This window comes from Glutamicibacter sp. 363, from assembly GCF_052379505.1.
Taxonomy (GTDB): domain Bacteria; phylum Actinomycetota; class Actinomycetes; order Actinomycetales; family Micrococcaceae; genus Glutamicibacter.
In genome coordinates this window covers 1-48,282 of record NZ_JBQSYR010000029.1, presented here as the reverse complement: position 1 = coordinate 48,282, position 48,282 = coordinate 1, and the positions used below count along the sequence as shown (strand labels likewise).

Genomic DNA, 48,282 nt, shown 5'->3' with positions numbered 1-48,282 from the left:
ATCTGGACGACACCGCATCTGAAGTTGTATAGCCTAGAAATAATGTGAAAGTGACTGATCTCTACATTGATGAGGCTTACTTTTAGATTCGATTCTGGACACGCGCCCATTCCGTAAGCCGAACCTTTGAGGAATGAGCAACAGCCAACGAGCATGTCGCTCCAATAAGAGGATGTCAACGCAATCAGTTTCTCGCATCTAGATTTCGATGTAGTTCTTCCAGTCTCTTCGGTTTCGTATCTTTGAGCAGTGACCACTAAAGCGAGTTACGAGGACACTCTGCGTCGGCTTCCGCTACTGCATATAGCAACGTGATCTAGTCCTCTCTCGAAGACCGCGACTGTTGACAGGCGGGAACTACTTTTCCGGAAACTGGGGGATGGGGGCTGAGGATCCGAATGGTTCACACGAAATCTGAGCTACACAGCTTTCATGCGGGCGACGTTCTCCTGCACCACTGCCTTGAAATCGCCACCGGATGCCGCAAAGGTGTTGCGCTGCAATTGGTATTCAGCGCCGCGCTCGATGAGTCGAATGATTCCCTGAAGTTCATCGGAACAACCAAGCTGCTCAGCAACCGGCGCCAGACGCTTCACTTCGGCGCGCAGGTGGTCGGTCACCAGCATCTCGTCGCCCTGGGCGTTGAGGATGATGATGGCGTCCAAGCCGTAGCGGGCGGCACGCCATTTGTTCTCCACCCGGAACCAGGCCGGCATGACAGGGACCTTGTATCCGGCTTCGATTGCCAGCGACATATCGTGCACCAGGCACTGGGTCAGCGCGGTAATTGCGGTAATGTCGTCCAAGGAGCTCAGTCCGTCGCAGATGCGCATTTCCACGGTGCCAAAGCGCGGCACCGGGCGGACATCCCACCGGATTTCCGAAACGTCATCGATCACGCCGGTATGAAGCATGTCCGCCACGTGGGATTCGTATTCGGACCAGGAATTGAAGTGGAAGGGGATTCCGGCGGCAGGCAGCTGCTGGAACATCAGCGAACGCTGCGAAGCGTAACCGGTGTCCTCGCCTCCCCAGTAGGGGCTTGAGGCGCTGAGGGCTTGGAAATGCGGCTGGTAGTTGATCAGTCCGTCGGTGATCGGCAGCGCCTTGTCGCGGCTGTCCAGCCCAACGTGCACGTGTACCCCGTAGATCACCATCTGGCGTCCCCACCACTGGGTGCGGTCAATCAGCTTGGCGTAGCGATCCTTATCGGTGACCGGCTGTGAGATCGGCGCGGCGAAGGGGTGGGAACCGGCGGAATACAGGTCCACCCCGTGCTTCGCAGCCACCTCATTGAGCATGCGCACATTGGTGCGTAGCTCTTCGGCCGCTTCTGCGACGGTGTTGTGCACCCCGGTGACCACCTCAACGGTGTTCATCAGCAGTTCGGGCTTCACCGTGGGATGCTCATCCTCGTGGCCCAGTCCGGTATCCTCCTTGAGCTGATCAAGGATTTTTTCGGCCACCGAGCACAAGTCCGCGCTTTCGCGATTGACCAAGGCGATTTCCCATTCAACACCAATGGTGGACTGGGATGAGTTGGCGAACTCGATTTTCTGCACGGCGCTCCTCTTGCTGACGTCTCGGACGGAAGGCTCCGGAGCCGAATAAAACTAGACGGTTAAACCATCGAATTATTCGAAGGCCTTCCATGCTTATTGTAGTTTTTGCGCCACCCCGGCCAAGACATTCATCCGGTGGGACGTGCATCACTATAGATTAGTGCGGTTCTACCTCGACGGCCACACGATTCTGGCCGATGCGGGCAAGAATGAGCGTTGCATGCTTCTTCGCCGACTTCGGGGCACCGGCCAGCAGGATGCGGCGCAGCTCCTCGGGGAGCACGTCCACTCCGCGTTTTTTGATATCCAAGCTGCCAATGCCGTTGGCCTTCACCCAGGACTTCAGCTTCTTCACGTTGTAGTCGTGGACCTCCAGCACCTTGAACCCGCGGGCGAATGGGGTCTGCAGCTGCTCGGCATGCGTGAAGTACGCGATGTGCTCGTCCAGCAGGTGTCCGCCGGTGGAGTCGAGCAGTGTGGAAATCAGGTGCGAACGAATCACCGCACCGTCGGGTTCGTAGAGGTGCGCCTCGAGTTCGCCCACCGGAGCCAGCGGATCCTGCTCCACGGTGAGCTCGCTGGTCAGCTCATGAGCGCCGGTCTTGTCGATGACCAGTGCCGCGCGGGACACCTCCGGGCGTTTCAGCTTGCCGAACCACAACCCGGCTTCGATCACCGAACCATGATCGGAAATCCACACAGCTTCGGCGCCGGCCGGAATCGCTTCGTGCGGCAGGCCCGGGCCGAGCTTCACTCCGACGTCCAGTCCGGAGTCCACGAGCTTCTCCACTAAGGACAGGGGAGGGGAGAAGGCCTCCGGGTCGAAGAGTCGGCGGGTGCTGCCGGTGGCGTCGGTGCGTCGGGCCGGGTCCAGCCATACGCCATCGATGCCGGTGAGGTCCGCGGTTTCGGCGCTGCCGTGCACTACGCGGGCATTTTCGAAGGGCATCAAGTTCAAGGTGGTAGCCGCGGCGGTGGTTTCATCCTGTTCCACGGCAGTGACCTGCAGTCCGGCGCTGGCCAAGGCGATCGAGTCGGCACCGATGCCGCAGCCCAGGTCGGCTACGTGGGTGCTGCCAGCTTGGACGAAGCGGCGGGCGTGCAGCCCGGCGATGGTCAGGCGGGTGGCCTGCTCAAGCCCGGCGGGGGTGAAGATGAGGGTATCGGCAAAGGGGCCGAACTTGACCCGACCGCGGAAGCGCAGCTCGGCTTGGGATATCACCGCACGCACCACCTGGGCGTCATGACCTTCCTTGCGCAGTTTTTCGTTCAAGGACCACGCGGCATCCTTGGTTGCCGCCATGGACGGATCGACGGTCGCCAAAAGAGCCCACCCCTCGGGGGAGAGGAGAGCCGCGAACTGGTCATTGAGTGTTGAATCATTTGAAGCCTGGGCCATGGAACAAGCCTATCGTCATCCGGCACCCTTCCCGGCGTTCGGGATTACGAGGCTTCGGGGGACCTACTACTGACTCAATGTGACAAATGCGCGTCATATTGAAAGGGTTTGTTCCGAGCTATCAAGCCCTATGAAATGTCGCGGTAGGCGCTTCAGTCCAAGGATTTTGCGGGCACGTCCGTGAAAAAGCCGGCGCAGGTGGCTGATAACTAGAGTAAGTATTACTAACTCTTGTATAGGTCAAGGCCAAGCAAAGCATGCTTCTTGAATGGGGCACCTTTCATCTCGTCCATCATGCCAACAGCCATGCTTTAGTCTTCTCCAGCCCGCGAGGCGAAGCGGCGTGGGCCTGCAGCCGCGAAGGCGGCGCCATGGTGAGCGGGGGAGGCGCTCGCTAGTCCCGCCCCTGCTGTGGCGCACGTCGCATCAACCCCGCCTTCTCGTGTTGTATGTCACCTGTGAACAAACTTAGGCAAAGCACGAGTCAACCCGCAGTGGTGCAGCGTGGCACCGCGGCGGAGAATCCAGCAACGGGAACAGATCCGGCCGAGCACCAGCTCAAGCGCGGGCTGAGCGGCCGCCACCTGCAGATGATCGCTATTGGCGGCTCCATTGGCACCGGGCTTTTCGTGGCCTCCGGAGGCACCATCGCCCAAGCGGGCCCGGGCGGCGCACTGCTGGCCTACGCCGCGGTAGGCCTCATGGTCTACCTGCTGATGCAGTCGCTGGGGGAGATGACCGCCAAGATCCCGGTGGCCGGATCCTTCCAGACCTTCGCGACCCGCTTCGTCTCGCCCTCCTTCGGCTTTGCCATCGGCTGGAACTACTGGTTCAACTGGGCCATCACCGTCGCGGCCGAATTGGTGGCCGCCGGCATCGTCATGAGCTTCTGGCTCCCCGATGTACCGGGCTGGATCTGGGCCGGGGCCTTCCTGGTGGCACTCACCGCGCTGAACGCCTTGTCTTCCAAGGCCTTCGGCGAAGGCGAATTCTGGCTGGCCATGATCAAGGTGGTCACCGTCGTCGCCTTCCTGGCCGCCGGCATCCTGATGATCTTCGGGGTGCTAGGCGCGCAAACCGATCCGCTGGCCAATTGGCGCGAAGGCAAGGACGTCTTCCACGGCGGCTGGCTGTCCATCGTCTCGGTCTTCATGATTGCAGGGTTCTCCTTCCAGGGCACCGAGCTGGTGGGCGTCGCCGCCGGCGAGGCCAAGGATCCGCGCCGCGAAGTGCCCAAGGCCATCCGCCGGGTGTTCTGGCGCATCATGCTCTTCTATATCGGTGCCATCTTCGTCATTGGCTGCCTGATCCCCTTCGCCGATCCCAGCCTGCTGGCCAGCGGCGAAGCCGATGTGGCTTCCTCGCCGTTCACCCTGGTCTTCGAACGCGCCGGTATCGCCTTTGCCGCCGCCGCCATGAACGCGGTCATCCTCACCGCCATCCTCTCCGCGGGAAACTCGGGGCTCTACGCCTCGACCCGCATGCTCTACTCCATGGCCCACGACGGCAAGGCGCCCAAGGTCTTCGGACGCACCAACTCCCGCGGGGTGCCGATCATGGCCTTGCTGGCCACCTCGGCGGTGGGCCTCTTCGGGTTCCTGACCGCGCTGGTGGGCCAGGGCGCCGCGTACACCTGGTTGCTGAACGTCTCCGGGCTATGCGGGTTCATCGTCTGGGTGGGAATCGCGATCTCGCATTACCGCTTCCGCCGGGGTTATCTGGCGCAGGGTTATAGCGTGAGGGACCTGCCCTATCTCGCGCCGCTGTTCCCGCTGGGACCCATCGTGGCCTTCGTGATGCTCATTGCGGTGATTGTCGGGCAGAACTACCAGGCGGTGATGGCCGGGCATGGGCTGGAAGTGCTTTCGGCCTATATCGGCCTGCCGCTGTTCCTGGGGCTGTGGCTGGTGCACCGGATGGTCACCAAGTCCAAGGTGGTCAAGCTTTCCGAGATGGATCTCTCCGCCCCGGAGGACATCGAGGAGTCGGCCGCAGTGCGCTCTGGGCGAACCAGTGTGACGAACACGGTCAATCGTTAGCACTCACCTTGACCGAGTGCTAATCCACGGCCTAAAGTCATCTGTGGGTGTCAACTTGAAAGAGACGTTTGTCCCTTTTGAAATGACACACCGCCTGACTGGATCACACCAACTGGCACCGCGACGACGGTTGGTCCAATGCCATAGGGCGAAACCCTACATTCATTGGTTCATACACGAAAAGGAGAGACCATGTCTGTCTCCATCAAGCCACTCGAAGACCGCATCGTCATCAAGCAGGTCGAGGCCGTAACCACCACCGCTTCCGGTCTGGTCATCCCTGACTCCGCCAAGGAAAAGCCACAGGAAGGCACCGTTGTTGCAGTAGGCCTCGGCCGCGTTGACGACAACGGCAACCGCATTCCGCTGGACGTTGCCGAAGGCGACGTGGTGCTGTACTCGAAGTACGGCGGAACCGAGGTCAAGGTCGGCAACGAAGAGTACCTGGTGCTCTCGGCTCGCGACGTCCTGGCTGTCGTCGTAAAGTAACGCCAACCTCGTAGTTCTCCGGTCCCAACCCCTTGGCGTGTTTACGCATGCGGGGTTCGGGGCCGAACTGCGACCGATGCTATTTCAGGAGTTAATGCATGGCTAAGCAGCTAGCATTCAACGAGGAAGCGCGACGCGCCCTCGAAGCGGGCATCGATAAGCTCGCAAACACGGTGAAGGTCACCCTCGGCCCACGCGGCCGCAATGTGGTGCTCGCCAAGAGCTGGGGCGCCCCGACCATCACCAACGACGGTGTCACCATTGCGCGTGAGATCGATCTGGAAGACCCATATGAGAACCTTGGCGCGCAGCTGGCCAAGGAAGTCGCCACCAAGACCAACGATGTGGCCGGCGACGGCACCACCACCGCGACCGTGCTGGCACAGGCACTGGTCAAGGAAGGTCTGAAGAACGTAGCGGCCGGCGCCGCACCGGGCGATATCCGCAAGGGCATCGAACTGGCGGTGGAGATTGTCGCCGAACGCCTGAAGGCCAACGCCGTGGCGGTCGAAGACAAGGTCGCCAACGTGGCAGCCATCTCGGCACAGGATGAGGAAATCGGCGCACTGCTCGCCGAGGCCTTCAAGACCGTGGGCACCGACGGTGTGATCACCATCGAAGAGTCCTCGACCACCGCCACCGAACTGGTCCTCACCGAGGGCATGCAGTTCGACAAGGGCTACCTGTCCCCGCAGTTCATCACCGACCAGGAACGCCAGGAAGTTGTCCTGGAAGACGCCGTCGTGCTGATCAACCCGGGCAAGATCTCCACCGTGGCAGAATTCCTGCCGCTGCTGGAAAAGGTGCTGGAGACCAAGAAGCCACTGCTGATCATCGCCGAGGACGTCGAGGGCGAAGCCCTGTCCACGCTGGTGGTCAACAAGCTGCGCGGCCTGCTGAACGTGGTAGCCGTCAAGGCTCCGGGCTTCGGCGACCGCCGCAAGGCCATGATGCAGGATCTGGCGATCCTCACCGGCGCCCAGGTGGTCTCGGCCGAACTCGGCCTGCAGCTGGACCAGGTCGGCACCGAGGTTCTCGGTTCCGCCCGCCGCGTGACCATCACCAAGGATTCGACCACCATCGTTGATGGCGCCGGAACCGAGGAAGATGTCGCCGAGCGCGTAGCCCAGCTGCGCGCAGAGCACGCCCGCACTGACTCCGAATGGGACCGCGAAAAGCTGGCCGAACGCCTGGCCAAGCTCTCCGGCGGCATCGGTGTCATCAAGGTCGGCGCCTCCACCGAGGTCGAGCTCAAGGAACGCAAGCACCGCATCGAGGACGCCGTGTCCTCCACCCGCGCGGCGCTCGAAGAGGGCATCGTCGCCGGTGGCGGTACCGCACTGGTTGACGCGCTCTCGGCCCTGGACGAAGACGCCCGCGTCGCCTCGGCGACCGGCGATCTGGCAGCCGGCGTGGGCATTGTGCGCCGCGCCCTGGTTCAGCCGCTGTTCTGGATCGCTACCAACGCCGGATTCGACGGCGCGGTAGTAGCCTCCAAGGTGGCCGAAACCGGCCCGAACGAGGGCTTCAACGCCAAGACCGGCGTCTACGAGAACCTGCTCAACGCAGGGGTCATCGACCCGGTCAAGGTCACCCGTTCGGCGCTGCTCAACGCGGCCTCGATCGCTGCCCTGGTGCTGACCACCGAAACCTTGGTTGCCGAGAAGGCTCCCGAGGAAGAGGCTCACGCCCACTAGCAGTACCAATAAGCCGCCGCTTCCCCCTAAAGACGTCAGTCTTGCGGGGGAGGCGGCGGCTTTTTGCCGTCTTCAGGTGACAAGCGTCAACATTGACAGTAATAATGAGCGCGCTCATAATTGATTTGAATCAGTTAATCGGCTATGGCCAACCGTCTTGCACCAGGAGAGCACGCATGCGCGCATTCATTATCGAGAAATACAAGGGCACCCTGCGGGAAGCCGAGGTCCCGGAACCCGGGGTGGGGGAGCATGATGTGCTCATCGACATCGCGGCGGCCGGCGCAAACCAGCTGGATGAGAAGATCCGCACCGGTCAGCTCAAGGCGTTCCTGCCCTACAAGCTGCCGCTGGTCCTCGGCCACGATGTGGCCGGCACCGTCATCGGCGTCGGGGCGGGCGTCCAAGGCTTTGCCCGCGGAGACCGGGTCTATGCTCGGCCGCGCGATCACCGGATCGGTGGCTTTGCCCAACGCATCGCCGTGGACGAGGCAGATGTTGCGCTGGCGCCGAAGTCGATCGATGAGGCGCAGGCCGCATCGCTTCCCCTGGTGGCCCTCACCGCCTGGCAGGCGCTGGTCGAGCGGGGGAACCTGCAGCCGGGGCACAAGGTCCTCATCCATGCCGGCGCCGGCGGCGTGGGCACCATCGCCATCCAGCTGGCAAAGCACCTCGGCGCCCACGTGGTCACCACTGCCTCCGCGAAGAACGCCGAGTTCCTGCGTGCCCTCGGCGCGGACCAGGTGATCGATTACCGGACCGAAGACTTCGCAGCGGAGCTGTCGAATTTCGACCTGGTGCTGGACAGCCTGGGTGGTGAGAACCTCTCCAGGTCGTTGACGATTCTTCGCGCCGGCGGCAAGGCCATTGGAATTACCGGTCCGCCCACCCCGGAATTTGCCGCCGAGAGCGGCTTGAGCCCGGTCGTGGGGCTGGTGACCCGTGCGCTCAGCTCAAAAATCCGCCGGCAAGCCAAGAGGCTGGGCGTGAAATACGAGTTCCTCTTCATGGAGCCCAGCGGAAGCCAACTGCGCCGCATCACCGAGCTGGTGGACTCCGGTGCCATCAAGCCGGTAGTCGGCAAGACCTTTGGCTTTGCTCAAGTCCCCGAAGCCCTTAGTGCCATGGTCGAAGGCGGCCTGCGGGGAAAAGTGGTCATCACCGTGCCCTAGCGGAACGCACCCATGCTCCCGTTCCGCCTGTGCTCCGCCGGCTAGCCCGGAAGGATGGCGTCGATCTGGGCGCGCAGGCCCTCGGCTAGCTGCGCGCTGGAGATCTCCGGGTCGATAGCCGAAGCCATGGCCACGAACTGGACCGAGGAGATGACTCGCGCCAGCGTTGCCGCTTTCCCAGCGTCCAGGCTCCGATGCGCGACCAGGATGTCGGCGATGGCCTGCTCGGTGCGCCCCACGATGGTCAACGCTTCGCCATGATGCGGTTCGGTTGGATCGCCGAAGAGCATTTCGCGCAGGTAGGTGCGCCCATTCTCGATCTGCACCCGGTTGCACTCGATCACCGGCAGCAGCAGCGCCATGATCGCGTCGAGCGCATTCGAGGCCGCGGCGGCCGCAGTGTTGCCCTGCTCCAGGGAGTTTGCGTAGCGGTGGTTCTGCACGAGCAATAGCAGCTCGCCCTTCGTCCTGGCATAGAGGAAGAGGGTGCCGGTGCCGATGTCCGCCGCGTCGGCGATCTGCTGGGTGGTGACCTCATCAACACCGCGGGCGGCAAATAGCTCGCTGGCCGCGGCGATGATCCGTTCAAGCTTTGCCTGCTTGTTGCGTTCACGCCGCCCTGGCGGCGGGGGAGTCGGTGGCATCGGGCAATCTCCTGGAGCAAAGGTGAATAGAATCAATCATGAGTCTAGTCAATATCGTGCGAGCGCGGTTTCGGCCGCTCAGCGCTTCACCGCCGCGGGGCGAGGCGCGCCCACTGTGACAGAAACAGTTCGCCCCGGCCCGAGGGGTAAATTCCGCACGTCATCCCGGTTTGCCCGATAGTCTTATCCGGCTCTGGTGCGCTCGCACAGCTCGCGTTATGCGCAAAAGGAGCTGCCCTTGGTAGAATCTTTGGTTGTCCGGTGCCGATCACTGCCATCTTGGACAATTGCCCACCAATCGACGAGGAAAGCGGCACCGCGTGTCATCAGCGATCCCCAGCCCACGGAGCACCGTGCCGCGCACGGAATTCCGTGCCGATCTGCAGGGCCTGCGCGCGCTCGCCGTGCTGCTGGTGATGTGCTATCACATCTGGTTCCAACGGGTCTCCGGCGGCGTGGACATCTTCCTGATGCTCTCGGCCTTCTTCCTCACCGGCTCGCTGGCGCGCAAGCTCCAGGGAGGGGACAAGCCCTCGGTGCTCGGCCACTGGCTGCACCGCTTCTCCCGGCTGCTGCCGCAGGCGGCGCTGATCATCATCGCCACCGTGCTCACCGCCTGGCTGGTGCTTCCCGGAACCCGCTGGCTGGCGCTCATCCAGGAAGCCTTCTCCTCCCTGTTCTTCATCCAGAACTGGACGCTGGCCACCGCCGAGGTGGACTACTACGCCTTCAACACCTCCGCCGCCTCCCCGCTGCAGCACTTCTGGTCCCTTTCGGTCCAAGGCCAGATCTTCCTGCTCTGGCCGCTGCTGCTCATCGGCGCCGCGTTCATCTGGCGGCGCTGCTTCTCCCGGCACAGCTTCGCGAAGATCGCGGCCATCATGTTCGCCGCCATCTTCGCCGGCTCGCTGGGCTACTCCATCTACCTCACCGCGGCCGATCAGCAGCTGGCCTACTTCCACACCGGCACCCGGCTCTGGGAGTTCGCGCTCGGCTCGCTGCTGGCCCTGGGCCTGCCAGCCCTCTCCCGGCTGCCCGAGGCGCTGCGCCGGATCGGCGGCTGGGCCGGACTGGTGATCATCATCGGCTGCGGCGCGCTGCTCGACGTGCAGGGCCAATTTCCCGGCTTCCTCGCGCTGGTGCCCACCCTGGGTGCCGCCCTGCTGGTCATCGCCCCGGGTACCGCACGTCGGATCAACCCCGCCGGCTGGCTGGGCAACGCGGCGCTGGTGAAGCTCGGCGAACTGTCCTACGGCATGTACCTGTGGCACTGGCCGCTGCTGGTCTTCTACCTGCACCTGGCCCCGGTGGACCATGCCTCGCCGCTGGCCGGGGCGCTGCTGATTCTCGGCTCCATCGCGCTGTCGGCGGCGAGCACCCGCTGGGTGGAGAAACCGCTGCTGGCCGTGCAGCGCGCCGGCGCCCTGCCGGTGCTGCGCTTCCTGGGCCAGCCAAAGCTGGTCAGCCAGGCGCTGGTGATCGTGGTGGCCCTCTCGGTGGCCTCCGTGCCGATCGCCGCCTGGGAATCAAATGTCGAAAAGCGCCGCGCGCAGGCCGCCGCGCAGGCCCCGGAGGAGAACCCCGGGGCGATGGCCACCGACACCTGGGACCCGTCCCCGGCCGCGCTCACCCTGCCGCTGCGCACCGAACTGGACACCGAATGGCAGACCCCGGGTGAGAACTGCAGCGGTGCACACACCCCCGAGGATCCTGCGATCCTGTTCTGCAACCAGGGTGGGGATCCGGCGGCCAAGCCCGATCTGGTGCTGCTCGGCGACTCCCATGTGCAGCACTGGTCCGAGGCCGCCGCGCGCACCGTCGAAGAGGCCGGCGGCAGCTGGGTGATGATCTACCAGCCGGGCTGCCGCTACGGCTCCACCGATAACCTGGATGACCCCGAATGCGCCGCCTTCCTGCCCGCGGCCCGTGACTACGTGGAGGCGCTGGCCCCGGAAATGGTGCTCACCGTGGCCACGCGCACCGCAACCTGGACCGACGACGCCGGGCGCAGCGCCGGAGCCCAAGAGATCATGGCCGATGACTACGCCGGCGCCATCGAGCCCTTCGTGCAGGCCGGCAGCCAGGTGATCGCGATGCGCGACACCCCGCGCTATGAATATTCCATCCCCGAATGCGTGGACCGCAACCGGGCCGCGCCCGAGGCCTGCGACGCCCCGGCCACCGACAAGCTGGCTGAGGTGAACCCGGTGGACCGGTTCCTTCAGACCCACGATTACGGCTCCCGGGTGGTCTCGCTGGATCTGACCGAGCTGCTCTGCCCGGCGGGCACCTGCAAGGCGGTGATCGGCAACGTGCTGGTGTACCTGGACGATTCGCATTTGTCCAAGACTTTTGTGACCAGCGCCGCCGATCGCTTCGCCGCCTCCTTCACGCGGGCCACTGGCTGGAACAAGGAATAAAAAACCGGCCCTGTGACGTTAGCTTAGACACAGATCTCCGACGGGAATCGTCAGCACCCCAAAAGGGATCTACCATTTAAGCAACCTCCGCTTTCGCTCCGAAAGGTTCTTACGTGACTGAGTTCAACCCCTTTGCCTTTGAAGGACTCACCTACGACGACGTCTTGTTGTTGCCTGGCCCCACGGATGTGATCCCCTCCGACGCGGACACCACCACCCGCTTCACCAAGCGCATCAACATCCAGACCCCGATCAGCTCGGCGGCGATGGACACCGTAACCGAGGCTTCCATGGCAATCGCGTTGGCTCGCCAGGGCGGCATCGGCGTGATCCACCGCAACCTGTCCATCGAGAACCAGGCCAAGCAGGTGGACCAGGTCAAGCGCAGCGAGTCGGGCATGATCACCGACCCGGTCACCGTGCACCCCGGCGCCACTCTGGCCGAATGGGACGACCTCTGCGCCCAGTACCGCGTCTCGGGCCTTCCGGTCATCGATGAGAACCGCAAGCTGCTGGGCATCATCACCAACCGTGACACCCGCTTCGTGCCGCGCGAGAACTACATGACCACCAAGGTCTACGAGGTGATGACCGGCATGCCGCTGGTCACCGCCAAGGAGGGCGTCGCCCGGGATACCGTGATCGAGCTGCTCTCCAAGAACCGCATCGAGAAGCTTCCGCTGGTCGACGACTCCGGTGTGCTCACCGGGCTGATCACGGTCAAGGACTTCGACAAGGCCGAGCAGTACCCGCTGGCCACCAAGGACGAGGACGGCCGGCTGCGCGTCGCCGCCGCCGTGGGCTTCTTCGGCGAAGGCTACGAGCGGGCGATGACGCTGATCGAGGCCGGCGTGGACGCGCTGGTGGTTGACACCGCCAACGGACACTCCCAGGGCGTGCTGGACATGATCGCCCGGCTGAAGAAGGATCCGGCCGCCGCGCATGTGGACGTCATCGGCGGCCAGGCCGCCACCCGCGAGGGCGCCCAGGCGCTGATCGACGCGGGCGCCGACGCCATCAAGGTGGGCGTGGGCCCGGGCTCGATCTGCACCACCCGCATCGTCGCCGGCGTGGGCGTGCCCCAGGTCACCGCCATCTACGAGGCCGCCAAGGCCGCCATCCCGGCCGGCGTGCCGCTGATCGCCGACGGCGGCCTGCAGCACTCCGGCGACATCGGCAAGGCGCTGGTCGCCGGCGCCGACTCGGTGATGCTCGGCTCGCTGCTGGCCGGCACCGCCGAATCCCCGGGCGACCTGGTCTTCATGGGCGGCAAGCAGTTCAAGGCCTACCGCGGCATGGGTTCGATGGGCGCGATGGAAACCCGCGGCAAGAACACCTCCTACTCCAAGGACCGCTACTTCCAGGCCGACGCACCCTCCAACGAGAAGCTGATCCCCGAGGGCATCGAGGGCCAGGTTCCATACCGCGGCCCGCTCTCCGCGGTGGTCCACCAGCTCGCCGGCGGCCTGCGCCAGACGATGTTCTACGTGGGAGGGCGCACCATCCCCGAGCTGAAGGCCCGCGGCAAGTTCGTGCGCATCACCTCGGCCGGGCTGAAGGAATCGCACCCGCACGACATCATGATGACCGTCGAGGCGCCGAACTACCGTTCACGCTAAAGCAGCCAGGCCCAGCGCCCCGGACCTTCCCCAGCGGAAGGACCGGGGCGCTTTGCCATGTTCACGGGGGCGCCGCAGGGTTTAAACTAAAGAGCACAGGAGAGTCGCACCCCGCGCGAGCTCGGGGACCTGCACGTCTCTCGCGGCTGCCAAGGAGCAAGTGATGAACAGCATCGAGCCATCCTTCGACCGGTACACCAGCGGCACCCTGCGCGATCGGGTCTTCGCCGCGCTGCGCAGCGCGGGAGTGGATCCGCAGGCCTTCAAGCCGGCTCAGTTGCGCGAGGCGGACCATTTCCACACCGGCGGGTTGCAGGCGACCAGCTTCGTGGCGAATTCCCTCGGACTCGGCGCGGGAACCCGGGTGCTCGACGTGGGCGCCGGCCTGGGCGGGCCGGCGCGCTGCTTCGCCATGCGCGGCGCCCTGGTCACCGGGGTGGACATCACCGCCGAATTTGTGGACCTCGCCCGGGAGCTGGACGCGAACTGCGCGCTGGATCGATCTATCACCATGCTGCGGCGCCCGGGGCACGACACCGGGTTGGCCGACGCCAGCTTCGACGCGGCGGTGCTGATGCACGTGGGCATGAACCTGGCCGACAAGCCTTCGGTCTTCGCGGAGGTCTGGCGGCTGCTGCGCCCCGGGGCGGTCTTCGGCATCTACGACCTGATGGGCACCAACAACCTGCCCTACCCGATGCCGTGGGCCGAGCGGGCCGAGGCCTCCTTCGTGGAATCCGCCGCGGACTACGCCGGCGCGCTGAAGGACGCCGGGTTTGCGATCACCGGGCAGGTCGAGCGCACCGTGGAGGTGCTCGAGGTCCTGGAGCAGATGCGCGGGGCGCTGGCGGCGGGAACCGACCCGCTGGCCACCCCGCTGGTCCTGCGCGAGGACGGCCCACTGGCCGTGGCGAACCTGAGCGCGGCGATCACCTCCCGGCAGCTGGTCCCGCTGCTGATGCTCGCAAGCAAGCCGGCATAGCGCCCGGTTTTTCCCGCGCGGAAGCTTATCCACAGTCCGCGCTCCGCAAGCCCACCCCCTGTTTGTTCGCGGGCATACTCGAACCCATGAACACCACCGCCCTCGGGGACACCCTCAGCCAGCTGGACCGGAAGCTCACCGAGCTCACCGGCCCGGGCTTGTCCCCGAGCCTGGCGGGCACCGACCTGCGGGCCCTATTCACCGGCACGACGCAGCTGCTCGCCACCCTGCGCGAACACCTGGCCGGCACCGAGGACCCGCGCCTGGCCCTGGAACTGGCCACCGCCGGACAAGCACTGGCCGATGAAGCCGCCCGGATGCGCGTGGCCGCCGCGGACCGCATCGCGGCCACCAACGCCCACACCCTCCACACGGACGAACTCGACGCGCTGCGCACCGCCGGAGCCGACACCACCCGGGAAGCGCGCCGCTGCGCCGGGCGGGCCAGCTTCCTGGACCCCGCCGCCCTCTTAGCGTCCTGGCTCCACCTGCCCTATGCCGAAGCGGCCGGCCTCGTCCAGGACGCGAGCGACCTCATTGGCCGCCGGGACCCGGCAGGAAACCTGCTCCCGCCGCGCTTCACCCATCTCTCGGAGCTGTTCACCGCCCCGGACCCCGCCCGCACCCCGGTGCTGCACCCGGCCCTCGTGCAGGAGACCAGCCGCAAGCTGGCCAAACGCGAACCGAAAGACCTGACCTTCGAAGGCACCGGCACCGAGCCGACACTCCTGCACACGGACGGGCGGGCGGTGGAAGAACACGCCGCCGAGGTGCTGCGCGGGGCGCAGAGCGTGAAAGAAGCCGAGAAGCACGTGACGCAGCTGATCAACAACGCCGCCACCACGCCGGGCACCGCCACAAAGGCCTCGCTTCGGCGCGGGTTGCATGCGTTGCCGGTGCGCAATGCGCTCAGCCGGGAGTTCCTTTTGCGGGTGAGCACGCTGGAGGGCGAGGTGCTCGATTCGTTGATCGCGCAGGCCAATAATCCGCGCACCCGGGTGGGGCAGGCGGTGCGCACGAACCCCGGGGACCCTGCACCGTCCCACGACGAAGCAGAAGCATCCGGCGCCACCGAGTCGACCGGCAGCGCACAGAACGGCACCGACGAGGCTGAAGACGCTGCGTCTGACGTTCCCGCACCGGAATCCACCACCGAATCAAGCACCTCCGGTTCTGGTCTCCCGGATTTCCTTCCCGAAGGCGTGGGCAACGAAGCACGCTGGGACCCCGAAGAGACCGAAACCATCGCGACCGTACCCGAACGGGCATTGAACGCACTGCTGGACATCCTCACCACCACTGGTGGAGGCGGGCGGCGGATCCGGCCGGAGGTGATCGTGCATCTGAAGCTCGAAAACCTCCAAGACCTGGCTGCCGGGGATGCGCGCACCGCGCACGGGGTGCATCTGCCGCCCGGCGAGCTGAGACGGCTCTTGTGCCAGGCCGAGATCATTCCGGCGGTGTTCAACTCGAAGAGCGAACTGCTCGATTATGGCCGGGCCCAACGCATCGTGCCGGAGAAGCTCAAGCGGGCGGTGCTGGCCCGCGATGGCGGGTGCATTGTGCCCGGCTGCACCGAGCCGCCGGAGAAGGTGGAGTTCCACCATATTGATCCGTGGTGGCTGGGCGGGCAGACGAAGCTGGGCAATCTGGGGGCTTTGTGCCGTGGTGCGCATATGGATGCCGATGCGGGGCGGATCCAGGTGGTGCTGGTGGATGGGTTGCCGCATGTGATTTTGCCGAAGCATGTTGATCCGGAGCAGCAGCCGCGGCGTAATACGTATTGGGACTAGCCACCGGTTAGCGGGAGAACTCCGTCCACCGCGCGGGGCACGCCACCGCAGGGAGCCAAGGGGGAACGCCAAGGCCTGCGCGTCCAGTGGATGAAAGCGGCAGCCGTGCCCACGTAGAATGAAGGCACGGCGGCACCCACCGGTGCGCGGGAGCTACCCGCCTGCGCGTATCCGTGAACGAAGGACATTATCTTGGCACAACCCGCGAATCTGAAGAAGCTCGCCCGCGAACGCATGGAACGTACCGGGGAGAGCTATACGACCGCGCGCAAGAACATCCTGACAGACAAACCCGAAGGCCCCAAGGCCGTGCGCGCCGCGGCCGCCCGGAACTACGCCAAGGAAGCACGGGATGCCAGGGCGGCAGAGAAAACCGGCAAGAAGCCCAAGCCGGCCCCTGCGCCAGCCCCGTCACCGTCACCGGCGGAGGAGCTTCCCGAATACCCGGCTCCGACCGACGTTGTGCAGTACGACGCGGGCCTCTGGCATCGGGTGCTCACCCAGGCCGGAGTGACCAATCCCGCCACCGGCGAACCGATGAGCGAGGCCCTGCTGGCCGGTCTGGCCGGAGGCATCGGCTTCATGGTCTTCACCTTCGAGTACGAAGAGGTGACCACCGCAACCATCGTCACCCGCGCACACCCCGAGCCGTACACGCAGAACCTGCTCACCCGCAGCGGGGCGAAGGTCAACGAACGCACCACCGGTTCGGCGCAGCGCGCCGCCGAATACCTGGACCACGCGCTGGACGCCGGACGTGCGGTAGTCGTGCGCGTGGCAGTCGGTGCCCTGCCCTGGATCGAATCCAGCGAGGTCGATGAGGCCGAAACCATCGACCTGGCCATCGTCGGCGAACACGAGGATGACCTGCTCGTCGACGACGGATCGGGCTCGCTGATGCCGATCAGCCCGAGCGATCTGGCCGCCGCCCGCGCCAAGCGCAAGAAGGAAAAGCATTGGCAGGCGTGGATTCCTTCGCGCCGTTCGCCCAAGCTTGAAACGCTCACCGCGAATGTGCTCGAGGCGATCACCGAAACCAACGGCCGGCTGCTGGGCACCGCCGAGCTGAAGGGGATCCCGGTGCATTTCGCCAACCGCTTCGGCATCGCCGGCATGCACACCTGGGCCGAACGGCTGCGCGACACCAGCACCAAGAAGGGCTGGACGCAGATCTTCGCCGATCCGCAGCGCTTGAGCGCGGGGCTGGCCCAGCTGCACGGCTTCATGACCGACACCCGCTTCGGCGGCTTCGGCGGCCTGCGCGGGCTCTACGCGGACTTCCTCGACGAATGCGCGGAACTACCCGGCTTGGAACCGCTGGCAGAACACGCCGCGGATTACGCGCAGCTCAGCGCCGACTGGATCGACCTGAGCGAAATGATCGATCCGGACGTGGATCCCGAAGTCCGCAGCGAGCTCTTCGAGCGCATGGCCGATCAGATGGAGCGCATCGCGCAGGCCGAGGAACGCGCCGCCACCGCCCTGGCGGGCACTCTGGCCACGCTGAATCCGGCCGGCTAAGGCGGATCGCGGTGAGCTTGCTCACCGATTTTTCCCGGAATCACGCCCCGTACCTGTATTGGTGCGGGGCGTGCCGCGTGAGATAAAGCGGGAATCTGCGCGGAACTTGGTAACCTTGTCTGGTGAGTAACGAGATTGAGATCGGCCGTGGCAAGCGGGCCACGAAGGCATATTCCCTGGACGACGTAGCGATCGTACCGAATCGCCGCACCCGTGATCCCAAGGACGTTTCGGTGTCCTGGCAGATCGACGCCTTCCAGTTCGACACCCCCATCCTGGGCGCACCGATGGATTCGGTGACCTCCCCGGCCACCGCCATCGCGTTGGGCAAGCTCGGCGGTCTGGGCGTGCTGAACCTCGAAGGGTTGTGGACGCGGTACGAACACCCCGAATCGGTGCTCGCCGAAATCGCGGGACTGAAGTCCGAGGCATCGGTCCGCAACGATTCGAAGATCACCGCGAAGCTCCAGGAGCTCTACGCGGCACCGATCCAGCCCGAGCTGATCAGCTCGCGCATCTCCGAGATCCGCGAGGCCGGCGTGGTCGTGGCGGGCTCGCTGACCCCGCAGCGCACCCAAGAGCACTACAAGACCGTGCTCGATGCCGGCGTGGACATCTTCGTCATCCGCGGCACCACGGTCTCTGCCGAGCACGTCTCGCAGACCACCGAACCCCTGAACCTCAAGCAGTTCATCTACGAGCTCGACGTCCCGGTCATCGTCGGCGGCGCGGCTGGCTACACCCCGGCCATGCACCTGATGCGTACCGGCGCGGCCGGCGTGCTGGTCGGCTTCGGCGGCGGCGCCTCCTCGACCACCCGGCGCACCTTGGGCATCCACGCCCCGATGGCCACCGCCATCGCCGATGTGGCAGCGGCCCGCCGCGACTACATCGAAGAGACCGGCGGACGCTACGTGCACGTGATCGCCGACGGCGGCCTGGGCAACTCCGGTGACATCGTCAAGGCGGTCGCCATGGGCGCCGACGCGGTGATGCTCGGTACCGCCCTGGCGCGTGCCGAAGAAGCTCCCGGGGCAGGATTCCACTGGGGCATGGAGGCCGTGCACGAGGCCAGCCCGCGTGGCGACCGCGCGCAGATCGGCACCGTCGGCAGCCTGGAGAACGTGCTCTTCGGCCCGTCCCACGAGACCAACGGCACCTCCAACCTGGTCGGTGCGCTGCGCCGCTCGATGGCCACCACCGGCTACTCGACGCTCAAGGAATTCCAGCGCGTCGACGTGGTCCTCTCGCCGTATGAGTCCGACCGCTTCTAAATCACTTCACCGCAGTCCCGTCACGCCGATCCCCGGTGCGGCGGGACTGCGGCGTTTAACGCGCCTTCAACGAACGGGGATGCCGGATGGTTCCCAAAGTGCGCAAGCTATCGGGTTAGGCCAATCTCACCCCGTGCCCAGTGGAACTTCTACAAGCAATCGAAGTACCGTTGGAGTGTGCTGAAAACCGCTCTCAAACCCAAATGGATCGCCGCATTGCTCGGTGCGCTGCTCGTGGCCACCGGATTTGTGGCCCTCTCGGGCTGGCAATTCGGGGCCTCCTCCACCGAACCGGCCGTCAAAATCGACGAAACCGAGGTCCCGGTCCCGCTGACCGAGCACTACACCCCGGGTGTGGAGATGCTAGGCACCAAATCGGATCAGATCGTCACCCTCTCCGGCGAATTCCTGCCCGGCACCGACGTGCTGGTCGAGGGCCGCGTGGACGATGACCGCCTTGGCAGCTGGGTGGTAGCGGCCTTCGCCGTAGACGGCGCACCGGACGGCGAGGCGATGGCCGTGGTCCGCGGCTGGCAGCCGGAAACCGGCACCCCGTCCGCGGCCCCCGAGGGCACGGTGGAGATCACCGGGCGCCTGCTGCCGCCCGAAGGCCCGGAGCTGAACCACGATGTGCGCAACCCGGCGCTGGCCACCCTGTCCACCGCGCAGCTGGCCAACATCTGGGACCAGGACCTGTACTCCGGGTTCGTCACCGCACATGCACTGAGCGTCGACGGCCAGCCGGCCGCCCAGCCGGGCATCGACGCGATCTACGTCGGTCCGCAGCCCCAGGAGCCGCAGATCAACTGGCTGAACGTCTTCTACGGCATCGAATGGGTCGTCTTCGCCGGCTTCGCCTTCTTCCTCTGGTACCGGCTGGTGCGCGATGACTACCAGCGCGGCATGGACGATATCGCCGAAGCCGCCGCGCAGAGTGCCGCCCGCGAGAAGCACCTAGAGAACTAGCCCCCACCTCCCACCTTCGGAAAGGACTCCTTGCAGATGTCCAGCACCACTCCCGCCGCCCGCCCCCGCAAATTCGGTGGCACCCCGGCCCAGATCCGCTCGGCCGCCATCTTCTACAAGGTGTTCGCCTACGCCACCGGCGTGATGCTGCTGCTGCTGGTGGCGGAAATGATCTTCAAGTACTTCTGGCAGCTGGAGCTGTTTGTCGGCGGCGAATTGCTGGGCGGCACCGCCAACACCATTTCGATGCTCAACCGCGCCGAAATCAGCGGGGGAGTGAACATCTCGCTGGGCATCCTGATCGTGCACGGCTGGATGTACGTGGTCTACCTGTTCGCCGACTTCCGCCTCTGGTCGCTGATGCGCTGGCCATTTAGCCGCTTCATCACCATCGCCCTGGGCGGGGTGATCCCGTTGCTCTCCTTCTTCACCGAACGCACGGTGCACGCCGAGGTGGACGCCGAGCTGGCTGCCCACCCCAAGGCCGCCAAACGCTACTAGGCCCCGCAGCATCCCCGCCACGCATCATCGTGGCGGGGATTTTTGCTTTCCGCGCCCGATGCATCCGCACCACCTCATGCTCCGGGTGACGCTGATGACACGTCATGCGCTATTTCGCGCCCGGTGAACCGCGTAGACTAGAGCTTGTGACTACTGCTCCCCTCACCCCAGAACATAAGCCGGTTCTGGTCGTCGACTACGGGGCCCAATACGCGCAGCTCATCGCTCGCCGCGTACGTGAGGCCCGTGTGTACTCGGAGATCGTTCCGCACACCCTGTCCACCGAAGCCATCCTGGCCAAGAACCCTGCAGCGATCATCCTCTCCGGTGGTCCCTCCAGCGTTTACGCCGAGGGTGCGCCGAGTGTTGGTGCAGACCTCTTCGAAGCCGGTATCCCGGTCCTCGGCATTTGCTATGGCTTCCAGGCCATGGCAAACGCTCTGGGCGGCACCGTCGCGGAGACCGGCCTGCGCGAATACGGTTCGACCCAAACGACTTTCAACGGCGATGCCCGTTCGCTGCTCGCCGGTGCCGAAAAGGCACCGAACGTGTGGATGAGCCACGGCGACTCCGTCTCCGAGGCACCTGCAGGCTTCGAGGTGCTCGCCACCACGGCAGGGGCCCCGGTCGCCGCCTTCGCCAACGAGGCCAAGCGCCTCTACGGCGTGCAGTGGCACCCAGAGGTCAAGCACTGCGAGTTCGGCCAGGACATCCTGGAGAACTTCCTCTACAACGGTGCGGGCCTGAAGGCCGACTGGACCGCCGGCAATATTGCCGAGGAGCAGATCGAGCACATCCGCACCCAGGTCGGCGACGGTAAGGCCATCTGCGGCCTGTCCGGCGGCGTTGACTCGGCCGTGGCCGCAGCCCTCGTGCAGCGCGCCATCGGCGAGAACCTCACCTGCGTTTTCGTCAACCACGGTCTGCTGCGCGAAGGCGAAGCCGAACAGGTGGAGAAGGACTTCGTCGCCGCCACCGGCGCGAAGCTCTACATCGCCGACGAACGCGAACGCTTCTTGACCGCGCTGGACGGGGTCACCGACCCGGAGACCAAGCGCAAGATCATCGGCCGCGAATTCATCCGTGCCTTCGAGGCCGCGGAGATCGCGATCCTGAAGCAGGAAGCGGGCAAGGGCGAACCGGTCAAGTTCCTCGTCCAGGGCACGCTGTACCCGGACGTCGTCGAATCCGGCGGCGGCGAAGGTGCCTCCAACATCAAGAGCCACCACAACGTCGGCGGCCTGCCCGAGGACCTGGACTTCGAGCTTGTCGAGCCGCTGCGCACCCTGTTCAAGGACGAGGTCCGCGCCGTGGGCCGCGAGCTCGGCCTGCCCGAGGAAATCGTGGGACGCCAGCCGTTCCCCGGCCCGGGACTGGGCATCCGCATTATCGGTTCGGTCAACGAGGAACGCCTGACGCTATTGCGCAAGGCCGACGCCATCGCCCGCGCCGAGCTGACCGCAGCCGGCCTGGACGAGGAAGTCTGGCAGATGCCGGTCGTCCTGCTAGCCGACGTGCGCTCGGTGGGTGTCCAGGGCGATCACCGCACCTACGGCCACCCGATCGTGCTGCGCCCGGTCTCCTCCGAGGATGCGATGACCGCAGACTGGTCGCGCCTGCCGTACGACCTGCTCTCGAAGATCTCGAACCGCATCACCAACGAGGTGGACGGGGTCAACCGCGTGGTACTGGATGTTACCTCCAAGCCACCGGGAACCATCGAGTGGGAGTAATCCCACAGCACTAGCTGGCACGGGTCCGCCCGTGGCCGCCAAGCGGAACCGCCTCACCTGCAGCGCCCCTCTAGGGGACCTTCGGTGAGGTCCGGTTCCGCTTGCCGGGTTTAAAACGTGTTTCGCGCCCCGGTTCTCACCGGTGCGTGCACTACGTTAGGAAGGAGGCGCGCTGTCATTGTGGCGCGCCGTGATGGTCGGTTCAGTGAAGGGAATAACTGTCGTGACTAGTGGCCAAAATGCTGCTGCCGAGCGCGTCGCCACCTGGGTGAAATCCCTGGGCCAGAGTGCCGGCGCCGACACCACCTTGCGATTTGCGCCGTCGATGTCGAACAGCATCGACATCACTCACGCAAATCCATCGGGTTTGGCCCAGTTTCTTGCAGGTCGGCGCACCCGCCTGTCCACCTTGCTGCATGATGCGGAGCAGTTTGCCGCCGCGCGGCGCACCGCACGGGCGCTGAGCGCCAAAACCTCCGAGCTCTGGGAAGAGCGCGGCATCGACGTGGGCTACCTAGCCGCCGGTGTCGCCAATTGGCGTGCCGTGCACGAGGGCAAAAGCGAACCGGTATCCGCCCCGATCATGCTCGGCCGGATCACCCTGACCAAGCACCTGGACCACGACGACTACGACGTGCAGCTGGTAGGCCGCGCGGAGATATCCCCGGCCTTCGTGCGGCAATTCGAGTCCGACCACGAAGCCCGCATCGACGTGGACGCGGTGGACGCCGCGGCCTACTCCATCGCCCGCTTCGACCCGGTCCGCGGCATGGACGCACTGCGCCAGCAGCTCTCCGAGGTCCCCGGCGTGGTCATCGGCCACCGCCTGCTGGTCTCCACCTTCTCCGATCTGATCGACCCTGCGGACCCGGCGAAGCTCACCGGCTCGCACCCGGTGATCGAGGCGCTGATCCGCGCCGAGGACAACGCCGGCGAGCCCGCCGAAGCCGAGCCAACCGCGCCAGCCAAGGCCTCGGCGGACGCGGACTCCGAGACGCCAACCGAGGCGGAACCCGAAGGCAAAACCGAAGAGCCGGCCGGCTCGCGGCTGCGCCGCGTCGCCAGCCTGATCAAGGACTCCTCCAAAACCCGGCGCTCCGGCGAGCCAAGTGCTCCGGCACCGGGCGGCGCCACCCGCAAGGTGCACACCGGAACCAGCGTGCTGGCCAAGAACAGCGACGAACGCGATCCGGCCGAAGAGCTCTACCTGCTGGACGCCGACGAATCCCAGGCGCGCATGCTGGACTACATCTCCTCGGGTGAATCGGTGAGCATCAACGCCGCCGCCGGCACCGGGGCCACGCAGACCGCGCTGAACGCCGCCGGCCTGCTCGCCGCCCAGGGCAAGCGCGTGCTGGTTGTCGCCGAGCAGCGTTCGGCCGCTGAGGAATTCGTGCGCCGCTTCAACGAGCAGCTCGACGCCGGCAGCCTGCTGCTGGAACCCAATGAGGACCCCGAGGCGCTGCGCAACCTGCTGATCCGCGCGATCCTGCGCAACGAGCGCGCCACCGAACCGCAGCTGGGCAGCCTGCTGGAAAAGCTGCGCGCAAGCCGCAATTCCTTGCACGAGCACGTCAAGTCGCTGCATTCGGTGCGCAGCCGCTGGGGCTGCTCGCCCTACCAGGCGATGCAGGAGCTGGCCCGGCTCACCTCGCTGGATCCGGCCCCGTCCACCACCGTGCGGCTCAAACGCTCGGTGCTCGACTCCATGGGCCAGCGCGGCCACGTCGCCGCGCAGCTCAAGCGCGCCGCGCAGCTGGGCGCCTTCTCCAAATCGCACACCACCAGCCCCTGGTTCGGCGCGCCGCTGCGCAACCAGGAGGCCACCGAGCAGGCGCTCACCCTGGCCGGCGGGCTGGGCCGGGACCTGCCGATCCTGCACGAGCACATGCAGAAGATCGCCGCGCAGTCGCAGATCCGCCTGGAGGACAGCTACGACAAGTGGGGGGACCAGCTGCAGCTACTGGTCGCCGTGCGCGGTTCGCTGGACAAGTTCGAGGCGGACATCTTCGAAGGCGAGATCGACGATTTGATCGCCGCCACCGCCTCCAGCGCCTGGCGCCGCGAGCACGGGGTGGAGATGGGGTCCATCGTCCGCTCCCGGCTGCGCAAGATCGCCAAGGAATACGTGCGCCCCGGCATGCATGTCTCCGATCTGCAGGCGGCCCTGCAGGCGGTCTCCGTCCAGCGCGACGCCTGGCGGATCTACGCCACCAGCCAGCGGAACCCCGCGGTTCCCGGCGGGCTGCTGGATGTGGAGGCCGGATACCATGACGCCGGCGCGCGGATCGACAAGCTCGCCGCGGTGCTGCCGGCCCAGCTCGGTGCGCGGCTGCGCGAAATGCCGATCGCCACGCTGCTGGATACCATCGCCGCGCTGGTGGACCGCAAGGAAGACCTGGCCGAGCTGCCCGAACGCACGCTGATCGCCGAGCAGCTCTCCGAGGGCGGGCTGTCGGATCTGCTGGCCGACTTCGCCGAACGGGAAATCGACGCGGATGCGGTGGACGCCGAGCTCGAGCTCGCCTGGTGGCAGTCGGCGCTGGAGGCGATGATCTCCGGGGACGACTTCCTCGCGATGAACGACGGCGCGAAGCTGGAGAAGATCGAGGCGGACTTCCGGCTGGCCGACGGGGCGCATATCGCCTCGGGCCCCTCCCGGATCCGCTGGGCGCTGGCACGCAATTGGAAGGCCTCGCTGGCCGACCACCGGGCCGCCTCCAAGGCGCTGCGCGGCATCCTGAAGGACGGCACGCCCACCGTCGCCGGCCTGCTCGACTTCGGTCCGGCGCTGGTCAACTCGCTGACCCCGGTGTTCGTTTCGGCTCCGCTGCTGCTGGGCAGCGCGCTGCCGGCAGACACCGAATTCGATGCGGTGATCCTGCTGGAGGCCAACTACCTGACGCTGCGCGAGGTGCTCGATGCGGTGCGCCGCTCCAAGCAGGTCATCGCGATCGGCGACGAGATGCTCGGCGGCCCGAAGACCTTCGAGGTGTCGGTGGACCCCACCGCGCGGCTGAAGGAACGCAAGCCCGGGCTCTCCGCGCTCACCGCACTGAACCGCGTGCTGGTCACCGGCACCCTGTCCACCGTGTACCGCGGCATCGACGAGGGGCTGGTCGAGCAGCTCTCGAACACCTACTACGATTCGGCCATCTCGCGCCTGCCCGTGGCCGTGACGATCACCGGAAGCAGCCCGCTGCTCACCGGGGTGTACGTGCCCGATGCCACCGGGACGCTGTCCAGCAGCGAGGAGGGCGTGCAGACCACCGCCGCGGAGGTCGCCAAGGTCGTGGACCTGGTCTTCGCGCACTTCGCCGCGCACTCCACCGAGTCGCTCGCGGTGATCGCCTCGAACCGGGCCCACGCCGCGGCCATCGCCGAGGCGATCCGCGTGCAGCTGCCCAACCACAAATACGCAATGAACGCCCTGCGCTCCAAGGTTGAACCCTTCGTGGTGACCACCATGGACCGGCTGATCGGGGTGCGCCGCGACGCGGTCATCTTCGCCTGGGGCTTCGGGCGGACCCCGCACGGCAAGACGCTGCACGAATTCGGTGCGCTCTCCCGCCCCGGCGGCGAGCAGCTGTTCGTGTCCGCGATGACCCGTTCGCGCAAGCGGATGACCCTGGTCTCCGGGCTGCTGCCGGCCGATGTGGATCTGGACCGGGTGTACCGCGGGGCGCGGCAGTTCTTCGAGCTCTTCGGCCGCGTGCAGGCCGGGGATTCCGGAGTCAGCTCCATGCGCAGCCCGCGTTTCGACGCACTCGTCTCCGATCTGGCCCGGCGCCTGCGCGAACGCGGTGCGATCGTGTCCGAGGACTACCGCGGGGTGCTCGATCTTTCGGCCCACGCACTGGATATGGACGGCGCCGGCGGCGTACGCCCGCTGGCCGTGGTCTACGACGGCACCGAGCACTATGCCGGGCTGACCGTGCGCGAACGCAGCCGGCTGCGTCCGGAATTCTTCGAGAACCACGGCTGGCGCTACGTGCCGCTGTGGACCATCGACGTGTTCACCGACCCGGCCTCGGTCACCGACCGGCTGGCCCGGAGCCTGGAGCTGCGTCCGGCCGCGTCCGCGGCGACGCACACCGGGCCGCGCACCCGGGTGCCGATGGCCCCGCCGGTCTCCGCCAGCTCCGTCACCGCCGACCCGCCGGCCGCGAAGAAGCCGGCGGCCAAACCGGCGGAGCAGCCAGCGCCGAAACCGGCGGCCGCGCAGCCCGCCGAGGAGGCGGTGCCGACCCCCGCGCCGATCCCGGCGCGCGCGGAAGGCGCGGAGTCGAAGCCCGACGGTAAATGAGCAAGCAAGCAGGGCGCACTCCGCCGGCGGGCGGCAAGCCCGCCGGCCGGGTGAAGCGTCCGCGCGTTATCGCCCCTCCCCAGCAGCTGAGCGTCAAGGCCGAACTGACCGGCAGCTATGCGCCGGTGCCCGCCGGCGAATCGGTGGATCGCGCGCTGGCCGCAAGCCGGGACGGTTCTACCGAGAACGCCGAGCAACCAAAGAACCCGCTGGCCGAGCTGCGCGCCAAGGACGATGACCCGCGGATGTGGGGAGAGCCGGCCGAGGACCTGGCCGAAGCGATGAAGCGGGACAAGCCGCCGCACTGGGGCTAGTTCACCAGCACCGCGGACACCTTGCCGCGCGAGACCGCCCCGGCCAGCTCATCGGAGCTGGCATTGGCGGCGGCGACCACGATGATCCCTTCGCCGGGCGTGCCGGCGGCGCTGAACATGCCCAGCTCGCCGCCGCTGTCGCCGCCGGGTACCCAGAGCACCGGCACCGCGCGGGCGATGGTGCGCGAACTGATCTGCTGCTCGAACCCGTCCCCGGTGGTCAAGACGATATCCACCAGTTGGCCCGGATTAATCAGGGTCACCGTCGCCGGATCGCTGAGCCGGATGGGCACCGCGACGGTCCCGGCGGCGGCACCGGTGAGCAGATTCGGTCCGACCAGCAGGTGCTCGCGCAGCACCGTGCCCGCGGGGACCGCCACCGCCAGGCGTTGGCCGAGCACCGCGGCCGGCTCGGTGATCACCTGCCGGTCATCGGGAGCCAGCGGAACGCTTTGCACCTCGATCTGCTGCGCGCTCACCGTGCGCCCGGCGGCGATATCCGCCAGCGCGACCACCACCTGGCGCTGGGCCAGCTGCCCGGTGGCCAGCACGTTCAGCGCCGCGGCCAAGGCCAGCAGGGTGAAGGCCAGCGCCAGCGGTTTGCGGTAGCGGCGGAACAGCTCGCTGCGGCTGCGCGCCGCACGGATCCGGGGCCGCGGAATCACCGGGGTGCGGCGTGGGGATAAATTGCTCATGCCCCCAGCAAAACCCCGCCCGGCACGCTCGCCGCGCGGCCGGCGGCGAACTGTGGGCAACCGGCTAGGGGTCGATGGTGTGCACCAGCTCCGGGGTGATCACCAGGTCCACCGGGCGGTCGTGCGCGTCGACCGGGAAATGTCCGGCGGGCACGTATTCGTCCGCGTAGACCAGTGCGGCGATCCGCGTGGCCTTGTCCGCGACCTGCGGCAGGAAGCGGTCGTAGTAGCCGCCGCCCTGGCCCAGGCGCAGACCCTGCTCGTCGACCAGCAGTGCGGGGATGAACAGCGTGTGCACCGTGTCGAAGAGCCGCGCGCCGTGGCGTTCGCCCACCGGCTCGCGCACCGGGGCCCGCGCGCTGTCCACCAGCTGCACCTCGGGAGTCCAATGCGCCCAGCGCAGCTGGTATTCCGGTTCGCACACCGGCAGGTACACCTCGATGCCCGCCTGCACCAGCCGGGGCAGCAGCACCGAGGTGTCCGGTTCATCGGGCATGGACAGGTAGAGCCCGACCCGGGTGACGGTTCCGGTGGAAGAATCCAGGTAATCGAGCACGCGCGCGGCGAGCTGTTCGGCCAGCAGCGCCGAGCTGTTCGCGGAGATCTTCCGGCGGGCTGCCCGCACGGCGGCGCGCCGGGCCTGCTTGCTCTCGCCCGCTGGTGGGGAAGTGGCTGCATTCATGGTCTTACTCTACGCGCCACCCGGACCGTGGGTCATAAAAGTGCAGGTGAGCTCCGCGGGGATACGATATGTGCATGCTGAGTTTTCTGCGCGGAAAAGCCGCGTTGCCCGAGTTGTCCTCCTCGCGTTTGCTGCTTCGCGAGCTGCTGCTGCGCGATCAGGAGCAATGGCTTGCCCTGCGCTCGGCGAACGCGGGCTGGCTCAAGCCCTGGGACCCGACGAACCCCTTGGGACCGCCGGAGCCGATGAGCTTCCGGCAGCTGCTCGTCGCCAAGCGGGCGGCGGCGCGCGAGGGCACCGGGTACTCCTGGATTATGACGCTGCCGCAGCTGCACCGGGGGAACCCGCCGATCATCGGGCAGATTTCGGTCAGCGGCATCCAGTACGGGGCGGCGCGCTCCGCCTCGCTGGGCTATTGGATCGACGGCGCCCATGCGGGCTACGGGTTGGTCCCGGAGGCCTGCGCGCTGGTGATCGACCACTGCTTCCAACAGCTGGCGCTGCACCGGGTGGAGATCAACATCCGCCCGGAGAACACCCCGAGCCTGCGCGTGGTGGATAAGCTGGGCTTCCGCGATGAGGGGCTGCGCAAGGGGTTCTTGCATATCGACGGGCAATGGCGCGATCATCGAACATTTGCACTAAACCGCGAGGAGCTGCGCGGCAGCATGCTAGAACGCATCTACGAATAAAGCGGTGCGTCCGTTGGCCGAACCCCCGCTGCGGGCGCAGAAGTGCCCATCACTTGCGAATTCTTGCGGACACACCGAGAAAATTGCCCGTGGTTGCCTCCGGCGTTGCATAGTGTTGACCGAGGAAGCTAACTATTCGGCTTCCACCTGATCTGACCGTTCAAACGGTGTTGGAGGACCCCCATGGCTGGCACGTCACAGAGCGAAACGCGAGCGCAGTCTGCCGCGAGCGGACTGAAGATCCGTGTGCGCTATGGGCGGTTGGCGGTGGCGGTGCTCGGCCTGTTGGCGGTGCTCGCCACGCTTCTCGGCCTCGTGCTGGCGCCCTTCACCGCGCTGAGCTTCTCCGCCGTGGGCATCTTCTTCGCCATCGCCCTGGGTTCGGTGGCCACGCTGCGTGCCCTGGCGGTGCGTGATCGCAACCGCAAGCTGCTGGCGCATCTGCAGGCCACCCGCGAGCAGGCCCTGCAGACCCCGGCCTTCGCCGACGAGGCGAACCAGGTCATCTCCCGCAAGGCAGCCGAGGATGAGGTTTTCGACGCCCGCCCGGGTTCCGCCCGCCGCGCCCCGGCAATCACCGCCGAGGAACTGCGTGCCGAAGCGGTGCGCGTGGCCCGCGGGGACGGCGGCGTGAAGCAGCCGGCCACCTGGGAGCCGACCAAGGTGCCTAAGCCGACCTACGTGGAGGTGCGCGAGGCGACGCAGCGCGAAATCGTCGCCCGGGTGCGTCCCGAGCCGATCCCGGTCTCCGAGCCGCTGCGCCCCACCAAGCACATCAGCCTCAAGGCCGCCGAGGGCGCCAAGCGCCTGGCCGCCGAGGTCTCCGCCGAGGAACGCGCCTCGATCGCCAGCGTCGTGGCCAAAACCGAAGCCCCAGCGCCGGCGCCGGTGGAAAAGCCGGTCGAAGCCCCGGTGCCAGCGGCCAAGCCGAAACTGAATCTGGACGCCGTCATGCAGCGCCGCCGCGCCTAGCACACCGTACGAGGAAGGCCCGCATCGACAAGGATGCGGGCCTTCTGTCTTGCCCAGAGGCTTTGGCTCCGGCGGGCCTAGAGTTCGCCGAAGGGCAGCGGACCGCGGTTTCCCAGCTGGTGGTCGAAGACGAGCGTGGTTTCGGTGTGCCCGACCGATTCGTCGGTGGCCAGGTTGTCCAGCACCCAGTCGCGCAGCGCCTCGGTGGAGCCGACGGCGATATGCAGCAGGTAGTCGGTGCCGCCGGAGACGTGGAACATCGAGAGCACCTCGGGCAATTGCGGGATGCGCTGGCGGAAGGTGTCGATCTTCTCCCGGTCGTGGGCGCGCAGCTTGACCGAGATCAGCGCCTGCACGGTGCGCCCCACCGCGGCCAGCGAAACCTCCGCGTGGTAGCCGGTGAGGATGCCGCGGTCCACCAGCGAGCGGGTGCGCAGCAAGGCGGTGGACGGGGCGATGCCCGCGCGCTGCGCGAGCGTCGCATTGGAGATGCGGGCATTGCTGACCAGCTCGTCGATGATGATTCGATCGATCTCGTCCAGATCGGTGCCGAAGGGAGACTCTGCGTGCGATGACATAAGAATATTTCACCATACCCGCCGCCGTTCGTTGAAATGTTTGGCAGTTTTCTGCTTCGCCTTCGGCTCGGATCCCGCCGCCGGCGGCGCCCGGCCGATATATTGGAGCCTATGACACGACGCTCCGAAACCACCGGTGAACCCTTCGACACCCGCCTGGCGGCCTACGCCCTGGTGGAGCACGAGTCCAAGGTGCTGCTCACGCTGTGGGACATGCGTCATCGCGATGCCAGATTCACCCCGCGCTGGTCCTTGCCCGGGGGAGGGGTGGACCTGGGCGAACAGGCCACCGACGGGGTCGTCCGCGAGGTCTACGAGGAGACCGGCTACCACGTGGGCCAGCTCTCCCTGCTCGATGTCAGTACCGGCATCATCCCCGCCGCGAAGCGCTACTCCGGGGATGGGCACCCGATGCAGACGGTGGCGGTGACCTACCGGGCGCGGCTGCTCGGCGGGGCATTGCGCCACGAGCAGGACGGCTCCACCAGCGAAGCGGCCTGGTTCACCCGGGAGGAAATCCTGGGGCTGAACCGGATCGAACGAGTGGACAGCATCCTGCGTTTGACCTCGCCCGGCGTGCGCTAGCGCAAAAGCAAGACCCGCTGGCCTAGAATTCAGGGGAGATGAATTTAGCTAAAATCACCACCGCCGGCGCGCTGGCCCTCGCCGCGACGCTGACGCTGTCCGCCTGCACGAGCCAGTCCCCGGAGCCGGTCGAAGAATCCAAGGGGATCGAGCTCTCCCTGTCCGCCGGGACGGACCCCACCCAGCGCGCGCTGGGAAAGATCTATGCCGAGGCGCTGCGTGCGGCCGGCTACCAGGTCACCGAGCTCCAGCCGAGCACGGATCCCTACCAGCAGGTGCTCGACGGCAACGCCGACGTGGCCCTCGCCGAGTCCACCGCAGCCGAGCTGCGGGCGGCCACCGCCGGAACCGCGGCGCGCAGCCTGGCCGCCAGCGGCACCAATGGCTCCGCGGTCCTGGTGATGAGCGCCGCCGAGGCCAAGCACCACTCGGTGGATTCGGTGCCCAGCCTCGCCGCCGCCTGCCCGGAGCTGAGCTTCATCGGCGCCCAGCCGGCCAGCGACCCGCTAGTGGAAGCCCTGGAAGATGCCGGATGCGCCAAGCCCGAGGTGAAGACCGTGGCCGCGGAGCAGCTGCCCGGACAGCTGCGCGCCTCGCTCGATCGGGTGCTGGTGCTCTCGGCCGCCGATGCGATCATCGGCGATGAGGGTTTCTACATCGTCCCGGGCAGCGCGGAGATCTTCGCGGACGCGCCGCTGGTGCCGCTGGCCGGTGCGGACCTCGACGAGCCGGCGCAAAACGTCGTGGACCAGGTCAGCGAGCAGCTGGACCAGGAGGCGCTGATCGGCATCAACCGGATGGTCACCGGGGCCGACGCGCTGGACCCGGAAACCGCCGCCACCCGGTTCAAGCTGCTGAACAACTAACCTAGGCGGGTGTTCATGCGCCGACAAGAAGGCGCGCTCCCCGCCCCAATCATGAGAAAGTGTACCCATGGCAGAATTCAAGCAATCCTCGAAGCTCCACAACGTGCTCTACGACATTCGCGGGCCACTGCTTGAGCACGCCCAGCGGATGGAATCCGAGGGGCACCGCATCCTGAAGCTGAACATCGGCAACCCGGCGCCCTTCGGCTTCGAGGCGCCCGACGCGGTGCTGGTGGACATGATCCGCAACCTGCCCAACGCGCAGGGCTACTCGGACTCCCGCGGCATCCTCTCGGCGCGCACCGCCGTCTCGCAGTACTACCAGACCCGCGGTATCCAGACCATCGGGGTGGACGACGTCTACCTGGGCAACGGGGTCTCCGAGCTGATCACGCTGTCGCTGAACGCGCTGCTGAACAACGGCGACGAGGTGCTGATCCCGGCGCCGGACTACCCGTTGTGGACCGCCTCGGTCTCGCTGGCCGGCGGCACCCCGGTGCACTACCTGAACACCGAGGAGGAGGGCTGGCTGCCGGATTTGGCGGATATGGAGGCGAAGATCACCGATCGCACCAAGGGCATCGTGGTCATCAATCCGAACAACCCCACCGGCGCGGTCTACCCGAAGCAGACCCTGGAGGGGATCCTGGAGCTGGCCCGCAAGCACAACCTGATCGTCTTCTCCGATGAGATCTACGAGAAGATCCTCTACGACGATGCGGTGCACATCAACACCGCGGCGCTGGCCGACGACGTGCTGGTGCTGACCTTCTCCGGGCTGTCCAAGGCCTACCGGGTCTGCGGCTTCCGCTCCGGCTGGATGGCCATCTCCGGGCCCAAGCACCAGGCGAAGGACTACGTAGAGGGCATCAACCTGCTCACCAACATGCGCCTGTGCGCCAATGTGCCCGGGCAGCACGCAATCCAGACCGCGCTGGGCGGCTACCAGTCCATCGATGACCTGATCCTGCCCGGCGGCCGGCTGCGCGAACAGCGCGACGCCGCCTACGACCTGCTCCAGGCCATCCCCGGGGTGAGCGTGCAGAAGGCCAAGGGCGCGCTGTACATGTTCCCGAAGCTGGACCCCGAGGTCTACCCGATGCACGACGACGAGAAGTTCGCCCTGGAGCTGCTCAAGGCGCAGAAGATCCTGATCACCCAGGGCACCGCGTTCAACTGGCCGGCCCCGGACCACTTCCGCCTGGTCACCCTGCCGGCGGTGCGCGATCTGAAAGACGCGGTGGGCCGCATCTCGGCTTTCCTCGAGGATTGGCGCGCCCGGGCCTAGGCCTAGGCCTAGGCCTAGGCCTGGGCGCTAAGCTGAAGCGATGAGCGAATATCCACAGAATCTGCTGGCCCGGCTTCGCGTGGTCGGCGAGGTCGACCTGTCCCAGCGCGCCACCGGCGAACCCGACTGGTGGCCGAAGGACGCCCCACGCAGCAAGCGCAAGGCGGCCAAGCGGCTGGAGGCCATCGCCGCGGAGCTCACCGAGCTGCAGGAGCGGCTTTTCGCCTCCGCGCTGCACGGTCAGCTGCGCGACTCGCTGCTGCTGGTGCTGCAGGGCATGGACACCGCGGGCAAGGGCGGGATCGTGCGCCACGTGATGGGCCTGTTCGACCCGCAGGGCGTGGACCACCACGCGTTCAAGGCACCCACCGACGAAGAGCAGGCCCACGATTTCTTGTGGCGCGTTCAGCAGCGGCTGCCCGGGCCCGGGATCATCGGCGTCTTCGACCGCTCGCACTATGAGGACGTGCTGATCCACCGGGTGCAGAAGCTCAGCAGCACTCAGCAGATCGAGGCGCGCTACCCGAAGATCGTCGACTTCGAGCACGCCCTGCACGAACGCGGAATCCACCTGCACAAGGTGATGCTGCATATCGGCCCCGCGGAGCAGTACGCGCGGCTGAGCGAACGGCTGGATCGCGAAGACAAGCACTGGAAGTATTCCCCGGCCGATGTCGAGGACCGGCTGCTCTTCGCCGAATACCAGCGCGCCTACGAGCTGGCCATCGAACGCACCGCGACGGTGGATGCGCCCTGGTATGTGATCCCGGCGGATCAGAAATGGCGGGCGCGGCTCTGCGTGGCGGAGCTGCTGCTGCACACCCTGCGGGAGATCGACCCGCTCTGGCCGAAGGCCGACTTCGACGTCGCCGCCGAACGCAAGCGCCTGGACGCGACCAAGTAGGAGCTCAGCCGACGGAATGCACCGCGAAGGCGGTGAGGAAACCGGCGGTGGCGATCAACCCGGTGAAGTCGTGCTCCACGGCCCAGGCTTCGGGGATCATGGTATCGGCCACCATGGTCAGGATGCCTCCGGCGGCCAGCGCGATCGCGAAGGCGGTCTACCCCGGATCGGTAAGCGAAAGCAGGGCGAACCCGGCCCAGGAGGCCACCCCGGCGACCAGCGTCACCGAGCCCCAGAGCAGGAAGATGCCGCCGGCCTTCTAGCCCGCCTGCTTCTGCTGCGCCGTGCTGGCCAGCGCTTCGGGAATGTTGGAGATGAAGATGGCGACGAGCATCGCCGGATTCACCGCGCCTCCGGCGACCAGCCCGACACCCAGAGCCACCGATTCGGGGATGCCGTCGATCAACGCCCCGACGGCCAGCGCATTGCCCGAGGCCGAGGCGGAACCCGGGGCGCGGGAGCGCTTGGCCACGATCCGGTTCGCGAAGAAGTAGAGCAGCGCGCCGCAGATCAGCCCGAGCGCGGTGACCAGCAGCCCGCCGGTGGCGTAGGACTCGGCGACCAGCTCGAAGGCCAGCGCGCAGATCAGCACGCCCGCGCCGAAGGCCATGATCCCGGCCACGGCAGCCCGCGGTAGTTTCAGCCACCAGCCCGCCGCGGCGCCCAATAAAAGCGAGGCCCCGGAAACCAGACCCCAGATCAGTGCCCACCATGCCATGCTCATAATGCCCAGCGTAGCCAAGATACTGGCCGCTGGGCAGGCAAGAGCGGACTAGTCGGCCGAGTTTTCCACCCGGCGGCGGGCCTGGTCCAGGCGTTCGGAGACGCCGTTGAGCCAATTCTCGCAGTGCGCGGCCAACGCTTCGCCGCGCTCCCACAGCGCCAGCGAGGCTTCCAGCGGCACTCCGCCGGTCTCCAGCTGATTGACCACCGCCATCAGCTCCTCACGGGCCTGCTCATAGGAGAGCTGTGCGATATCTTCGGGGATTTGCTCGGTCATGGTCATTCCTTAAAGTGCTTCGGTGGCCGGTGCGGCCGGGAAAATTTCGTCGACGGTGGCGCTCAGCTTGCCGGCGGCCACGCGGATGCGCAGGCCCTGGCCGGGATGCAGCTCCTCGGCGGTGCGCACCACCGTGCCATCGGCAAGCTGGGTGACCGAATAGCCGCGGTCCAGGGTCTGCTGCGGGGAGAGCGCACGCATCTGCGCGCGCAGATGGCCCAGCTCGTCCCCGGCGCGTTGCACCCGGTGGCGGATCAGCGCCATCGAGCGTTCCCGCCAGCGCCCCAGATCCTCGGCGCGCGCGTCGATCATGGCCTGCGGATTGGCCAGCACCGGGCGCTGGCGCAGCGCCGTGATGGTCTGCGCCTCGCGCTGCAGCAGGTTGTTGATCGCCCGGTCCAGGCGTTGGCGCGAGAGCTCGATGCCGGCGAACTCCTCGTTCAAATCCGGGACGATGCGCTTCGCGGCGTCCGTCGGCGTCGAGGCGCGCAGATCGGCCACATCGTCCAGGATGGGCCGGTCCGCCTCGTGCCCGATGGCCGAAACCACCGGGGTGGTGGCGGCGAAGACGTCGCGGATGAGTTCTTCGTTGGAAAAGGGCAGCAGGTCCTCCAGGGCGCCGCCGCCGCGGGCGATCACGATGACCTCGACGTCCGGGTCGGCGTCCAGCTCGGACAACGCGGCACGCACCTGGGCGACCGCGTCGTTTCCCTGCACCGCGGTGTTGATGATCCGAAAGCGCACCGCAGGCCAGCGCAGCGTCGCGTTGCGCACCACGTCCTTCTCGGCGTCCGAATCGCGGCCGGTGATCAGCCCGATGGTGCGCGGCAGCACCGGCAGCGGCAGCTTATGCTCCATCGCGAACAAGCCCTCGGCGCCCAGGGCCTGGCGCAGGCGTTCGAGCCGCGCGAGCAGTTCGCCCAGGCCCACCGGGCGCAGGTCGGTGGCGTTCAGCGAGAGCCGCCCGGTTTTCGCATACAGGCTCGGCTTGACCCGGGCGACCACGCGTGCGCCGACCTCCGGGGTGGATTCCAGCTTGCGCATCACCGAGGACCAGACGGTCACCGAGAAGGAGTTGTCCGCGTCCACATCGCGCAGCGTCAGATAGCCGTGGCCATTGCGCACATTCGCTTCGAGCAGCTGGCCCTCCACCCAGGTGACCGGGGAGTTCTCGATGTGGATCTTCAGTTTTTCGGTCAGTATGCGCAGCGGCCACGGGTTTTCGGCACTGGTCTCCGCGGCCGTTGCCGGCATGGTGCGCGGCGCTTCTGGTGGCATGGGTCCTCTCCTGCATAACCGGGGCCCGTCCGTGATTAAACGTGCCGGTGGCTCATGAGAGACTATCGCACAATGCCGACGATTTGCCGGATTGCAGGGTGCCCGCCGGGGTGCGCGAGCGGCGGTGCCAGGGTCACAATCCGGGCAAAAAATGACGGATTTTCATGCCGCGCAGGCGGTGCGCGGCGCGTTTTTCAACGATTGGGATAATCCTGCCTCAAGCCGTTGTCCGCCTTCGGGCGGGGGAGGACACTGAGCGGTAATTGGGGAAAATTACATAGAGAGATGCAGGATCATGCGGTGGCCATTGGGGAAGAAAAATCTTGTTCGTTCGTCCACCGCGACCTGTTTGGCCTTGGGATTACTGGTGGGCATGGCGCCTCTGGCCGCCGCGGCGGCAGCCCCCGCGAGCGCGGCCATCGCTGTGGCCGCGGAGCTGTCCATCGACCTGCCGGCCAAGGTACGCACCACCGACAACCTCAATCTGCGCACCGGCCCGTCCACCGCCTATCGGATCCTGGTCTCGATCCCCAAAGGCACCGCGGTCCCGGTCTCCGGGCGCGCCTCCAACGGGTGGTACAAGGTCAGCTACGCAGGGCATACCGGCTACGTCAGCGGATCCTACGTAGTCGCCGCCACGGTGCGCACCCTGGACAGCCTGAATCTGCGCAGCGGAGCGTCCACCTCGTACAGGATTCTGGTGACCATTCCGCGCGGGAGCACGATCCCGGCCTATGCACGCGCGGGCAACGGATGGTACAAAGTCAGTTATGCCGGGCGCACCGGCTGGGTCAGCGGTAGCTATGTCACGACCTATCCGAAGCCGCCGGCGGCCCCGCAGTCCACCGGCCCGAATCGGACCAGCCGGGTGGTGCTGACCTTCGACGACTGCCCGAGCAGCCTGAGCTCCTTCAACTCGGTCATTTCCTATGCGGCGACCAACAACATCGGCCTGGTGCTCGCTCCGACCGGTAATTGCCTCGGCTCCTACAAATCGCGCTACGGCGTGGACCTCGCGGCGCTGGCCCGGGCCAAGGGGCAATGGGTCATCAACCATTCGATCAGCCATCCGGACCTGCGTCCGCTGTCCTGCCTGCAGGCCGGCGCCCAATTGAGCGGCAGCGGAGTGCATACGAACTTCGGCCGGCCACCCTACGGCGCCATCGATGCCAGCGTGCGCTGCGGCTACGACAGCCGCGGCATGGGAATCTGGACCTGGACGCGGGACACGCGGGACTGGGAGGCGAAATCCAAGTCGATCACCGTGGCTCGGGCCGGCGCGGCAGTCCCCGGGGACACGGTGCTGATGCATATGCAATGGTACGGATTCTCACCCGATGCGCTGAAGCAGATCAAGGCCAAGCTGGCGCAGCGCGGGGTGAACGTGTGCCGTGCCTATCACGGGACCGATGGCGTCGGCGCCGTGGTGCGCACCCCGGTCAGGCTGCCGAGTTCCCTGCCTTGCTAGCAGCGATTACGGCCACGGAGGCAGATCTCACAGCCCGTTAAGGGTGGCGCGCATCATATGAGCATGCGCTAACTTGCGCCGGGTTCGTAGACTAGAGATATGGCTACTTCCACTTCTGTCCCGGTCTCGTTGCCGATCCCTCGGATTCCGCGTATTCGCCGCACTCCCGAGCAGATCGCCGCAGCCTCCTCGCAGGTCACCGAACGCAAGGTGCTGCTCGCCGCCCCGCGCGGCTACTGCGCCGGCGTGGACCGCGCGGTCATCGCGGTGGAGAAGGCCCTGGAGCACTACGGGGCCCCGGTGTACGTGCGCAAGCAGATCGTGCACAACGTGCATGTGGTCTCCGAACTCGAATCCCGCGGCGCGATCTTCGTCGAAGAGAACGAAGAGGTGCCCACCGGCGCGCTGGTGGTGTTCTCCGCCCACGGCGTCTCCCCGGCGGTGGTGCAGTCCGCCGAGGACCGCGGCCTGCGCACCATCGACGCGACCTGCCCGCTGGTCACCAAGGTGCACCGCGAGGCCGTGCGCTTTGCGAAAAACGACTACGAAATCCTGCTGATCGGCCACGAAGGCCACGAAGAGGTCGAGGGCACCTACGGCGAAGCGCCGGAGGTCACCACCATCGTGAACAACCCCGAAGAGGCCGACACCGTGCAGGTGAAGGACCCGGACAAGCTCATCTGGCTCTCGCAGACCACGCTGAGCGTGGACGAGACCATGGAGATCGTGCGCCGGCTGCGCAAGCGCTTCCCGAACCTGCAGGATCCGCCCAGCGATGACATCTGCTACGCGACCACCAACCGGCAGGCGGCGATCAAGGAGATCGCCCCGAGCTCGGAGCTGGTGATCGTGGTCGGTTCGGCCAACTCCTCGAACTCGGTGCGCCTGGTCGAGGTTGCGCTGGATCACGGGGCGAAGGCGGCCTACCGGGTGGACTTCGCCAACGAGGTGGACGAGACCTGGTTCGAGGGCGTGTCCAGCATCGGGGTCACCTCCGGCGCCTCGGTGCCCGATGTGCTCGTCCAGGAGGTGCTGGCCCTGCTCGCCGACTACGGTTTCACCGACGTCGCGGAGGTCACCACCGCCCAGGAGGACATCATCTTCTCGCTGCCCAAGGAAATCCGCGGCAAGCTCAAGGAATCCGGCGACGACGCCCGGGCCCTGGGCGGACGGCGCTCCTCAGAAACCCGCTAAGCACTTCATTTCCCGCATCTCCTAAGCAAAGGTAGAATTTCCTCCCGTGGCTCTTACTATCGGAATCGTCGGACTGCCCAACGTCGGCAAGTCCACCATGTTCAACGCGCTGACCCGTGCCCAGGTACTGGCGGCCAACTACCCGTTCGCGACCATCGAACCCAATGTGGGCGTCGTCCCGCTGCCGGACGCGCGGCTGAAGGTGCTCTCCGGAATCTTCGGTTCCGAGCGCATCCTGCCGGCCACCGTGTCCTTCGTGGACATCGCCGGCATCGTCAAGGGCGCCTCGGAGGGTGAAGGCCTGGGCAATAAGTTCCTCGCCACCATCCGTGAAGCCGACGCGATCTGCCAGGTCACCCGCGCGTTCGTCAACGACGACGTGATCCACGTGAACGGCAAGGTCGACCCGGCCTCGGATATCGAGACGATCGCCACCGAGCTGATCCTCGCCGATATGCAGACCATCGAGAACCAGCTGCCGCGCCTGGAGAAGGAGCTGCGCACAAAGAAGATCGAGAAGTCCTTCGTGGACGCGGTGCTCAACGCGCAGAAGATCCTCGAAGAGGGCAAGACCCTGTACTCCGCGGCCAAGACCGACGGGGTGGACCTCGAAGAGCTCGCCCCGATGCAGCTGATGACCACCAAGCCATTCATCTACGTGTTCAACACCGATGAAGCCGGACTGGCCGACACCGAGATGCAGGCCAAGCTTTCGGCGCTGGTCGCGCCGGCCGAGGCGATCTTCCTGGATGCGCAGTTCGAGGCCGAACTCGCCGAGCTGGAAGAAGACGAAGCCGAAGAGATGATGGAAGATGCGGGCATCGTCGAGTCGGGCCTGGGCAAGCTGGCTCGCGTCGGCTTCGACACCCTGGGACTGCAGACCTACCTGACCGCAGGCCCGAAGGAAACCCGCGCCTGGACCATCAACAAGGGCGCCACCGCTCCCGAGGCCGCCGGCGTCATCCACACCGACTTCCAGCGCGGCTTCATCAAGGCCGAGGTTGTGGGCTTCGAGGACCTGGTCGAGGTCGGCTCGATCGCCAACGCCAAGTCCGCGGGCAAGGCGCGCATCGAAGGCAAGGAATACATCATGAAGGACGGCGACGTGGTGGAATTTAGGTTCAACGTATAAAAATGCCGCCTGAATAGGGTTTTCGTCTCTTCTGCCTCAAGCCGAGGAATTTGCCGGAGTTCCGATCTAGCGTGCGCAACCAGGCGAGTAAGTGCCTCAACCGCTTAGGTCGTTGGCATTCCGCGGTATCCAGTAGGCGTGACCCACACATGAGCGGTAACCACTTGTCGCCCGCTGTCTCGGGCGTTACGCAGAGACGGTACGTTGTCTGGATGGATATGCCCCCAAAGCACATCGTTAGTGTTCGCCGGCACTTGTCGCGTCAGCCGCTGTAAGGCGGCGATGCCCACACGTTGTCCGCGATGTGCTGAATTGAGGGCGATCTCCTGCATGCAGAAGCCAGTGAATCCGTAGGAATCATCACGCTCTGCGGCCACAATGCCCGCTGAGGTGCCACCCACGCGAATCTCGAAAAGTAGCCCTTCTTCCGCGGCATCCTCAAGCGACTCTGCGTCAGCCGGCACGGCCCACTGGCCCAGTTGCGGCCGTGATGGCTTTAGTGCTTCGTAGATTGCCGCGACGCGTTCTGCTGCTTCTTCCGGAGCGCAAGCAACGAGAGTCACATCGTCGTAGCGGTCGGCCAGAGGCTGCTCGCGCATCTCGGCTACGGGGCGTGCCACGATCAGCAGATCTGGCGTAGCTTGTCCAACATCCATACCCGAACCAGTGAGCGCTCGAAGTCGCTGTTCCGGGTCGGGTAGGTTGACGCGCATGCACAGCGGCGAGAAGGCGTCGAAGCTCGGCAAAACATCACCGAGAGCGGCAAATCCCAATGGTTCAGGCGGCAGTGATGTTGCGATTATGTCCACGAATGGCTTCTCAATGTCTCGCCCCCGGAACCGAATACCCGCGACGGCCCAATGTCCGTTCGGCAGTTCCACGCGTCTGTTCGCCCACGCGAGGGGGTCTTGGACGGGGAGCTGAACCATGTCCCGGATCTGGCCGCCCCACTCAGAATCTCCGACGAGGGCGAGGTTTGGCTCCAGCCATTCTGCTAGATTCGTCCGCCACTGTGGCGACCAGTTCTTGATCTGCGAGGAAGTCCATCGCTCGGCCGCTTCTAGTGCATGCGCATCAGGGGTAGTCATCCGGATGAGAATATCAGATATTGAGCATATAATCTGGCTGGTTCGCAGAGCGGCCAGGGAGCGTCTCGCCGTCTTGCGCAGCATCTAACTCGTGTCTGGCGGCAGAGGTTGGTATGTGCGGCGACGTGGTTGAGTATAGATTTAACGTTTAGTCGAGTTCCGGTTCAATCTCTCGATCGCATAGTTTCAAGCACTCAGTCGGCCGTGAAATAATGCTGGTGGGCGCGTAGGTCCGCGAGCAGATTCATCCGGGTTGGATGCGCGAGGGAAGGCTGAATTGTGAGTTGGAAGGGGCCGGCTGCACTTTTTGCGGCGTGGATAGTCCACGACATCGAGGAAGCGTTTGCGTTTCCTACTTCCTGCGATCGTCTCGTGGATCGCACTGGTATAGAACAGCTCAGGATCACGCCGCAGCAATCGTGGATCGCTGTGGGTCTGATGGGAATTCTGGTGGCGGTGGCGTGTGGCCGCGGCGTACGTTCTACCGGGAAGTCGGCGATCTATCGGGCAGTCGTTGCCGGGCTGGAAGCCCACGTCGTGACTCACCTCGGCGCTTCAGTCGCGCAGCGTGGTTACACCGCCGGTGTTGCGACGGTTTTGCCAATCATGCTTCCCGGGGCGCTCATAGCGCGTCGAGAGCTCCAGCGGGACGGGTGCGAGCTGCGGTTTCGTGACACGGTCAACGGCGTCGCATTGCTCCTGCCCGCCGCATTGGTATGCCAGGTAGGCGCACGACTGATCCGTCGGGTGTCCGCGGCCAAGAACTGACCGGAAAAGCAAGAAACGGCATGTCGTGTGAGGTTCGTATGTGCGGCGACCTGGTGGAGTTCCGGTTTAACGTCTAGCGTTATTGACGCCGGTCGTTATAGCCTGGTCTCGGATCGTTCGGCAGCAAGGACACCGAACGATTGTGGCGTCGTGAGCGAGTGCGCTCGATCGATCATCGGATCCATCGGGTCGCACTGCGCAAGCTTCGTCAGGTGGGATCGGCGGAGTCCATCGAGGATCTTCGGGTCCCGCCGGGCAACCGGCTCGAAGCGCTGAAGGGCGACCGCGCCGGGCAGCACAGCATCAGGATCAACGACGAGTGGCGGATCTGGTTCGTGCGGACCGACGCAGGACCGGAGGAGGTGGAGATCGTTGACTACCACTGAGAAGATTGCTCCGATCCACCCTGGGGAGGTCCTCATGGAGGACTTCATCGAGGGCTTCGGGATCACGCAGAACAAGCTCGCCGTGTCGATCGGCGTCCCGCCTCGGCGGATCAACGAGATCGTGCATGGCAAGCGGGGGATCACGGCGGACACCGCGCTCCGGCTCGGCAAGCTCTTCGGCACCACCGCACAGTTCTGGCTGAACCTGCAGACGCTCTACGGCCTCGACCTCGCAGAGGATCGCGCGGCTGAGCAGATCGACGCCATCGTGCCGCTGCAATCCGCATGACCTTCAGCGGGATGGACGCCGCTGAGGTAGTCCGAGTCGTTGGCTGGCTCGAGGAGCGATCAGTCGTCTACCAGGTCAACGGCGGATGGGCCGTTGACGCTCTGCACGGTTCCCAGACCAGATCGCATGGTGATCTGGATGTGTTCGTCGACTCGACGACGGTCGACGCCCTCATGGAATGGTTGCTCGGTCGCGGATACAGCATCGTGGAGGACTGGCGTCCGATCCGAGTTGAGCTGCGCGCCGGCGACAGGGCGGTCGACATCCATCCGATGGACGTGGACTGTGTCGGCGACGGGGTCCAGCAGGGCTTCGGTGAAGACTCGTTCGTCCACCGAGCGCGCGAGCGCGCGGTCGGAGTGATCGGAGATCGCTCGGTAGTTGTCGCGTGCGCCGCGCGACTCATGGCGCTGAGGCTCGGTTACGACCTCCGGCCGGAGGACCGCCACGATCTCGACGTGCTTGGGAGGTTGGTCGCCGACCACTCTTGAGGTCCGTGGCGGGCAGTTGACGCAGATGGTTGTCCGTGCCGGAACTCAGTGGAATTCCGCTTCAACGTCTGACGTGTTCCGGTCGTTGAGCCGGCCGCAGGCGAGACGAAACGTACTATGCTGGCCTCATGATTGACGAGTGGCGACGCGTGTACAGAGAGTCGACGATGGTGGGCTGGGACTTCTCGACCCTCGACGGGCAGCTTAGCGCCGACGAACCGTGGTGGGACTTCGAACAGGATTGCTTCTCCGCCATTGCTTCTGCACGGCGGATTGCGGACCTTGGGACCGGTGGCGGTGAGAGGCTGCTGGACCTGCTGGGCTCGGACGACATCACGGGCAAGAGCATCATCGCCACTGAGGGTTGGGAACCGAACGTCGCGGTAGCGCACCGCGCTCTTGCCTCGCGGGGCATCGCAGTTGTCAGGTACGACTCTGAGCAGGACACGCGGATGCCGTTTGCCGACAGCAGCTTCGATCTCGTGATGTCCCGCCATGAGTCGATTGATCCGCAGGAGATTGCACGGGTGCTGGCTCCCGGGGGTCGATTGTTGACGCAACAGGTCGACGGGCATGATGCGGAGGAGGTCCACGAATGGTTCGGTCAGCCGTTTGAGTATCCGCATGTGACTTCGCGTCGCTTCGTCGATGACATTGAGACGGCGGGCCTGAATGTTGACGTCGTGGACGATTGGCATGGAACGATGGAGTTCGAGAGCGTGACGGCGCTGGTCACGTATCTTGCCTTGACTCCTTGGGATGCGCCGAACTTCTCCGTATCTGAGCACGAGGCCCAGCTGTTGGCGCTGGACGAAGATCGCCCGATCAAGGTGACTCAGCGGCGTTTCCGCGTGTACGCGACGAAGCCGTAGGCCGATGAAGCTGGAGGGTTGGGCCGCACACCGTCAACGCTCACGCAGCGCGGCGGGGACTGAGTCAGATCGGATCGAGACGATCCACCCGGGAGAGATCCTGATGGAGGACTTCATCGAGGGTTTCGGGATCACGCAAAACAAGCTTGCGGTGTCGATCGGTGTGCCCCCGCGCCGGATCAATGAGATCGTGCACGGCAAGCGCGGGATCAGTGAGGACACAGCTATCCGGCTCGCGCGCTACTTCGGCACGTCCGAGGAGTTTTGGATGAACTTACAGTCGAACTATGAGCTGCGGCTCGAGCGTCGAGTGCTGTGCGACATGGTCGCGGCGATCACGCCACTGCGCTTGACGTGATGGACCGCACAGTGCTGCGCCCCGACGGCGTCTGGATCGCGGTCACCGACCTCGGTGGCGATGGCCCCACCGTCGTACTGTTGCACGGCCTCGCGGGGAGTTCACGCGAACTGTTGCCCACGGCGCATGCGCTACCGGGCTATCGTGTGCTGCTCGTAGACCAGCGGGGGCACGGCGCGAGCACGCGGCTTCCCGATGATCTGTCGCGCGATGCGTTCGTCGGAGACGTCGTCGCAGTGATTGAGGAACTCGTCCCTGGGCGGCGGGCGACGCTTGTCGGGCAGTCGATGGGAGCCCACACCGCGTTCCTTGTCGCGGCGGCGAGGCCAGACCTGGTCGAGGGGCTCGTGATGCTGGAAGGGCACGTGGCGGGCAACGGTGATCCGGGAGAGGCTGCCGGACTCGGCAGCTACTTCGAGTCCTGGCCGGTGCCGTTCGAAGACGAAGCTGCCGCGCGGGGGTTCCTCGGTGATGACGCGATCGTCAATGCTTGGGTGGCCGACCTTCTTCAGACCGATGATGGCCTGGTGCCGCGCTTCGATGCCTCGGTCATGCAGCGCACGATCGAGGCCGTCCATGAGCCGCGCTGGCAGGAGTGGGAGGCTCTGCAGGTTCCGACGCTCGCGGTCTTCGCAAAGCATGGGATGTTCAGCGATGCCGATAAGGACGAACTGGTCCGGCGCAGGCCCGAAACGGAGAGAGTAGATCTGGCCGACGGCAGCCATGACGCCCACCTTGACGCCTTCGACGAGTGGACCGATGTGCTCCATCACTGGCTGTCCCGCGATCAGACCGGGCCGTTGCGACCCAGCGGTCGCTGAGGTTGGTCCGTGCCGGAACTTGGTGGAGTTCCGCTTCAACGTCTAGTTCTTCTTGGCTCGAACGCCCTCGGTTTCTTTTGAAGCCGAGGGCGTTTTTGCGTCCAGACGATGGCCTGCTGCTTTGGGAGAGTTGCGGAACGAGATAGCAAGAGATGAAGTTGCAAGGCGCTAGTGACCGTCAGTAGCTGCTGAGCTTAACGCCGGTATCCCACCGTGCGGAGTTGGCTATCGTGGCGAACAGCATGTGTTCCGCATTGTGATCTGTAACGCTGCTAACTTGTTGATCTCCCTGTTGCGTCATGTCAATACCTCCGGGAACTTTGATACGTTGCTCCAGGTGAAAACCTCAGGTAAATAGGTTTCTCATTGCACTGCCTTCCTCGCTTCCGGGTGCACCACCGCACGCTGGTGGGGCGCGGCTGGATTGTCGTAGACCTTGGTGACCGTCGCATTCGTGTGTGGCTACCGGATCGTCTACGACGTCCATGACGATGTGCTCATAGTGTTGGTGTTGCAAATCGGTCACCGTTGAGAGACCTACAGATGATGTGAAGAGGCGTGCCGGTGGCGGCGGACCGAAGGTGGTTCTGCTTCACGGCTTGTCAGGAAGCTCCCGGGAGCTAATGCTGACTGGGAGGGCACTCCAGGAATGTCGGGTGCTGCTGGTTGATCAGCGTGGGCATGGCCGGAGTATGCGGAGGTCGGATGATCTGTCGCGCGCTGCATTCGTGGGAGACGTCGTTGAATTCCGGCACGGAATAACATCGCGACCTAAGGCAAGAAGTAGCACCCCGTGCGAAGCTCGCCGCGCTTAGCATCGTTGCGGTAGAGCGACTCACAGGCCTCAATATGGGTCGCCGTACCGAACTAAGAACACGATCGCAGACACAAATGAGTACACCAAAAATGTGAGACCGAGCCACGAGCAGGCGAGCCGACTTGTTTCATATTCGGCTCGCTTGAGCCGCGGAAACATTAGCACGAGACCAGCCACCTGGACGACAGACAAGGCGAGGTAAGACCAATCTTTAAATACCCACACCAGCGGTGCAAAATGTACGGCGACGCACAGTGCAATCCACCAGCCAAACCATCGATAACGGTCACGGACCTTCAAGAGGATTGCGCCACCACCGATGAACAGGCTCATCACGATGAAGGTAGCTCCAAAAACCCACCAGCCGCCATCGTCCAGCGCACTTGAAGTGTTCCAATTGCGCCCGACGACAACTCCGAAGGCGGCGGCGATGATCAGTCCAATCGCAGAACCGACCCATAGCGGCAGCCGAGATTTAGGTGCTGGGTCCTCATGTGCCATACCAAACCACACAGCCACCATAACCCCGAACAGGGCAATGGTGAATGCTTGATCTCGCATGAATTCGGTGATCAAAGGCTTTGTCCGCTCGTCTGTGCCTGGGCTTCGACTTCGTTGATTTCTAGGAGGTCGCCGTATGCCATGGATTGGTCTTCGGGTCAGCCTACCAGAGCAACGACGGTCTCCAGCAGGAGAGGTATGTCGGGCTTGAGCAGCGGAGGCAGCGCGGCAGCCCCTGCAAGCACACCGTCAGGCCGGCGCGCAGCATACGAAGTGCAGCGCGCTTCCAGCCCAAGGCAGCCGTTTCCGCGACGTATTTGCCCCCGCCGGAGCGTCGGCGGGTCACAGGAGCACCCCGCACGCCTTGTGCGCGGCGACGTCGAGCCAACCTCAGGTCAGCCCGTTCGAGGCCGTGGTGATTGCCAGCGCGGCGAGGTTGGACTTAATGGCGCCTGGTGACGTAACGCGGTTGAATTCCGATGCTGTGGCCTCTGCCTACTTGCATCCACTGGCGGACGCTGTCCAGGTGGGCCACATCCTGCGGGGCCCGGCGCACTGCGTCATCGCCCAGATGCAGCGGACAGTTGATCCCACCTCGAAGGCGGGTGCTGTAAGGCTCGTTCTCGATCTCGTTACACCACCGGTGATCGAGGTACGTTGAGATCCGCGTGAGAAGTGGAGCCTGCTCGGCGACTGCGCAAAACGAAGACCTCAAGCAGCGTACAAATAACAATCGTCGCCAAATTGACGACAAGAGAAGCAACCATTGGGTTGGTTACAGTCCAGCTGCCATCAAGACCAACCGCTATCGGAAGGGTGTTCATATACATGGGTATTCCCAAGAACTCAGAGCTTGAACCTACCGACCAAGCATTGCTATCGAGGCTATATATATTCCAGAAGACGATAATTTCGCAAGTGATCAAGCCTACGAACAATATTCCGAAGATCAGTAACTGTGTAGTCAGGCCACGCCCTAATCTAGCGATTCGGCACAAGACCCACACAAGTGTCACGAAAGCAGCCAAAGAGAGCAATTTACCTGCATATAGGAACGCTACGGAGGCAAGCTGCGCCTCGGCTTGATTCGAAGTCAGTGCATAGCCAGTGACAGTAGTTAGACCAATGGCCACGGTTCCCAGCAAAAGTGGGAGTACCTTGAGAGTGAACTTCTTGGCCGGAGACTGCGTAGACATGTGGAACAACAAATCGTGGTCCCGCACGATGTAGTTGAATAGGTGCATGGCTACATAAACAGCTGCCGCGCACGAGATCAGGATAACGGCGAAAACCCATGTTACCCCTGAGACGGGGTTGTTGGCCCAACGCTCGAATCCGAGAGCAAGTACAAGTAGCAGAAGCGAGAAGGCAAAGAAGTGCAAATGTTTACGTAGCTCAACCGTCCACTCACGCATTACGGATCACCTTCTTAAAAGTTTCTTCAAGCCCGCCGGAATTTTGAAGTACGTTGACTTTTTCGTGCATCAAGAGCTTACCGTCGTGGAGCACGAGACATTCATTGAATAGGCTTTCCAACCCTGTAATTAGGTGGGTGCTGATTACCACTGCAGCACCCGAAGGCCGATGGCGCTCAATGAGTTCTAAAACCAGATCTCGGGTCACCGGGTCGACTGCCGCCAATGGCTCATCAAACAAATACAAGTTGGACCGGCGCGCCAGCATCATGCCCAGTGACAGCTGTTCCATCATCCCTTTGGACAATTGGGAGAGCTTCAGCGATCGATCAAGTTTTAGGTCAGATAGGATCTCTTCGGCGATGTCGACAGAAAAATCACTATAGTACCGCTGCAGAAGTTCAGGACATTCTGATACACGAAGAAAGTCGTAAAGGTACGGTTTGTCTGGCAGAAACACGGGTCGATTAGAACCTGCAATGGATACAGAACCGTGCCCCATGCTCAGCATTCCTGCCATGGCTTTCAAGAGCGTGGTCTTACCAGCACCGTTTTGACCGAATAGCCCAACAATTCCTGAGGATTCCGTCAACTTAAACGAAATAGGCGAGAGGCTGAATCGTTTACCGCGCCGAACTACGACTTGATCTACCTCGAGTAGATTCATATTCCAATAATCTCCATGTACATACCGATTGTTATATGTAGCCC

46 protein-coding genes are annotated in these 48,282 nt (G+C 65.1%); 33 read left to right on the top strand and 13 right to left on the bottom strand.

What is annotated here, in order from left to right:
* Positions 1 to 419: 419 nt before the first annotated feature.
* Positions 420 to 1,562 (bottom strand): glutamate--cysteine ligase, encoded by a 1,143-nt coding sequence (locus tag ACT3UA_RS15850; protein WP_096283017.1) that lies wholly within the window; start codon positions 1,560 to 1,562, stop codon positions 420 to 422.
* Positions 1,563 to 1,719: 157 nt separating this feature from the next.
* Positions 1,720 to 2,961 carry a class I SAM-dependent methyltransferase gene (locus ACT3UA_RS15845; RefSeq protein WP_096283018.1) on the bottom strand — a complete coding sequence of 414 codons (1,242 nt, stop codon included), beginning with the start codon at positions 2,959 to 2,961 and terminating at the stop codon, positions 1,720 to 1,722.
* A 590-nt stretch (positions 2,962 to 3,551) separates the two neighbouring features.
* Between ACT3UA_RS15845 and ACT3UA_RS15840 the strand changes: the two genes are divergently transcribed.
* The 4 genes from ACT3UA_RS15840 (at position 3,552) to ACT3UA_RS15825 (ending at position 8,358) form a co-directional block, all read left to right on the top strand.
* Complete coding sequence (locus tag ACT3UA_RS15840) at positions 3,552 to 5,000, top strand: amino acid permease (RefSeq protein ID WP_217990324.1); 1,449 nt, start codon at positions 3,552 to 3,554, stop codon at positions 4,998 to 5,000.
* A gap of 192 nt (positions 5,001 to 5,192) precedes the next feature.
* On the top strand, positions 5,193 to 5,489 hold the full coding sequence (gene groES, locus ACT3UA_RS15835) for a co-chaperone GroES (RefSeq protein ID WP_096283020.1): 297 nt from the start codon (positions 5,193 to 5,195) through the stop codon (positions 5,487 to 5,489).
* Between the two features lie 98 nt (positions 5,490 to 5,587).
* Positions 5,588 to 7,186 (top strand): chaperonin GroEL, encoded by a 1,599-nt coding sequence (gene groL, locus ACT3UA_RS15830; RefSeq protein ID WP_096283021.1) that lies wholly within the window; start codon positions 5,588 to 5,590, stop codon positions 7,184 to 7,186.
* A 176-nt stretch (positions 7,187 to 7,362) separates the two neighbouring features.
* Positions 7,363 to 8,358 (top strand): NADP-dependent oxidoreductase, encoded by a 996-nt coding sequence (locus tag ACT3UA_RS15825; RefSeq protein ID WP_096283022.1) that lies wholly within the window; start codon positions 7,363 to 7,365, stop codon positions 8,356 to 8,358.
* Between the two features lie 41 nt (positions 8,359 to 8,399).
* On the opposite strand, the gene ACT3UA_RS15820 is transcribed toward ACT3UA_RS15825, so the two are convergent.
* The gene (locus ACT3UA_RS15820) at positions 8,400 to 9,002 is read right to left on the bottom strand and encodes a TetR/AcrR family transcriptional regulator (RefSeq protein WP_096283023.1); all 603 of its coding nucleotides are present in this window, start codon (positions 9,000 to 9,002) and stop codon (positions 8,400 to 8,402) included.
* Between the two features lie 320 nt (positions 9,003 to 9,322).
* Here ACT3UA_RS15820 and ACT3UA_RS15815 point away from each other — a divergent pair, with 320 nt between their 5' ends.
* The 11 genes from ACT3UA_RS15815 to ACT3UA_RS15765 all read left to right on the top strand — a co-directional run bounded on the left by ACT3UA_RS15815 (position 9,323) and on the right by ACT3UA_RS15765 (position 26,431).
* Positions 9,323 to 11,422, top strand: coding sequence for an acyltransferase family protein (locus tag ACT3UA_RS15815; protein WP_141393427.1), 2,100 nt, complete (start codon positions 9,323 to 9,325; stop codon positions 11,420 to 11,422).
* A 113-nt stretch (positions 11,423 to 11,535) separates the two neighbouring features.
* Positions 11,536 to 13,041: an IMP dehydrogenase gene (guaB, locus tag ACT3UA_RS15810; RefSeq protein ID WP_096283025.1), complete on the top strand. Its 1,506-nt coding sequence runs from the start codon at positions 11,536 to 11,538 to the stop codon at positions 13,039 to 13,041.
* Between the two features lie 163 nt (positions 13,042 to 13,204).
* The gene (locus ACT3UA_RS15805) at positions 13,205 to 14,023 is read left to right on the top strand and encodes a class I SAM-dependent methyltransferase (RefSeq protein ID WP_096283026.1); all 819 of its coding nucleotides are present in this window, start codon (positions 13,205 to 13,207) and stop codon (positions 14,021 to 14,023) included.
* A gap of 86 nt (positions 14,024 to 14,109) precedes the next feature.
* Positions 14,110 to 15,816, top strand: a complete 1,707-nt coding sequence (locus tag ACT3UA_RS15800) for an HNH endonuclease signature motif containing protein (protein WP_096283027.1) — start codon at positions 14,110 to 14,112, stop codon at positions 15,814 to 15,816.
* 192 nt (positions 15,817 to 16,008) lie between these two features.
* Positions 16,009 to 17,337, top strand: coding sequence for a DUF4872 domain-containing protein (locus ACT3UA_RS15795; RefSeq protein ID WP_096283028.1), 1,329 nt, complete (start codon positions 16,009 to 16,011; stop codon positions 17,335 to 17,337).
* Between the two features lie 122 nt (positions 17,338 to 17,459).
* Positions 17,460 to 18,611 (top strand): GuaB3 family IMP dehydrogenase-related protein, encoded by a 1,152-nt coding sequence (locus ACT3UA_RS15790; RefSeq protein WP_096283029.1) that lies wholly within the window; start codon positions 17,460 to 17,462, stop codon positions 18,609 to 18,611.
* A 177-nt stretch (positions 18,612 to 18,788) separates the two neighbouring features.
* A complete protein-coding gene (locus tag ACT3UA_RS15785; protein WP_096283030.1) occupies positions 18,789 to 19,577 on the top strand; it encodes an SURF1 family protein in 789 nt (262 codons plus the stop codon).
* Positions 19,578 to 19,613: 36 nt separating this feature from the next.
* Entirely contained in the window at positions 19,614 to 20,078 is a 465-nt protein-coding gene (locus tag ACT3UA_RS15780) for a DUF3817 domain-containing protein (RefSeq protein WP_096283031.1), read from the top strand.
* Between the two features lie 146 nt (positions 20,079 to 20,224).
* Positions 20,225 to 21,811, top strand: a complete 1,587-nt coding sequence (gene guaA / locus ACT3UA_RS15775) for a glutamine-hydrolyzing GMP synthase (RefSeq protein WP_096283032.1) — start codon at positions 20,225 to 20,227, stop codon at positions 21,809 to 21,811.
* 223 nt (positions 21,812 to 22,034) lie between these two features.
* Positions 22,035 to 26,117 (top strand): DNA helicase, encoded by a 4,083-nt coding sequence (locus ACT3UA_RS15770; protein ID WP_255248306.1) that lies wholly within the window; start codon positions 22,035 to 22,037, stop codon positions 26,115 to 26,117.
* On the top strand, positions 26,114 to 26,431 hold the full coding sequence (locus tag ACT3UA_RS15765; protein ID WP_096283034.1) for a hypothetical protein: 318 nt from the start codon (positions 26,114 to 26,116) through the stop codon (positions 26,429 to 26,431). Before ACT3UA_RS15770 ends, ACT3UA_RS15765 begins: the two co-directional genes overlap by 4 nt.
* Here ACT3UA_RS15765 and ACT3UA_RS15760 read toward each other — a convergent pair.
* Positions 26,428 to 27,126 (bottom strand): RcpC/CpaB family pilus assembly protein, encoded by a 699-nt coding sequence (locus ACT3UA_RS15760; RefSeq protein WP_096283035.1) that lies wholly within the window; start codon positions 27,124 to 27,126, stop codon positions 26,428 to 26,430. The genes ACT3UA_RS15765 and ACT3UA_RS15760 overlap by 4 nt on opposite strands.
* A 64-nt stretch (positions 27,127 to 27,190) precedes the next feature.
* Positions 27,191 to 27,808, bottom strand: a complete 618-nt coding sequence (locus ACT3UA_RS15755; RefSeq protein ID WP_096283036.1) for a 5-formyltetrahydrofolate cyclo-ligase — start codon at positions 27,806 to 27,808, stop codon at positions 27,191 to 27,193.
* Between the two features lie 74 nt (positions 27,809 to 27,882).
* On the opposite strand from ACT3UA_RS15755, the gene ACT3UA_RS15750 reads away from it, so the two are divergent.
* Positions 27,883 to 28,500 carry a GNAT family N-acetyltransferase gene (locus ACT3UA_RS15750; RefSeq protein WP_096283052.1) on the top strand — a complete coding sequence of 206 codons (618 nt, stop codon included), beginning with the start codon at positions 27,883 to 27,885 and terminating at the stop codon, positions 28,498 to 28,500.
* Between the two features lie 183 nt (positions 28,501 to 28,683).
* Positions 28,684 to 29,472 carry a hypothetical protein gene (locus ACT3UA_RS15745; protein ID WP_096283037.1) on the top strand — a complete coding sequence of 263 codons (789 nt, stop codon included), beginning with the start codon at positions 28,684 to 28,686 and terminating at the stop codon, positions 29,470 to 29,472.
* A gap of 77 nt (positions 29,473 to 29,549) precedes the next feature.
* Here the strand turns inward: ACT3UA_RS15745 and ACT3UA_RS15740 are convergent, their stop codons facing one another.
* The gene (locus tag ACT3UA_RS15740) at positions 29,550 to 30,050 is read right to left on the bottom strand and encodes an Lrp/AsnC family transcriptional regulator (protein ID WP_096283038.1); all 501 of its coding nucleotides are present in this window, start codon (positions 30,048 to 30,050) and stop codon (positions 29,550 to 29,552) included.
* Positions 30,051 to 30,161: 111 nt separating this feature from the next.
* Between ACT3UA_RS15740 and ACT3UA_RS15735 the strand changes: the two genes are divergently transcribed.
* The 5 genes from ACT3UA_RS15735 (at position 30,162) to ACT3UA_RS15715 (ending at position 33,956) form a co-directional block, all read left to right on the top strand.
* Complete coding sequence (locus ACT3UA_RS15735) at positions 30,162 to 30,635, top strand: NUDIX hydrolase (protein WP_444617281.1); 474 nt, start codon at positions 30,162 to 30,164, stop codon at positions 30,633 to 30,635.
* A 38-nt stretch (positions 30,636 to 30,673) separates the two neighbouring features.
* Positions 30,674 to 31,501: a glycine betaine ABC transporter substrate-binding protein gene (locus ACT3UA_RS15730; RefSeq protein WP_444617279.1), complete on the top strand. Its 828-nt coding sequence runs from the start codon at positions 30,674 to 30,676 to the stop codon at positions 31,499 to 31,501.
* A 67-nt stretch (positions 31,502 to 31,568) separates the two neighbouring features.
* Positions 31,569 to 32,789, top strand: coding sequence for a pyridoxal phosphate-dependent aminotransferase (locus ACT3UA_RS15725; protein ID WP_444617277.1), 1,221 nt, complete (start codon positions 31,569 to 31,571; stop codon positions 32,787 to 32,789).
* A gap of 40 nt (positions 32,790 to 32,829) precedes the next feature.
* Entirely contained in the window at positions 32,830 to 33,693 is an 864-nt protein-coding gene (locus ACT3UA_RS15720) for a PPK2 family polyphosphate kinase (protein ID WP_105553077.1), read from the top strand.
* 113 nt (positions 33,694 to 33,806) lie between these two features.
* Positions 33,807 to 33,956: a hypothetical protein gene (locus ACT3UA_RS15715; protein WP_444617275.1), complete on the top strand. Its 150-nt coding sequence runs from the start codon at positions 33,807 to 33,809 to the stop codon at positions 33,954 to 33,956.
* On the opposite strand, the gene ACT3UA_RS15710 is transcribed toward ACT3UA_RS15715, so the two are convergent.
* The 3 genes from ACT3UA_RS15710 to xseA are packed head-to-tail and all read right to left on the bottom strand — an operon-like array spanning position 33,953 to position 35,971.
* A complete protein-coding gene (locus ACT3UA_RS15710; protein WP_444617273.1) occupies positions 33,953 to 34,417 on the bottom strand; it encodes a ZIP family metal transporter in 465 nt (154 codons plus the stop codon). The genes ACT3UA_RS15715 and ACT3UA_RS15710 overlap by 4 nt on opposite strands.
* Before the next feature lie 48 nt (positions 34,418 to 34,465).
* Positions 34,466 to 34,693 (bottom strand): exodeoxyribonuclease VII small subunit, encoded by a 228-nt coding sequence (locus tag ACT3UA_RS15705; protein ID WP_096283043.1) that lies wholly within the window; start codon positions 34,691 to 34,693, stop codon positions 34,466 to 34,468.
* Between the two features lie 9 nt (positions 34,694 to 34,702).
* Positions 34,703 to 35,971: an exodeoxyribonuclease VII large subunit gene (gene xseA, locus ACT3UA_RS15700; RefSeq protein ID WP_444617271.1), complete on the bottom strand. Its 1,269-nt coding sequence runs from the start codon at positions 35,969 to 35,971 to the stop codon at positions 34,703 to 34,705.
* Between the two features lie 373 nt (positions 35,972 to 36,344).
* Between xseA and ACT3UA_RS15695 the strand changes: the two genes are divergently transcribed.
* The 3 genes from ACT3UA_RS15695 to ychF all read left to right on the top strand — a co-directional run bounded on the left by ACT3UA_RS15695 (position 36,345) and on the right by ychF (position 39,765).
* Positions 36,345 to 37,439, top strand: coding sequence for an SH3 domain-containing protein (locus ACT3UA_RS15695; protein WP_444617270.1), 1,095 nt, complete (start codon positions 36,345 to 36,347; stop codon positions 37,437 to 37,439).
* A 99-nt stretch (positions 37,440 to 37,538) separates the two neighbouring features.
* On the top strand, positions 37,539 to 38,633 hold the full coding sequence (locus ACT3UA_RS15690) for a 4-hydroxy-3-methylbut-2-enyl diphosphate reductase (RefSeq protein WP_096283046.1): 1,095 nt from the start codon (positions 37,539 to 37,541) through the stop codon (positions 38,631 to 38,633).
* Between the two features lie 46 nt (positions 38,634 to 38,679).
* A complete protein-coding gene (gene ychF / locus ACT3UA_RS15685) occupies positions 38,680 to 39,765 on the top strand; it encodes a redox-regulated ATPase YchF (protein WP_096283047.1) in 1,086 nt (361 codons plus the stop codon).
* A 104-nt stretch (positions 39,766 to 39,869) separates the two neighbouring features.
* Here the strand turns inward: ychF and ACT3UA_RS15680 are convergent, their stop codons facing one another.
* Entirely contained in the window at positions 39,870 to 40,853 is a 984-nt protein-coding gene (locus ACT3UA_RS15680; protein ID WP_141393428.1) for a hypothetical protein, read from the bottom strand.
* Positions 40,854 to 41,132: 279 nt separating this feature from the next.
* Here ACT3UA_RS15680 and ACT3UA_RS15675 point away from each other — a divergent pair, with 279 nt between their 5' ends.
* From ACT3UA_RS15675 to ACT3UA_RS15640, 8 genes are all read left to right on the top strand, one after another.
* Positions 41,133 to 41,621, top strand: coding sequence for an HXXEE domain-containing protein (locus ACT3UA_RS15675; RefSeq protein ID WP_444617268.1), 489 nt, complete (start codon positions 41,133 to 41,135; stop codon positions 41,619 to 41,621).
* Between the two features lie 140 nt (positions 41,622 to 41,761).
* Complete coding sequence (locus tag ACT3UA_RS15670; protein ID WP_157320449.1) at positions 41,762 to 42,007, top strand: type II toxin-antitoxin system RelE/ParE family toxin; 246 nt, start codon at positions 41,762 to 41,764, stop codon at positions 42,005 to 42,007.
* Positions 41,994 to 42,296: a HigA family addiction module antitoxin gene (locus tag ACT3UA_RS15665; RefSeq protein WP_444617265.1), complete on the top strand. Its 303-nt coding sequence runs from the start codon at positions 41,994 to 41,996 to the stop codon at positions 42,294 to 42,296. Before ACT3UA_RS15670 ends, ACT3UA_RS15665 begins: the two co-directional genes overlap by 14 nt.
* Positions 42,293 to 42,787 (top strand): nucleotidyltransferase domain-containing protein, encoded by a 495-nt coding sequence (locus ACT3UA_RS15660; protein WP_044496367.1) that lies wholly within the window; start codon positions 42,293 to 42,295, stop codon positions 42,785 to 42,787. Before ACT3UA_RS15665 ends, ACT3UA_RS15660 begins: the two co-directional genes overlap by 4 nt.
* A 128-nt stretch (positions 42,788 to 42,915) precedes the next feature.
* Positions 42,916 to 43,659 (top strand): class I SAM-dependent methyltransferase, encoded by a 744-nt coding sequence (locus ACT3UA_RS15655; RefSeq protein WP_172801974.1) that lies wholly within the window; start codon positions 42,916 to 42,918, stop codon positions 43,657 to 43,659.
* A gap of 4 nt (positions 43,660 to 43,663) precedes the next feature.
* Positions 43,664 to 44,017, top strand: coding sequence for a HigA family addiction module antitoxin (locus tag ACT3UA_RS15650; RefSeq protein ID WP_444617262.1), 354 nt, complete (start codon positions 43,664 to 43,666; stop codon positions 44,015 to 44,017).
* Complete coding sequence (locus tag ACT3UA_RS15645; RefSeq protein ID WP_096283050.1) at positions 44,017 to 44,838, top strand: alpha/beta fold hydrolase; 822 nt, start codon at positions 44,017 to 44,019, stop codon at positions 44,836 to 44,838. Before ACT3UA_RS15650 ends, ACT3UA_RS15645 begins: the two co-directional genes overlap by 1 nt.
* A gap of 548 nt (positions 44,839 to 45,386) precedes the next feature.
* Complete coding sequence (locus ACT3UA_RS15640) at positions 45,387 to 45,653, top strand: alpha/beta fold hydrolase (protein ID WP_346059711.1); 267 nt, start codon at positions 45,387 to 45,389, stop codon at positions 45,651 to 45,653.
* A gap of 29 nt (positions 45,654 to 45,682) precedes the next feature.
* Here ACT3UA_RS15640 and ACT3UA_RS15635 read toward each other — a convergent pair whose 3' ends face one another.
* The 3 genes from ACT3UA_RS15635 to ACT3UA_RS15625 all read right to left on the bottom strand — a co-directional run.
* Complete coding sequence (locus ACT3UA_RS15635; RefSeq protein WP_443438201.1) at positions 45,683 to 46,231, bottom strand: hypothetical protein; 549 nt, start codon at positions 46,229 to 46,231, stop codon at positions 45,683 to 45,685.
* Positions 46,232 to 46,788: 557 nt separating this feature from the next.
* Complete coding sequence (locus ACT3UA_RS15630; RefSeq protein WP_444617259.1) at positions 46,789 to 47,571, bottom strand: hypothetical protein; 783 nt, start codon at positions 47,569 to 47,571, stop codon at positions 46,789 to 46,791.
* Positions 47,564 to 48,282 (bottom strand): ATP-binding cassette domain-containing protein (locus tag ACT3UA_RS15625; protein ID WP_444617257.1); only part of this gene is annotated, 719 nt, incomplete at its 5' end. The genes ACT3UA_RS15630 and ACT3UA_RS15625, both read right to left, overlap by 8 nt.

Bases quoted from the DNA above. Each gene is read 5' to 3' on its own strand.
- ACT3UA_RS15845 (WP_096283018.1), bottom strand. From the start codon at position 2,961: ATGGCCCAGGCTTCAAATGATTCAACACTCAATGACCAGTTCGCGGCT.
- ACT3UA_RS15840 (WP_217990324.1), top strand. From the start codon at position 3,552: ATGATCGCTATTGGCGGCTCCATTGGCACCGGGCTTTTCGTGGCCTCC.
- groES (WP_096283020.1), top strand. From the start codon at position 5,193: ATGTCTGTCTCCATCAAGCCACTCGAAGACCGCATCGTCATCAAGCAG.
- groL (WP_096283021.1), top strand. From the start codon at position 5,588: ATGGCTAAGCAGCTAGCATTCAACGAGGAAGCGCGACGCGCCCTCGAA.
- ACT3UA_RS15825 (WP_096283022.1), top strand. From the start codon at position 7,363: ATGCGCGCATTCATTATCGAGAAATACAAGGGCACCCTGCGGGAAGCC.
- ACT3UA_RS15820 (WP_096283023.1), bottom strand. From the start codon at position 9,002: ATGCCACCGACTCCCCCGCCGCCAGGGCGGCGTGAACGCAACAAGCAG.
- ACT3UA_RS15805 (WP_096283026.1), top strand. From the start codon at position 13,205: ATGAACAGCATCGAGCCATCCTTCGACCGGTACACCAGCGGCACCCTG.
- ACT3UA_RS15800 (WP_096283027.1), top strand. From the start codon at position 14,110: ATGAACACCACCGCCCTCGGGGACACCCTCAGCCAGCTGGACCGGAAG.
- ACT3UA_RS15780 (WP_096283031.1), top strand. From the start codon at position 19,614: ATGTCCAGCACCACTCCCGCCGCCCGCCCCCGCAAATTCGGTGGCACC.
- ACT3UA_RS15765 (WP_096283034.1), top strand. From the start codon at position 26,114: ATGAGCAAGCAAGCAGGGCGCACTCCGCCGGCGGGCGGCAAGCCCGCC.
- ACT3UA_RS15760 (WP_096283035.1), bottom strand. From the start codon at position 27,126: ATGAGCAATTTATCCCCACGCCGCACCCCGGTGATTCCGCGGCCCCGG.
- ACT3UA_RS15755 (WP_096283036.1), bottom strand. From the start codon at position 27,808: ATGAATGCAGCCACTTCCCCACCAGCGGGCGAGAGCAAGCAGGCCCGG.
- ACT3UA_RS15750 (WP_096283052.1), top strand. From the start codon at position 27,883: ATGCTGAGTTTTCTGCGCGGAAAAGCCGCGTTGCCCGAGTTGTCCTCC.
- ACT3UA_RS15745 (WP_096283037.1), top strand. From the start codon at position 28,684: ATGGCTGGCACGTCACAGAGCGAAACGCGAGCGCAGTCTGCCGCGAGC.
- ACT3UA_RS15740 (WP_096283038.1), bottom strand. From the start codon at position 30,050: ATGTCATCGCACGCAGAGTCTCCCTTCGGCACCGATCTGGACGAGATC.
- ACT3UA_RS15735 (WP_444617281.1), top strand. From the start codon at position 30,162: ATGACACGACGCTCCGAAACCACCGGTGAACCCTTCGACACCCGCCTG.
- ACT3UA_RS15730 (WP_444617279.1), top strand. From the start codon at position 30,674: ATGAATTTAGCTAAAATCACCACCGCCGGCGCGCTGGCCCTCGCCGCG.
- ACT3UA_RS15725 (WP_444617277.1), top strand. From the start codon at position 31,569: ATGGCAGAATTCAAGCAATCCTCGAAGCTCCACAACGTGCTCTACGAC.
- ACT3UA_RS15720 (WP_105553077.1), top strand. From the start codon at position 32,830: ATGAGCGAATATCCACAGAATCTGCTGGCCCGGCTTCGCGTGGTCGGC.
- ACT3UA_RS15715 (WP_444617275.1), top strand. From the start codon at position 33,807: ATGGTCAGGATGCCTCCGGCGGCCAGCGCGATCGCGAAGGCGGTCTAC.
- ACT3UA_RS15710 (WP_444617273.1), bottom strand. From the start codon at position 34,417: ATGAGCATGGCATGGTGGGCACTGATCTGGGGTCTGGTTTCCGGGGCC.
- ACT3UA_RS15705 (WP_096283043.1), bottom strand. From the start codon at position 34,693: ATGACCGAGCAAATCCCCGAAGATATCGCACAGCTCTCCTATGAGCAG.
- xseA (WP_444617271.1), bottom strand. From the start codon at position 35,971: ATGCCACCAGAAGCGCCGCGCACCATGCCGGCAACGGCCGCGGAGACC.
- ACT3UA_RS15695 (WP_444617270.1), top strand. From the start codon at position 36,345: ATGGCGCCTCTGGCCGCCGCGGCGGCAGCCCCCGCGAGCGCGGCCATC.
- ACT3UA_RS15690 (WP_096283046.1), top strand. From the start codon at position 37,539: ATGGCTACTTCCACTTCTGTCCCGGTCTCGTTGCCGATCCCTCGGATT.
- ACT3UA_RS15680 (WP_141393428.1), bottom strand. From the start codon at position 40,853: ATGACTACCCCTGATGCGCATGCACTAGAAGCGGCCGAGCGATGGACT.
- ACT3UA_RS15660 (WP_044496367.1), top strand. From the start codon at position 42,293: ATGACCTTCAGCGGGATGGACGCCGCTGAGGTAGTCCGAGTCGTTGGC.
- ACT3UA_RS15655 (WP_172801974.1), top strand. From the start codon at position 42,916: ATGATTGACGAGTGGCGACGCGTGTACAGAGAGTCGACGATGGTGGGC.
- ACT3UA_RS15650 (WP_444617262.1), top strand. From the start codon at position 43,664: ATGAAGCTGGAGGGTTGGGCCGCACACCGTCAACGCTCACGCAGCGCG.
- ACT3UA_RS15645 (WP_096283050.1), top strand. From the start codon at position 44,017: ATGGACCGCACAGTGCTGCGCCCCGACGGCGTCTGGATCGCGGTCACC.
- ACT3UA_RS15630 (WP_444617259.1), bottom strand. From the start codon at position 47,571: ATGCGTGAGTGGACGGTTGAGCTACGTAAACATTTGCACTTCTTTGCC.